Origin of the sequence: Flavihumibacter sp., from assembly GCF_036676075.1 — a bacterium.
Lineage (GTDB): Bacteria > Bacteroidota > Bacteroidia > Chitinophagales > Chitinophagaceae > Flavihumibacter.
Genome location: NZ_JAKFDQ010000006.1, coordinates 173015 through 230685, shown reverse-complemented (window position 1 = coordinate 230685; position 57671 = coordinate 173015). Strand labels below are relative to the sequence as shown.

51 protein-coding genes (2 of these 51 running past the window's edge) are annotated in these 57671 nt (G+C 42.6%); 27 read left to right on the top strand and 24 right to left on the bottom strand.

Going from position 1 to position 57671, the window contains the following annotated elements; genetic code table 11:
- A protein-coding gene (ffh, locus tag V6M43_RS01060) for a signal recognition particle protein (RefSeq protein WP_332732197.1) crosses the window boundary here: on the bottom strand, positions 1-1236 show its 5' portion. 99 nt of this gene lie to the left of the window's left edge; 1236 of the gene's 1335 nt are visible here — the first part of the coding sequence; its start codon is at positions 1234-1236; its stop codon lies beyond the left edge, outside the window.
- A 92-nt stretch (positions 1237-1328) separates the two neighbouring features.
- On the bottom strand, positions 1329-2204 hold the full coding sequence (locus V6M43_RS01055; RefSeq protein WP_216593796.1) for a sigma-70 family RNA polymerase sigma factor: 876 nt from the start codon (positions 2202-2204) through the stop codon (positions 1329-1331).
- 311 nt (positions 2205-2515) lie between these two features.
- Between V6M43_RS01055 and V6M43_RS01050 the strand changes: the two genes are divergently transcribed.
- Positions 2516-2896, top strand: coding sequence for an START-like domain-containing protein (locus V6M43_RS01050; RefSeq protein ID WP_039131785.1), 381 nt, complete (start codon positions 2516-2518; stop codon positions 2894-2896).
- On the opposite strand, the gene V6M43_RS01045 is transcribed toward V6M43_RS01050, so the two are convergent.
- Complete coding sequence (locus V6M43_RS01045) at positions 2893-3489, bottom strand: hypothetical protein (RefSeq protein WP_332732196.1); 597 nt, start codon at positions 3487-3489, stop codon at positions 2893-2895. The genes V6M43_RS01050 and V6M43_RS01045 overlap by 4 nt on opposite strands.
- A gap of 34 nt (positions 3490-3523) precedes the next feature.
- Between V6M43_RS01045 and V6M43_RS01040 the strand changes: the two genes are divergently transcribed.
- From V6M43_RS01040 to V6M43_RS01015, 6 genes are all read left to right on the top strand, one after another.
- The gene (locus V6M43_RS01040; RefSeq protein ID WP_332732195.1) at positions 3524-4972 is read left to right on the top strand and encodes an LptF/LptG family permease; all 1449 of its coding nucleotides are present in this window, start codon (positions 3524-3526) and stop codon (positions 4970-4972) included.
- Between the two features lie 19 nt (positions 4973-4991).
- A complete protein-coding gene (locus V6M43_RS01035; RefSeq protein ID WP_332732194.1) occupies positions 4992-5756 on the top strand; it encodes a superoxide dismutase in 765 nt (254 codons plus the stop codon).
- On the top strand, positions 5756-6772 hold the full coding sequence (locus tag V6M43_RS01030; protein ID WP_332732193.1) for a cation diffusion facilitator family transporter: 1017 nt from the start codon (positions 5756-5758) through the stop codon (positions 6770-6772). The genes V6M43_RS01035 and V6M43_RS01030 overlap by 1 nt, the downstream gene beginning before the upstream one ends.
- 24 nt (positions 6773-6796) lie before the next feature.
- A complete protein-coding gene (locus V6M43_RS01025; protein WP_332732192.1) occupies positions 6797-8170 on the top strand; it encodes a dipeptidase in 1374 nt (457 codons plus the stop codon).
- Positions 8171-8201: 31 nt separating this feature from the next.
- Positions 8202-8582, top strand: coding sequence for an RNA-binding S4 domain-containing protein (locus V6M43_RS01020; RefSeq protein ID WP_332732191.1), 381 nt, complete (start codon positions 8202-8204; stop codon positions 8580-8582).
- Positions 8583-8848: 266 nt separating this feature from the next.
- Complete coding sequence (locus V6M43_RS01015) at positions 8849-9274, top strand: hypothetical protein (protein WP_332732190.1); 426 nt, start codon at positions 8849-8851, stop codon at positions 9272-9274.
- Positions 9275-9300: 26 nt separating this feature from the next.
- Here V6M43_RS01015 and V6M43_RS01010 read toward each other — a convergent pair whose 3' ends face one another.
- Positions 9301-10356, bottom strand: coding sequence for a response regulator (locus V6M43_RS01010; protein ID WP_332732189.1), 1056 nt, complete (start codon positions 10354-10356; stop codon positions 9301-9303).
- A gap of 152 nt (positions 10357-10508) precedes the next feature.
- Between V6M43_RS01010 and V6M43_RS01005 the strand changes: the two genes are divergently transcribed.
- The 8 genes from V6M43_RS01005 (at position 10509) to V6M43_RS00970 (ending at position 19269) form a co-directional block, all read left to right on the top strand.
- Positions 10509-12893 carry a heavy metal translocating P-type ATPase gene (locus tag V6M43_RS01005; protein ID WP_332732188.1) on the top strand — a complete coding sequence of 795 codons (2385 nt, stop codon included), beginning with the start codon at positions 10509-10511 and terminating at the stop codon, positions 12891-12893.
- Positions 12894-12977: 84 nt separating this feature from the next.
- Positions 12978-13142: a cbb3-type cytochrome oxidase assembly protein CcoS gene (gene ccoS, locus V6M43_RS01000; protein ID WP_039131804.1), complete on the top strand. Its 165-nt coding sequence runs from the start codon at positions 12978-12980 to the stop codon at positions 13140-13142.
- A 20-nt stretch (positions 13143-13162) separates the two neighbouring features.
- On the top strand, positions 13163-15286 hold the full coding sequence (gene ccoN, locus V6M43_RS00995; protein ID WP_332732187.1) for a cytochrome-c oxidase, cbb3-type subunit I: 2124 nt from the start codon (positions 13163-13165) through the stop codon (positions 15284-15286).
- 17 nt (positions 15287-15303) lie between these two features.
- Entirely contained in the window at positions 15304-15471 is a 168-nt protein-coding gene (locus tag V6M43_RS00990) for a CcoQ/FixQ family Cbb3-type cytochrome c oxidase assembly chaperone (protein ID WP_332732186.1), read from the top strand.
- Between the two features lie 22 nt (positions 15472-15493).
- On the top strand, positions 15494-16687 hold the full coding sequence (locus tag V6M43_RS00985) for a cbb3-type cytochrome c oxidase N-terminal domain-containing protein (RefSeq protein ID WP_332732185.1): 1194 nt from the start codon (positions 15494-15496) through the stop codon (positions 16685-16687).
- 10 nt (positions 16688-16697) lie between these two features.
- Positions 16698-18110 (top strand): cytochrome c oxidase accessory protein CcoG, encoded by a 1413-nt coding sequence (gene ccoG, locus V6M43_RS00980; RefSeq protein WP_332732184.1) that lies wholly within the window; start codon positions 16698-16700, stop codon positions 18108-18110.
- A gap of 11 nt (positions 18111-18121) precedes the next feature.
- Entirely contained in the window at positions 18122-18562 is a 441-nt protein-coding gene (locus tag V6M43_RS00975; RefSeq protein ID WP_332732183.1) for a FixH family protein, read from the top strand.
- Positions 18562-19269, top strand: a complete 708-nt coding sequence (locus V6M43_RS00970) for a sulfite exporter TauE/SafE family protein (RefSeq protein WP_332732182.1) — start codon at positions 18562-18564, stop codon at positions 19267-19269. The genes V6M43_RS00975 and V6M43_RS00970 overlap by 1 nt, the downstream gene beginning before the upstream one ends.
- Here the strand turns inward: V6M43_RS00970 and V6M43_RS00965 are convergent, their stop codons facing one another.
- The 4 genes from V6M43_RS00965 to V6M43_RS00950 form a co-directional block, all read right to left on the bottom strand.
- Positions 19270-19509, bottom strand: a complete 240-nt coding sequence (locus V6M43_RS00965) for a hypothetical protein (RefSeq protein ID WP_332732181.1) — start codon at positions 19507-19509, stop codon at positions 19270-19272.
- 34 nt (positions 19510-19543) lie between these two features.
- Entirely contained in the window at positions 19544-21103 is a 1560-nt protein-coding gene (locus V6M43_RS00960) for a sensor histidine kinase (protein WP_332732180.1), read from the bottom strand.
- 33 nt (positions 21104-21136) lie between these two features.
- A complete protein-coding gene (locus V6M43_RS00955) occupies positions 21137-21940 on the bottom strand; it encodes a hypothetical protein (RefSeq protein ID WP_332732179.1) in 804 nt (267 codons plus the stop codon).
- A gap of 132 nt (positions 21941-22072) precedes the next feature.
- Positions 22073-23029: an acetyltransferase gene (locus V6M43_RS00950; protein ID WP_332732178.1), complete on the bottom strand. Its 957-nt coding sequence runs from the start codon at positions 23027-23029 to the stop codon at positions 22073-22075.
- A 100-nt stretch (positions 23030-23129) separates the two neighbouring features.
- Between V6M43_RS00950 and V6M43_RS00945 the strand changes: the two genes are divergently transcribed.
- From V6M43_RS00945 to V6M43_RS00935, 3 genes are read left to right on the top strand one after another with little or no spacing between them, the layout of a single operon-like run.
- Positions 23130-24224, top strand: coding sequence for an efflux RND transporter periplasmic adaptor subunit (locus V6M43_RS00945; RefSeq protein WP_332732177.1), 1095 nt, complete (start codon positions 23130-23132; stop codon positions 24222-24224).
- Complete coding sequence (locus V6M43_RS00940) at positions 24221-25480, top strand: ABC transporter permease (protein ID WP_332732176.1); 1260 nt, start codon at positions 24221-24223, stop codon at positions 25478-25480. Before V6M43_RS00945 ends, V6M43_RS00940 begins: the two co-directional genes overlap by 4 nt.
- Before the next feature lies 1 nt (position 25481).
- On the top strand, positions 25482-26162 hold the full coding sequence (locus V6M43_RS00935) for an ABC transporter ATP-binding protein (RefSeq protein ID WP_332732175.1): 681 nt from the start codon (positions 25482-25484) through the stop codon (positions 26160-26162).
- A gap of 15 nt (positions 26163-26177) precedes the next feature.
- Here V6M43_RS00935 and V6M43_RS00930 read toward each other — a convergent pair whose 3' ends face one another.
- Positions 26178-27062, bottom strand: coding sequence for a carbohydrate kinase family protein (locus V6M43_RS00930; RefSeq protein WP_332732174.1), 885 nt, complete (start codon positions 27060-27062; stop codon positions 26178-26180).
- A 23-nt stretch (positions 27063-27085) separates the two neighbouring features.
- Positions 27086-28558: a sugar porter family MFS transporter gene (locus V6M43_RS00925; RefSeq protein WP_332732173.1), complete on the bottom strand. Its 1473-nt coding sequence runs from the start codon at positions 28556-28558 to the stop codon at positions 27086-27088.
- Here V6M43_RS00925 and trmD point away from each other — a divergent pair.
- The gene (trmD, locus tag V6M43_RS00920) at positions 28502-29179 is read left to right on the top strand and encodes a tRNA (guanosine(37)-N1)-methyltransferase TrmD (protein ID WP_332732172.1); all 678 of its coding nucleotides are present in this window, start codon (positions 28502-28504) and stop codon (positions 29177-29179) included. The two genes, V6M43_RS00925 and trmD, sit on opposite strands and share 57 nt — an antisense overlap.
- 6 nt (positions 29180-29185) lie before the next feature.
- On the opposite strand, the gene V6M43_RS00915 is transcribed toward trmD, so the two are convergent.
- Positions 29186-30619 (bottom strand): glycoside hydrolase family 125 protein, encoded by a 1434-nt coding sequence (locus tag V6M43_RS00915; RefSeq protein WP_332732171.1) that lies wholly within the window; start codon positions 30617-30619, stop codon positions 29186-29188.
- Between the two features lie 54 nt (positions 30620-30673).
- Between V6M43_RS00915 and V6M43_RS00910 the strand changes: the two genes are divergently transcribed.
- Entirely contained in the window at positions 30674-32050 is a 1377-nt protein-coding gene (locus V6M43_RS00910) for a Gfo/Idh/MocA family protein (RefSeq protein ID WP_332732170.1), read from the top strand.
- A 4-nt stretch (positions 32051-32054) separates the two neighbouring features.
- On the opposite strand, the gene katE is transcribed toward V6M43_RS00910, so the two are convergent.
- From katE to V6M43_RS00895, 3 genes are all read right to left on the bottom strand, one after another.
- Positions 32055-34184, bottom strand: a complete 2130-nt coding sequence (katE, locus tag V6M43_RS00905) for a catalase HPII (protein ID WP_332732169.1) — start codon at positions 34182-34184, stop codon at positions 32055-32057.
- A 71-nt stretch (positions 34185-34255) separates the two neighbouring features.
- A complete protein-coding gene (locus tag V6M43_RS00900; protein WP_332732168.1) occupies positions 34256-34705 on the bottom strand; it encodes a DsrE family protein in 450 nt (149 codons plus the stop codon).
- A gap of 24 nt (positions 34706-34729) precedes the next feature.
- Positions 34730-34942 carry a hypothetical protein gene (locus tag V6M43_RS00895; protein WP_332732167.1) on the bottom strand — a complete coding sequence of 71 codons (213 nt, stop codon included), beginning with the start codon at positions 34940-34942 and terminating at the stop codon, positions 34730-34732.
- Between the two features lie 130 nt (positions 34943-35072).
- On the opposite strand from V6M43_RS00895, the gene ypfJ reads away from it, so the two are divergent.
- A complete protein-coding gene (gene ypfJ / locus V6M43_RS00890) occupies positions 35073-35918 on the top strand; it encodes a KPN_02809 family neutral zinc metallopeptidase (RefSeq protein WP_332732166.1) in 846 nt (281 codons plus the stop codon).
- A gap of 13 nt (positions 35919-35931) precedes the next feature.
- Here ypfJ and V6M43_RS00885 read toward each other — a convergent pair whose 3' ends face one another.
- The 7 genes from V6M43_RS00885 to V6M43_RS00855 are packed head-to-tail and all read right to left on the bottom strand — an operon-like array spanning position 35932 to position 43754.
- Positions 35932-36807, bottom strand: coding sequence for a DMT family transporter (locus V6M43_RS00885; protein ID WP_332732165.1), 876 nt, complete (start codon positions 36805-36807; stop codon positions 35932-35934).
- Positions 36804-37628, bottom strand: a complete 825-nt coding sequence (locus V6M43_RS00880) for a ZIP family metal transporter (RefSeq protein ID WP_039131840.1) — start codon at positions 37626-37628, stop codon at positions 36804-36806. Before V6M43_RS00880 ends, V6M43_RS00885 begins: the two co-directional genes overlap by 4 nt.
- 55 nt (positions 37629-37683) lie before the next feature.
- Positions 37684-39867 carry a penicillin acylase family protein gene (locus tag V6M43_RS00875; protein ID WP_332732164.1) on the bottom strand — a complete coding sequence of 728 codons (2184 nt, stop codon included), beginning with the start codon at positions 39865-39867 and terminating at the stop codon, positions 37684-37686.
- A gap of 45 nt (positions 39868-39912) precedes the next feature.
- A complete protein-coding gene (locus V6M43_RS00870; protein ID WP_332732163.1) occupies positions 39913-40764 on the bottom strand; it encodes an ROK family protein in 852 nt (283 codons plus the stop codon).
- Positions 40764-41507: a glucosamine-6-phosphate deaminase gene (locus tag V6M43_RS00865; protein WP_332732162.1), complete on the bottom strand. Its 744-nt coding sequence runs from the start codon at positions 41505-41507 to the stop codon at positions 40764-40766. The genes V6M43_RS00870 and V6M43_RS00865 overlap by 1 nt, the downstream gene beginning before the upstream one ends.
- Positions 41508-41512: 5 nt before the next feature.
- Positions 41513-42607 (bottom strand): Gfo/Idh/MocA family protein, encoded by a 1095-nt coding sequence (locus tag V6M43_RS00860; RefSeq protein ID WP_332732161.1) that lies wholly within the window; start codon positions 42605-42607, stop codon positions 41513-41515.
- Positions 42608-42659: 52 nt separating this feature from the next.
- On the bottom strand, positions 42660-43754 hold the full coding sequence (locus tag V6M43_RS00855) for a Gfo/Idh/MocA family protein (RefSeq protein WP_332732160.1): 1095 nt from the start codon (positions 43752-43754) through the stop codon (positions 42660-42662).
- Positions 43755-43919: 165 nt separating this feature from the next.
- On the opposite strand from V6M43_RS00855, the gene leuC reads away from it, so the two are divergent.
- Genes leuC through leuB form a run of 4 tightly spaced genes read left to right on the top strand, consistent with a single transcriptional unit; the run spans position 43920 to position 48609 of the window.
- On the top strand, positions 43920-45323 hold the full coding sequence (leuC, locus tag V6M43_RS00850) for a 3-isopropylmalate dehydratase large subunit (RefSeq protein WP_332732159.1): 1404 nt from the start codon (positions 43920-43922) through the stop codon (positions 45321-45323).
- Between the two features lie 24 nt (positions 45324-45347).
- Complete coding sequence (leuD, locus tag V6M43_RS00845; RefSeq protein ID WP_332732158.1) at positions 45348-45944, top strand: 3-isopropylmalate dehydratase small subunit; 597 nt, start codon at positions 45348-45350, stop codon at positions 45942-45944.
- Between the two features lie 40 nt (positions 45945-45984).
- A complete protein-coding gene (locus V6M43_RS00840) occupies positions 45985-47502 on the top strand; it encodes an alpha-isopropylmalate synthase regulatory domain-containing protein (RefSeq protein ID WP_332732157.1) in 1518 nt (505 codons plus the stop codon).
- A 33-nt stretch (positions 47503-47535) separates the two neighbouring features.
- On the top strand, positions 47536-48609 hold the full coding sequence (gene leuB / locus V6M43_RS00835) for a 3-isopropylmalate dehydrogenase (RefSeq protein WP_332732156.1): 1074 nt from the start codon (positions 47536-47538) through the stop codon (positions 48607-48609).
- Here the strand turns inward: leuB and V6M43_RS00830 are convergent.
- Positions 48606-51470, bottom strand: a complete 2865-nt coding sequence (locus V6M43_RS00830; protein ID WP_332732155.1) for an FAD-binding and (Fe-S)-binding domain-containing protein — start codon at positions 51468-51470, stop codon at positions 48606-48608. The two genes, leuB and V6M43_RS00830, sit on opposite strands and share 4 nt — an antisense overlap.
- A gap of 338 nt (positions 51471-51808) precedes the next feature.
- Between V6M43_RS00830 and V6M43_RS00825 the strand changes: the two genes are divergently transcribed.
- Both V6M43_RS00825 and V6M43_RS00820 read left to right on the top strand, forming a co-directional pair.
- Entirely contained in the window at positions 51809-52570 is a 762-nt protein-coding gene (locus tag V6M43_RS00825) for an NYN domain-containing protein (RefSeq protein ID WP_332732154.1), read from the top strand.
- Positions 52571-52584: 14 nt separating this feature from the next.
- A complete protein-coding gene (locus V6M43_RS00820; RefSeq protein WP_332732153.1) occupies positions 52585-52959 on the top strand; it encodes a transmembrane 220 family protein in 375 nt (124 codons plus the stop codon).
- A 28-nt stretch (positions 52960-52987) separates the two neighbouring features.
- Here the strand turns inward: V6M43_RS00820 and V6M43_RS00815 are convergent, their stop codons facing one another.
- Entirely contained in the window at positions 52988-56107 is a 3120-nt protein-coding gene (locus V6M43_RS00815) for a WD40/YVTN/BNR-like repeat-containing protein (RefSeq protein ID WP_332732152.1), read from the bottom strand.
- 112 nt (positions 56108-56219) lie between these two features.
- A protein-coding gene (locus V6M43_RS00810) for a WD40/YVTN/BNR-like repeat-containing protein (RefSeq protein ID WP_332732151.1) crosses the window boundary here: on the bottom strand, positions 56220-57671 show its final stretch. The gene runs 1632 nt beyond the window's last position; the window shows 1452 of its 3084 coding nt (coding positions 1633-3084); its start codon lies beyond the right edge, outside the window — the gene reads right to left on this strand; it ends in the stop codon at positions 56220-56222.

Here is a 57671-nt window from a genome sequence, read left to right as displayed (position 1 = left end):
GAACGCGTTCACATCAGCAATATCCTTGCCACTCCCTTTGGCGATACGTTTCCGCCTGCTTGGGTCAATGGTATCCGGATTTGCACGCTCAAAAGGAGTCATTGAATTGATCATAGCTTCAATCCCCTTGAATGCATCATCACTGATATCTATATCTTTTATAGCCTTACCTACACCCGGTATCATCCCAAGAAGGTCCTTGATATTTCCCATTTTTTTGATCTGCTCAAGCTGTTGCTTAAAGTCTTCAAAGTCAAACTGGTTTTTACGGATCTTTTTCTCCAGCTTCTTTGCCTGCTCTTCATCAAACTGTGCCTGTGCGCGCTCAACCAGGGTTGTAATGTCGCCCATTCCAAGAATTCGCTGAGCCATCCTTTCCGGATAAAAAACATCCAGTGTATCCAATTTTTCGCCGCTGCTTACAAATTTGATTGGCTTATTAACAGTGTACTTAATAGACAGTGCCGCACCACCGCGGGTGTCACCATCCAGCTTCGTAAGTACAACGCCAGAAAAATCCAGCCTTTCATTGAAGGCTTTTGCGGTATTTACCGCATCCTGGCCAGTCATTGAATCCACAACAAAAAGGATCTCGTTGGGATTTATGGCCTTTTTAATATTGGCCACTTCGGTCATCATTGTTTCATCAATGGCGAGTCGACCCGCTGTATCAATGATTACTACATTCTTATTAAGGCTTCGCGCCCGGGCCACAGCTTTTGTGGCAATATCAACTGCATCTTTATTGTCGGGCTCACTGAATACTTCAACGCCCACCTGTGCTCCCAGAACCTGCAGCTGGTCAATGGCCGCCGGGCGGTAAATATCCGCTGCAACCAGCATCGGGTTCAGTCCCTTTTTGTTTTTTAGATAGCTGGCCAGTTTACCACTGAATGTTGTTTTACCAGACCCTTGTAATCCTGCTATGAGGATCACTGCTGGGTTGCCTTTGCTGTTAAATTCACTTTCCGTTCCGCCCATAAGTTCTACCAGCTCGTCTTTTACGATCTTGACCATCAGCTGGCCGGGACTTACGGCGGTAAGCACTTTTTCGCCCATTGCTTTCTCCCGGATCCTGTCCGTGAATTCTTTGGCGATCTTATAATTGACGTCAGCATCAACCAGGGCACGACGGATATCTTTAACCGTTGCCGCAACGTTAAGCTCTGTTATCCGACCCTCTCCTTTTATCTGTTTAAAGGCCGATTCGAGCCTCTCACTTAATGATTCAAACATACCGGGTGTTTTATTCCAATTTGTAGCAAAAAAATAAGGTGAACTAAATGTTCACCTTAAAATGGATTGCAAATATACTTTAAGCAATTTGATTACACACCGAGGTATGTCCGCAACTGTTTAGACCTTGAATTGGTTTGAAGTTTGGTGATGGCCTTATCCTTGATCTGCCTTACCCTCTCTCTCGTGAGATTAAATTTTTCTCCAATATCTTCGAGGCTCATTGGATGATCTACCCCTATTCCAAAAAAGTAGCAGATAACTTCTTTCTGTCGCTCGGTTAGTACTTGCATACTCCGATCTATTTCCTGTTTAAGGCTTTCATCGTGTTCAATATTTTTGTCGGTGCGCTCAGCATTCGGATTCTCCATGGTATCCATCATGGTATTATCTTCCCCATCAGAAAGGGGTGTATCCATGCTTACATGCCTTGCTGAAATGCCAAGCGAAGCAGAAACCTCTTCGGTTTCCAGTTCCAGGTACTCAGCCAGTTCTTCAGGAGATGGTTCGCGTTCATATTCCTGCTCCAGCATTTGGTATGCCTTCTGAATGCGGTTGGTAAGCCCAACTTTATTCAATGGCAATCGAACAATACGACTTTGCTCCGCAAGTGCCTGCAGAATACTCTGGCGAATCCACCAGACTGCATATGATATGAACTTGAATCCCCTGGTTTCATCAAAACGCTGTGCCGCTTTGATCAACCCGAGATTACCCTCATTAATGAGATCGGGAAGTGATAGTCCCTGATTCTGATATTGTTTTGAAACCGATACAACAAATCGAAGGTTTGCCCGGGTCAGCCGATCCAGCGCGCGCTGGTCGCCCTGACGGATAAGATGGGCCAGCCGGACTTCCTCTTCCGGACCGATAAGTTCTACTTTCCCGATCTCCTGCAGATACTTCTCCAGACTCTGGGATTCCCGGTTGGTGATAGATTTAGTGATCTTGAGTTGACGCATACTCATAGGTGGTGGTTTGAGGTTTATTTTCTAAGGTTTGTGGTTCGGTATTGCTAAAACGAATAAATGAGTAAAATCTTGCATAAGCCTGTGTCACCCATTCCGGTCAACTCGTTACAGCAATTTAACATTAGCCAACGCCTTTTCCAAAAAAAGCTTGTGTAAAACGCTGCATTCCAGTGTTTTTACGGGGTTTTTGTATAGTTTCAAGGCCAGCTCCCTTTAACAAAAAATACTTCAGGTATTATTTTGCAGCGTCATATTATTTTCTATTATTGCATTGATTGTAATCCCTTAAGACAGATATTGATTGGAGAATGAGTAAGAAACTAAAGTATACGCTGGAATATCCCGTGAGGTGTTCGCCTTCTATTCTATATGAATTTTTGAGCACTCCGGCCGGCTTGCAGGAATGGTTTGCTGATAAAGTTGATGAAAGAGACCAGGTGTTCAGTTTTTCATGGAATGGGTCGATAGATAAAGCAGAAGTTCTGGAAAGTGAAGAAAATAGTTTTATCCGTTTTCACTGGCTCCATGCACCTAAAGAAGAGTTTTTTGAATTCAGAATTGAGAAATCAGAAGTTACCAACCAAACCATTTTGGTGATAAATGATTTTGCAGATAAGAAAGAAATCAAAGACCAGAGCCAGTTGTGGGGCTACCAGGTTAAAGACCTCTTCCATCGTCTCGGAAACTAATCTTTCAGTAAATCCATCCAACTACTGAACCCTTTCAGCAGGAATGAAGGAGCTAGTTCATAATTGGCTACTGGTAATACCAGTGCCAATTTGACGTATTCATTTATTTCTGCAAGCCGGGTGAGTTCCGTTGGTTGAAATTCTGTGAGCAACCTGTAATTATCCCTTCCAAAATGGTGCTCCCACGGTGATGGATGAACGCATAAATGAGTTCCCTGTGGTGATCTTTCTATATTTTTTACCACTTTATCTTTGAATTTCCCCGACACTTGGATTGTCACGGAGAAGAAATTTCCCCACCAGAATAAATGACGAATAGCAAGCGTAGCTCCCGGATCGAAAACGCGGGGGAAGTCGAGCATTACCCAGGGTAATTCACGATACTGTTCTCCCCGTGAAATTTTTGGAGATTGTTTGCTGACTTCGGGCGGGAGTCTCAATCTATTTTCATTTATATAGTCTGTCTCATACCTGCTTATTGCTCCGAACATTTCGATGATCGATTTAATAGCACTGTTCTTCGTTAAAATGATGTCAGGATCCTGAACCATTTCCCTTTCCTTTGGGGAAAGCTGTATTTTTACCGCATCCATTGAATAAAGTTATCCAAAAACATTCCGCAACACTGTGATAAAAAAACTCGATAAACTTATCCTCAAAGCCTTTATTGGGCCTTTTATCGCTACTTTTTTCATTACTGTATTTGTGCTTGTACTTCAGTTTTTCTGGCTTTACATTGATGATTTTGTTGGCAAGGGTCTTGATCTGTTTACTATAGGCCAGGCCATTATTTATGTAGGGGCTACTGTTGTACCACTGGCACTTCCCCTGGCCGTGTTATTATCATCCATCATGACCTTCGGCAACCTGGGTGAAACATTTGAACTGGTAGCGATAAAGTCGGCCGGCATTCCTCTGCTACGATTTATGCGGCCAATCATGTTTGTGAGTTTACTACTTTGTGGAGTTGCATTCATGTTCAATAATTATCTTCTTCCGGTATCCAATCTTAAACTAAACAGGCTTAAATATGATATAATCAATAAAAAGCCTGCCTTTGACCTAAGGGAAGGTGCGTTCTATACAAACATTCCAGGTTATGCAATTAAGGTGGGAAAAAAAGAAGCAGATGATTCAACCTTAAGAGATATCATCATTTTTGAAAAGGACTATAATCTGCAGGACAATATTATCATCGCAAGGAAAGGGATCATGAAGGTTTCAGACGATAAGCGATTTCTTGAATTCAAACTTATGGATGGGTGGCGTAATACTGAAAGGGGTTCCAGAATGTCAACCAACACTGAGTATATAAGGCTTGGTTTTAAGGAGTTCAAAAAGGTGTTCGACCTCAGCAGTCTTCAACTCACTAAAACGGAAGACAGCTTATTCCGTGATAATTATCAAATGTTAAGTGTCCGTCAGCTAGACAAAGCAATTGACTCATTGGAAACCATTCATGATTTCTTCCGAAAAAAGATGATGACTGAACTTTCTTCGTCGATCCCCTTCCTACTTCATCTGGATACTGGCTATCGGAAACCAACAACCGAGGTTGCGGTTAAGTCGAGTAAAGATATAATTGCTGACACCATGCTCCCTGGAGTTAATGAAAGAGTGATATCTCAGCTCTCTGTAATAAAAAGCACGCTGGAGATCAATAAAAGTGAATATGAGAATCGCTCAAAAAGTCTTCGGTTACACAAGATGGTATGGCATGAAAAATTCACCATGTCACTCGCCTGTTTTGTATTATTCCTGATAGGGGCCCCACTGGGTTCCATTATTCGGAAGGGTGGTATTGGAACGCCACTGGTTTTCGCAGTGATCTTCTTTGTGATATTTTTCCTGCTCAATAATTTCGGTAAAAAATTTGTGAAAGAAGCCGTGCTTGCGCCGGGATGGGGTATGTGGATGGCAACATATATCCTGTTACCCATTGGTGTTTTTCTGGTATATAAGGCAATGCACGATTCGCAATTGTTCAACAAAGAGTTTTATTTCAGGACCTTCCGTAAGATAAGGCCCTGGTTTGAACGGATAAAAAATAGTCGCGGTGCTCCTGAACCGCAGTAACTTTAAAAAAACCGGTAGTATGAAATCAAATCCACAATCAAGGCGTGCATTCCTTTTAAATGGTACCAAAGCATCGCTGGCATTCAGTATTGGAAGTACTGTAATTGGAAGCAGCCTTTTGTCCTCCTGCAAAACGGCTTCCAAGAACATTTCCAATCCATTCGTTACAGGTTTTGAACAAAAGCCATTACCGTACGATTACAAAACACTTGAGCCATACATCGACGCGCAAACAATGGAGATTCATTATACCAAACATGCGGCAGCCTATGCAAAGAATCTGAATGATGCTGCAATCGCCGAAGGAATTGATCGTTCCAAACCCCTGGAGCAGATTTTTGGAGGTATATCGAGGATGTCAGAGAAACTACGAAATAATGCTGGTGGTCATTATAACCATGAGTTGTTCTGGCAAAGTATGCGTGCTTCCAGGTCAGACAACAAACCTGGCGGAAGCCTGGCATCTGCATTGGAAAGTAAATTTGGTTCCTTTGCCAATTTTAAATCAGTGTTCTCAGAAGCCGGAAAGAATCGTTTTGGCAGCGGCTGGGCATGGCTGGTACTTATGGGCGATAAGCAGCTCATCGTAACATCCACCCCAAACCAGGATAATCCCCTCATGGACGTGGCAGGTACAAGAGGTATTCCTTTGCTTGGACTCGATGTATGGGAGCATGCCTATTACCTGAAATATCAGAACAAGCGTGCTGATTATATTGACAACTGGTGGAATGTGGTGAATTGGGAATATATCCAGAAACGCTTTGATATGGCCATGAAATAATGGAGACGCAGAAAGAGAATTTCAGGGTACAGCAATGGGTGGTATTGGTAGCCGTTATATTATTTGGCCTTAAGATCGCCGCCTATTTTCTGACCCGCTCGGTTTCAATTCTCACAGATGCACTTGAAAGTACTGTGAATGTGATCTCCGGTTTCATCGGGCTATACAGTCTATATGTTGCTTCCAAGCCCCGTGACATGGATCATCCCTACGGTCATGGAAAAGCTGAATTTATTTCAGCAGCAGTTGAAGGAACATTGATTATGATTGCGGGGCTCATCATAATTTATGAGTCAATAAATAATTTCATACACCCACACCAGCTTAAGCAGCTTGATACCGGTATGATACTGGTTGCAATTGCAGGAGTGGTGAATTATATAATGGGTTATATAGCCATAAGGCGTGGCAGAAAAAACAATTCACTGGCGCTCATGGCAAGCGGGAGGCATCTTCAATCAGATACATATTCTACCATCGGCATACTGATTGGTGTTGCATTAATATGGTTCACCGGTATACAGTTGATAGATAATATTGTGGCGATGATCTTTGCCTTTATCATCATCTTTACCGGATACCGGATCTTGCGTGAATCTCTTGCCGGTATTATGGATGAGGCTGACGAGGAGTTGCTGGGAAAGATGGTGGACTCCCTCAATAAAGAACGGCGGATACAGTGGATAGACCTCCATAATTTGAGGGTCATCAAGTATGGAAGTATTCTTCATGTTGACTGCCACCTTACTGTTCCATGGTACCTTAATGTACGGGAAGCTCATGTAGAGGTGGAAGCACTGAGCAAGCGAATAAGAGAAGAATTCGGCGACACGATAGAACTCTTTGTCCATTCTGACGGATGCCTTGAATTTTCCTGCCCAATCTGTGCAAAAACCGATTGCACAGTTAGGAAACATCCCTTTGAAAAAAGAATTGAGTGGACTATAGAGAACATATTATCAGATGAAAAACATAAGCTTCCCGGCACATCGGATGCTTTGAATAAATCCACCTAAATTAGTGGCGATAAAAAGATGATCATGAATGCATGGAAAGAATACCAGGACCAGCATAAAGACAGGTTTCTGAACGAATTACTCGAATTATTAAGAATACCCAGTGTTAGTGCCCGAAGTGAGCACAAAGCTGAAATGGTCAAATGCGCCGAAGCTGTTCGCAATAGCCTTATTGCTGCCGGGGCAACCAAAACGTCTATTTATGAAACCCCGGGGCACCCTATTGTATACGGTGAGTTGATAACTGACCCCTCCAAGCCCACTGTTCTGGTTTATGGTCATTATGATGTTCAGCCGCCAGATCCGCTTGAGCTCTGGAACAGCGGCCCTTTTGAGCCTGTAATAAAAGATGGGAAGATCTATGCAAGAGGAGCCTGTGATGATAAGGGCCAGTTCTATATGCATGTAAAAGCAATGGAAACAATGGTGGCAGGTGGCGAGATGCCAACCAATATTAAGTTTCTGATTGAAGGTGAAGAAGAAGTTGGATCCCCTAACCTGGCTGATTTTGTGAAAGCCAATAAAGGTCTACTTGATGCCGATGTTATCTTAATCAGTGATACAGCCATGATAAGTATGGATACACCTTCCATTGATATTGGCGTTCGTGGTTTATCATATATAGAAGTTGAAGTAACCGGTGCAAACCGCGATCTGCATAGTGGAGTTTATGGAGGAGCGGTAGCTAACCCAATAACCATCCTGGCCCAGATGATAGCTTCTCTGCATGATGAAAATAACCATGTCACAATTCCCGGTTTTTATGATGACGTGGTGGAAGCAACTCCTGAGGAAAGGGAACTGATGGCGAAAGCCCCCTTCAATGAGGAAGATTTCAAAAAAGACCTTGGAGTGAAGGCTCTATGGGGTGAAAAAGGATATACTACCAACGAACGCACAGGAATACGCCCTACCCTTGAGCTTAATGGCATATGGGGTGGCTATACAGGTGAAGGTGCTAAAACCGTACTTCCCTCAAAAGCATATGCAAAGATCTCCTGCCGGTTAGTTCCTGACCAGCAGAGTGACAAGATAACTAAGTTGCTGATAGATCACCTGCTTTCCATCGCTCCTGATAATGTAAGCGTGAAGGCCTCACTACATCACGGCGGCGAACCATACATGACCCCAATAGATTCGGATGGCTATAAAGCAGCCGCTATGGCCATAGAAGCCACTTTCGGTAAAAAGCCCATACCCGTTCGGGGTGGTGGAAGTATTCCCATCTGCGCCCTTTTCGAAAAAGAATTGGGTCTCAAGATCGTATTTATGGGATTTGGACTGGATAGCGATAATCTGCATTCACCCAATGAAAAATATGACCTTGTCAATTACTATAAGGGCATAGAGACCATTCCTTATTTCCATACTTATTTCGCAGAATTGCTGGAACATTAAAAACTGATAAAGCCAATCATTCAGTAATTAAATGGAAAAGATCAGACTCGACAAATATCTTTGGTCCATACGCCTTTTCAAAACCCGGAGTATAGCCTCTGAGGCTATTGATAAGGGGAGGGTAAAAATGGGCGGGGTTGCGGTGAAGGCTTCCAGGGCCGTAGCAATCGGTGATGAATATGAGGTAAGGACCGAGGCCCGAAAATGGGTAATCAGGGTGGCTGACCTCCTCAGCAAACGTGTACAATACAGCGAGGCCATTAAATACTACGAAGACCGTACTCCTGAGGAAGAACTGGAAAGAATCAGCTTCCAGGCAGCCAGCTTCCATACCGGAAAGCGGTTGAGCAAAGTAGGCAGGCCCACCAAGAAAGATCGCCGCGATATGGACAATTTTACCACAGAAGACTGATATACCTAAAATACCTGATTTTCTTCCCATCAGCCCCTGTACAGAGTTACCTCAAAGGCTGATAAAAGTCAACCCATGACACTCTTCAAGTCATGATTTATGGCTTCCCATAAAGATATTTTTGTGACGTTGATAAGATCATGTAAACATCCGGCTACAGGAAATTCATAGCTGGTACCGAAACTGAACTGATCATCAACCCAAGCAGGAAAAGGAAACAATAAACTGAGCGAAATCAGATGTATTTATCTATTAATTGGAAAGTTATGACCATTCAGATAGCTGAAACCCGGCACCTTAAGGAAGTACAGCAGGATTTTAATAACTACTTTCCTTTCCTGAAGATCGAATTCTTCCGGAAACAGCATGGTGTTGAAAAACCTTCACCTGCGCAGAGGATGTTTGCTCATACCCTGAAGATTGGAGATGTGCGTATTACCAAGGAGGAGGGTGAGCTGGAGGTGGAACCTGCAATGACCGTTGCTGAACTTGAACAGAATTTATGGAAGCGGTTTGGTTTGGCGGTGCAGGTATTCCGAAAGTCTGGCAATCTCTGGCTGGAAACAACCATGACAGACAAATGGACGCTTCGCCAACAGAATGATCATGGCCGGGAGATAAGCAGTCCTAACAATGCTAACCCTAAACCTGCTGCTGCTGAGGATTTCGAATTGCAGCGGGGAGAAGACTAATAACGGTCAATTATATATCAGGTGACTCAGTATAATAAGTTACTGAGTTTGGCAAGATCAGTAATGCGGATCTTGCCTTCTTTTATTTCAATAAGTTTCTCAGATTTAAAATCGCTCAGCGTCCGGATAAGTGATTCAGTGGCTGTACCAACATATTGGGCAATATCTTCCCGTGAGATGTCGATGGGCACGGGTTCTGCACCGGCGTTAAATTTATGCTGGATATCAACGAGGGCCTTGGCCACCCGTTTGCGCAGAGAGTCATATGCCAGGTGAAGAAGGCGGTCTTCCTTATCTTTTACATTCCCGGTAATGAGCTTTATGAATTTGCCGGCAATGGTCATATCATTGAATACAGCCTGCAGGAAATCCTCGCGTGGAATCATTGCCAGTTCTGCTTCTTCAAGCACTTCAGCGGTATCTTCATACGTGCTGTTCTCGAGTAAAGCAACATAACCTATATAATCACCAGTACTATACAGATTGGTTATATATTCTTTACCATCCTCATGGAGGCGGTATGCCTTCACCTTACCGGATTTTAAATAGTACAGATATTTAGGTCTTTTACCCTCACTGTACACCTGCTGTCTTTTTGAAAGAAATTCTGTCTCATATTGTTCCGGATCCATATGCATGAATCCCGATTCCTTGAGATCCTGCATAAGTTCATTCATCCCCTTTTCAGTACCTGCATATTTATGTTGAAGTATATCCTGCTTCTTCAGGCGGATCTCTATTGCATTAAGTAATTCTATATCATCGAAAGGCTTTGTAATAAAATCGTCGGCTCCCATTTCCATTCCTTTCCTGAAATCACTTCTCTCCACTTTGGCAGTAAGAAAGATGAATGGCACATGCTCGGTTTCAGGGTTCTTTCGCAGGAGATGTAGTACTCCGTAACCATCAAGCTCGGGCATCATAATATCGCAAACTACCAGATCAGGTTTCTCAACAAGGGCGAGCTCCACTCCTTTTTTGCCATTCTCCGCTGTAAAGGCATGATATCCCCCCAAAGTCAGTATTTCAGCAATATTTTCACGGATCTCATTGTGGTCGTCGATGATCAGAATACGTTTCATCCGGAGTTTTTAAAATTGAAAAAGTTGCAAAATGTTTGATTTGCAGCCTCAAATAAACGAAAATGCGGTGATTGAGAAAAATCAGTTCCTACCCTGAATCTAATCACTACCACTGAAAACGCTTAGATTTAGTTTAGCGCAAAATATTTTGGGTGCCTACAGCTGTAAATAAAATGACCGTCTGTTATCACTGCGGAGAAGATTGTATTGATGGTTTTATTCTTCATGAAGAACAATCATTCTGTTGTGAAGGCTGCAAAACCGTATACCAACTTCTAAACCACAATGGGCTCTGCGATTACTATGACCTTAACGCCAACCCTGGCCAGAGCCTTCGGAAACCGGTCAGAAAAGACAAATTCTCTTTCCTTGAAGACGATAAGATCCAGCAACAACTAATAAGCTTCAGGAATGAAGAACAGACCCATATTAATTTTTACCTTCCACATATTCACTGCAGTTCCTGCCTTTACCTCCTTGAAAACCTTCATAAGCTTAACAGGGCTGTTGTACGAACAACCGTAAATTTTTCACGTAAAGAAGTTGATATCATTTTTAATCATGGCCACACCAGCCTCCGCGAGGTAGCTGAACTGCTCACCAATATTGGATATGAACCTTATATTTCACTTAACCAGCTGAAGGATAAAAAACCGCGTTTGCCAAGAACGATGATCTATCAACTTGGTGTTGCGGGCTTCTGTTTTGTGAATATCATGCTGATGAGTTTCCCGGAATACCTGGGACTTGAATCTGCTGAGAAGCACCTGCAATACGCCTTCCGGTATCTTAACCTTATTCTTGCTTTACCCGTACTCCTCTTCAGTGCCCAGCCTTTTTACGAATCAGCCTGGAAAAGCCTGCAGCACCGGTTTCTGAATATTGACGCGCCAATTGTTCTCGCTATATGGGTAACCTTTTTCCGAAGCATTTTTGAAGTACTTACCGATACCGGCAGTGGTTATTTCGATTCTTTTGCCGGAATTGTTTTCTTCATGCTTATTGGTCGCGTATTACAGGATAAAACTTACCAGCAATTATCTTTTGAACGCGACTATACCGCATATTTTCCAATTGCTATTACCGTGCTCAGAGAGGATAAAGAACTTCCTACCGCGCTGCCCGATATTAAAGCCGGAGATACACTACTTATCCATAATGAAGAACTGGTTCCTGCAGATGGTATTCTAACCCGTGGAAAAGCTTTTATCGATTATAGCTTTGTGACTGGCGAATCACTACCTGTTCTTAAGGAAATGGGTGAGATCATTTATGCCGGGGGCAAACAAACAGGTGGCAATATGGAACTACTTGTTGTAAAAGAGGTATCTCAAAGTTACCTAACACGATTGTGGAACCAGGGAGAAGATAAATCAACTGAAGAAAAGGGAATTTCTTTTGTACATATGCTAAGCAGGTATTTCACTTATATAGTACTTACCATCGCAGGCATCAGCGCAATTTACTGGAGCATTTTTGACAGCAGCCGCATCTGGCCGGCAGTTACAGCAATATTGATCATCGCTTGTCCATGTGCACTACTCCTGTCTAACAGTTTCACCAATGGGAATATCCTTAGAATCCTGGGGAGAAATAAGCTTTACCTGCGGAATGCCCAGGCCATTGAGGAAATGGCGACTATCGATTATATAGTTTTTGATAAAACCGGAACACTTACAACTACCCAGCAACATGATATTGCATATGAAGGAGAACCTCTTTCCAAAGCTGATCGGGAAGCTGTGTCTGCGCTGGCCTCTCAATCGGGGCATCCACTCAGCAAAGCTCTGGTAAAGGAATTAGGCAGAAACCAGCTTACAGTTCAGGGATTTTGCGACCATCCCGGTAAGGGCATTGAGGGCATGATCAATGGCATATTATATTCGCTGGGCTCCTATGCTTATTTAACGGCACAAGAAGGCAGCTCTGAAGGAACCAGGGTTTACGTGGCAAAGGGAAAAAGCATATGTGGCTATTTCAGCTTCCGCAATCATTACCGCGATACGGTAAATGAGTTGCTCCGTGACCTGCGTACTGAACTTAAAATTTCTGTTATTTCAGGAGATAATCCAGGCGAAAGACAGGCATTAGAAAAACTTGCAGGCCGGAACACTACCATTCTATTCAACCAGAAACCACATGATAAACTTGCCTATATCCAGCATCTTCAGAGCCGGGGTAAGAAAGTCATGATGGTAGGCGATGGTCTCAATGATGCCATCGCTATGCGTGAAAGCAACCTGGGAATAGCGTTAGCAGAAGATACCAACAGCTTCACTCCTGCAAGTGATGGCATTATGGAGTCAATGCAACTTGGTAAACTTCATCGCTTCATCAAACTGAGCAGGGCCAACAGGATGATCGTTATGGCGAGCTTTGTTATGAGCATTGTTTATAATATAATAGGGCTTTCCTTCGCGGTTCAGGGTGATCTAAGCCCGCTGGTTGCAGCTATCCTTATGCCTGCCAGCTCTCTAAGTATCATTGCACTCACTTTCAGCACTACCAATCTCACCGCCAGGTGGCTTAAACTATGACGGTGAGTAAAATCACCTGATTTTGTGAGTATGATCATAATTCTCACTATGCGCTGAAGATACTTTTACAAAAATTTACCAGGCATGGGTGTAATCATATTGCTTCTAATTGCAAGTATCGCTGTTGCGGCGATATTCCTGCTAGGATTTATATGGAGCGTCAAAGACGGTCAGTATGAAGATGAGTTTTCGCCTCCGGTCAGAATGCTATTTGATGATAAACCCGGCAATGATAGTCCAGAAAAATAACCTGATAAACAGTCCCTCTTATGCAGATTGAAAAGTTCAGTTACGACAACAAGATCGTTAAATGGTTCGCCTTTGCCACCATGTTATGGGGCATTGTGGGAATGCTGGCAGGCCTCTGGGCCTCCATCTCATTATTTTATCCAGGCATCAACCTCAACTATGCTCCAACCACTTTTGGCAGAATGAGACCTGTTCACACCAATGCGGTAATATTTGCCTTTGTTGGGAACGGCATTTTCATGGGAGTTTATTATTCACTGCAACGGCTCTGTAAAGCCAGGATGTATAGTGACCTGTTAAGTAAAATACATTTCTGGGGCTGGCAGGGTATAATATTAGTAGGGGCACTCACCCTCTGGGCCGGTTTTACTACCGGCAAAGAGTATGCGGAACTTGAGTGGCCGGTTGATATTGCCATTACCCTTGTATGGGTAATTTTTGGAATCAACATGTTTGGCACCATTCTGAAGCGCCGGGAGAGTCATCTTTATGTTGCCATTTGGTTCTACATTGCTACCTGGGTAACGGTGGCGATGTTACACATCGTTAATAGCTTTGAGATCCCGGTTACTCTTTTCAAAAGCTATAGCTGGTATGCAGGTGTTCAGGATGCTTTGGTGCAATGGTGGTATGGTCATAATGCGGTTGCGTTTTTCCTGACTACCCCTTACCTCGGACTGATGTATTATTTCCTGCCAAAGGCAGCCAACAGGCCTGTTTATTCATACAGACTTTCCATCATTCACTTCTGGGCATTGATCTTCATGTATATATGGGCTGGCCCCCACCACCTTCTTTATACTGCATTACCTGACTGGGCACAATCTCTCGGAGTGGTATTCTCTGTTATGTTGATTGCACCTTCCTGGGGTGGTATGCTGAATGGATTGTTCACACTGCGTGGTGCATGGGACAAGGTGAGGGAAGAACCGGTATTGAAATTCCTTGTAGTTGCTGTTACCTGTTATGGTATGGCCACATTTGAAGGACCCATGCTAAGCCTTAAAAATGTAAATGCCATTGCCCACTTTACTGACTGGATAATTGCACACGTGCATGTTGGTGCATTGGGCTGGAATGGCTTCCTGACATTTGGTGTATTATACTGGTTAATCCCCCGCATGTACAATACACCGCTTTATTCTAAGAAACTGGCGGGCACCCATTTCTGGATTGGTACAATAGGTATTGTATTGTATGCAATTCCACTTTACTGGGCTGGGTTTACCCAGAGCATGATGTGGAAAAATTTTACAGAAGAAGGTCAACTGAAATTCCAGTTTCTGGAAACAGTAACAAATATCATCCCCATGTATATCACGAGAAGCATTGGCGGTACGCTTTATCTGGCCGGTGCCATTGTGATGGTGTATAACCTTTATAAAACAATGAAGGCAGGAAGCTTTGTGGCCAATGAAGAAGTAGAAGCCGCGCCTTTGCCAAAAGTTATTGCTACCCATGGCAAGGAGCACTGGCATCGTTGGATTGAGAAAAGACCTATCCAGATGCTTGTATTCAGTTTTATTGCTGTTGCAATTGGAGGCGTGCTTGAATTTGTTCCTGCTTTTCTTATTAAAAGTAATGTGCCCACTATCTCAAGTGTAAAGCCATACACACCTCTTGAGCTTCATGGTAGGGATATTTACATTAGGGAAGGATGCTATACTTGTCATTCCCAGATGATACGGCCATTCCGTGATGAAGTGGCACGTTATGGCGAATACTCAAAAGCGGGAGAGTTTGTTTACGATCATCCGTTCCAGTGGGGTTCAAAGCGTACTGGGCCCGATCTGGCTCGTCAGGGTGGAAAGTATCCAGATAGCTGGCATTACAATCATATGCTCGATCCGCAATCAATGAGCCCCGGCTCTATTATGCCATCCTACACCTGGTTGTTTGATGACAAGATAGACACAGCCAGAACACCTGCTATGATCAGAGCCATGCAGACCCTGGGCGTTCCTTATGAGGAAGGTTATTCCAATAAGGCAAACAAGGATCTCATGAACCAGGCCAATGGCATTCGGATAAACCTCAAGATGGAAAAAATAGAAACTGCAAAAGATGCAGAGATCGTGGCTTTAATAGCATACCTGCAGCGGCTTGGAAAAGATATTAAAGGAGCGCAGGTGGCTGAGAAATAATCATAAATAATTACAATATGAAATTCATCAACTATCTCGAATCTATATCTGGCATCAGCATATTTGGACTGAGTTCACTATTGATATTCAGTGTAATATTCCTGCTGGTACTGATCTGGACTATTAAGGCTGACAAAAAACTGATTGAAGAAATCAGCAATATACCCTTAGACAAGAACAACTAGACAAACTCTTAAAACAACCGGTATGTTTTTTAGCAATAAAGCAATGGTGATGTTGCAACGCACTGGCAAATCAGGAATAATGCTGATGGCATTGCTGACAGCATCCCAAACTCTTTGGGCAAAAGGTGCAACGGGACCAAAGGCGGAGAACAGCCTTGAAAATCCGCTGGCATTAACTCTTCTGATTATAATCGGTGCACTGGCACTGGTAAATGTACTGCTGGCATGGGTTGTAAATGGTGCAGCAGATGTTTTCATTACAAGGTACAGACAGTCGCGGGCAGGTACAACAGGAGCTGCATTATTAATCATTTTCCTGACCCTTTTATCAGGGGAGTCAATGGCACAGGAGGCGGCGGCAGCAGCTGCAACTGTACCAACAAACGTTGGCGGCCTTGACAAACTGACATTCGGCTTCCTTGTGGGAATAATATTTATGGAGCTGATCAGTATTCTATACATGTTATACAACCTTCAGTTGTTGCTCCGGAAAGAAAAGGTTGTTACAGAAGAAGAGAAAGTTGCTAAAGCAAAAGCCAAGGCTGCCAAAGGCAACTGGTGGACCAAACTTAACAGCTTCAAGCCACTTGAAAAAGAATCTGATATCGATCTTGGTCATGATTATGATGGAATCAGGGAACTGGATAATAACCTGCCCCCATGGTGGCTTTATGGATTTTATGCCTGTATCCTTTTTTCCGTGATCTATCTATGGAGATTCCATGTTACGCATAGTGCTCCATCAACAATACAGGAATATGAAATTGAAGTGGCCAGGGCGGAAAAGCAACAAGAGGAGTTTTTGAAAAAATCAGCGAATAAGGTTGATGAAAATACCGTGGTGATGCTTGACGCTGGCGCAATAGCAGCAGGTAAAGCCTCTTATATTACCAACTGTGCAGCATGTCACGGACAGGCGGGAGAAGGCACTGTAGGTCCGAATCTTACAGATGATTACTGGTTACACGGTGGCAGGATCAATGATATCTTTAAGACAATTAAATATGGTGTTCCCGAAAAAGGAATGCGTGCATGGCAGGAAGACTTCAGCCCCATGCAAATAGCTCAGCTATCCAGTTATATAAAATCCATCAAAGGATCGAACCCGGCAAATGCTAAAGCACAACAGGGTGATCTTTATATGGAAGCGCCCGCTACAGATTCAACAGCAGCCCCGGTTAAAGATTCAGCAGCAGTGACCAAAACGACTCAGTAAATAAAAAGGAATGTCAACAACGGAAAAGGAAATACGGGATGAAAGCAGTTTTCGTGACAGGATTGCAACGGTGGATGCCAGCGGCAAACGCAAATGGGTGTTTGCACAAAAACCTAAAGGCCGTTTTACCAATTACAGAACATATGTAAGCTGGTTTTTCTTTATTGTTTTCATCGCCCTTCCATTCATTAAATATAATGGAAGACCACTTTTCCTTTTCAACATTCCCGAGGCCAAATTTATCATTTTCGGCAAGGTATTCTGGCCCCAGGATTTTTTCATATTTGGATTAACGATGGTTGCATTTGTGATATTCATTGTATTGTTCACAGCAGCCTTCGGAAGACTTTTTTGCGGGTGGATTTGTCCCCAAACAATATTCATGGAGATGGTGTTCCGCAAAATAGAATATGCCATCGAAGGAGATGCCACGGAGCAGAAACTACTTTCCAAATCGGCCTGGAACACCAATAAGATCATCAAAAAATCAACAAAACACCTGGTTTTTTTCCTGATGTCCTTTCTCATAGCCAATTTTTTTCTTTCCTATATAATTGGTGTGGACGCATTATGGTCTATCATAACCGGACCCGTATCAGAGCATCTTGGGGGTCTTGCGTCCATTATGATCTTCTCAGCAGTTTTTTATGCCGTATATGCTTTCTTCCGTGAACAGGCATGTACGGTTGTTTGTCCGTACGGAAGGCTCCAGGGCGTGTTACTTGACAGAAATTCCCTGATTGTTGCCTATGACTATAAAAGAGGGGAACCAAGGGGGAAAGTCAAAGAAAAAGAATCCCTCCATCTGGGTGACTGTATTGATTGCTTTCAATGTGTAAAGGTTTGTCCAACGGGTATCGATATCCGTAATGGCACTCAGCTCGAGTGTGTCAATTGTACTGCGTGTATTGATGCCTGTGACAATATAATGGATAAGGTAGGGAGGCCGCGCGGATTGATACGTTATGCTTCAGAAAATGGAATTGAAAACCGGGAGACACTTAAATATACTACCCGAATGAAGCTTTACACAGCTTTATTACTGGTGTTGCTGGTAATCTTAACTACACTACTCGTAACCCGTAAAGATGTGGATGCAACCATCATGAGAACGCCGGGAATGCTTTACCAGGAAAGGGGCAACGATAGTATAAGTAATCTTTACAACATAAAAGTGGTAAATAAAACGATGGCAGATATTCCATTAACAGTGAGGCTGGAGAGAGCTGATGGAAAAGTTGAGATAATTGGAGGTGGCCCCGTAATTGTTAAACAGGAAGGCCAGGGTTCGGGATCATTTTTTATAGTACTTCCACGAAAGGCGATATTTGATAGGAAAACATTGATACCACTGGGACTTTACGAAGGGGAAAAGAAGATCGCAGTATTAAAAACAAATTTCCTGGGGCCTGTGGCACCATAAATTATAAGAACATGAATTTCGGACATAAAATACTATTGACTTTTATCGCATTTGCATTATTGATGGGAACATTGGTATACATGAGTCTTCAAACCGAATTTGAATTGGTATCCAAGGATTATTACAAAGAAGAGTTGGCATACCAGGATGTAATAGATGCCACCGACAATGCAAAATCACTGGAAACAAGCGTTTCTATAACACAAGAGGATGACAGCATTATCTTACACATGCCGGAAGAAATGAAGGGTCAATACCTGATTGGCGAAGTATATTTCTATTGTGCTGCTGATTCAAAGAGGGATCGTAAGATAGCCCTCCAGGCAGATAGAGAAGGATTGCAGCGATTTGCGATAGGTAAAGATGTACTGCCTGCAGCGTATCGTGTTAGAGTGAACTGGAATGCTGATGGAAAACAATTTTATAATGACAGTTACCTTCAGGTACAATAATGAATATTGAAATAATTATAGCCGGATTAAGCCTGGGGCTGATAAGCAGCTTTCACTGTGTTGGGATGTGTGGACCCATTGCTTTTGCCTTACCAGTTCAGCATCTTAGCAACATAAGCAGGTATTTGGCTATAATAAATTATCATCTTGGAAGGGTACTAACCTATTCAATTCTTGGTGCCATTTTCGGTATAATGGGAAGGCAAATTTATCTTGCCGGATTCCAGCAGTGGTTCTCGATTCTGTTGGGTGTAGCTGTTCTTTTTTTATTGATAGGATATGGAAGGTCAAGGACGCGTATTCAACCTTCGATTTTCAAAAAACTACAATATAGAATTCAGGAGTGGATGGCATTGCTATTAAAAGATAGCAGACCGGGAGCCTTCCTTTTACTGGGTATGGCGAATGGCTTATTACCCTGCGGCATGGTATATCTGGCAATAGCAGGTGCATTAAGCAGCAGTGAAATTACGGATGGCATATTGTTCATGGCTGCATTTGGTTCGGGTACTCTCCCGGCAATGTTAGCGTTGAGCATGTTTGGTCACCTCGCAAGCATAACCATGCGTAATAATATTCGCAAGCTAACACCATACGTGATCGCCACCATGGGTATCTTACTCATACTTCGCGGTTTGAACCTTGGAATACCTTTTATAAGCCCTGTGCTGGAAGCTTCCCGGCCCGAATCAGCGGTATGCCACTGATTAAAACAATCCCAGCATTTCTTTCTCCCTGTCTCCATAACCCCATTCTTCCCCATCTTCCAATTCCCTTACCGGTACTGAATCATCTTTTAATACGGTAAATACCAGCCACAATACAACCAGTGGTGAAAGCGTAAAGAGGATAGTTACCAGCCCTGATCCGGCACCCAGTACGTACAAAATAACATACACCAAAAGGTATAAGGTCGCGATTATTGCAACTATAATACTTCTGTTCATATACAGGAAATGCAAATAACCTGCCAGCACTTTATTAATTCAGGCGGTTACAGGGGAGTTTGACAGTGACAGTAGTACCCACATTCAGTTCACTATCAAATGAGATCTCCCCCTGGAGCAGATCAATATACCTTTTAACAATATGGAGACCTAGGCCGGTGCCCTGAATATTAAATGCATTTTTAGCACGGAAGAAACTATCAAAAAGATATTCCTGATCCTCCTTAGCAATGCCGATACCCTCATCCTTAACTTTAATAACAACATTCGAATCAGCCCTGAAAATAGATACCCTGATCCGTTTTTCTACCTCCGAAAACTTTAACGCGTTGCTAAAAAGATTAATTAGCACATGTTTTAAAAGGCGCTTATCTGTTGCGCAAAGAGGAGAGCCTTCCAAATTGGTTTCAAATACCTGCCCTTTTTTCATTACAGTTTTTAGTTCCTCTTCCACTTCAAAAACCAATTCATGAATATTGAATTGGGAAATCTGTGTTTCAACCTTGCCTTCTTCCAGTTTGCCGAATGAAAGGAAATCTTCCAAAAGGTCATTGAGGTGATGCACGGCATCCTTGATCCGGAAAACATGTTTATCACGCTGTGGTTGTTCCGTTTGTTGCTGGTATCTGCTTATCAGGGTAGCCGAGGATAAGATGGTACTTAGTGGAGTCCGAAATTCATGGGAGGCCATTGATACAAACCTGCTTTTAATTTCATTGAGCTCCTTTTCCTTGTTAAGCGCTTCCTCTAATTCAATTTGAGATCGTTCCAGTTCCTGCAGAGCTTCCTTAAGAATCAGGGTTCTTTCCTCTACTTTGGTTTCAAGATCAGTATTTAGTTTTCGAACATCATTGGTAACTTTTTCCAATTGTTCTTTCTGCAGCAGTAGTTTACGTTCGGCTTCTTTACGTTGGGTAATATCGATAATAAAAGCAATAACATACTGATCTTTCTTATCGCTGAAATGGCTTAGGCTTACTTCAACCGGAAACTCGGAAGCATCCTTTCGACGAGCAAACAGATCCCTTCCCTGCCCCATTCTGCGATTGCTTGGTTTATCATAAAACTGGTTGCGATAATTGTGGTGGTTAGGCTGGAAACGCATGGGGATCAGGATCTCAATAGCTTGCCCCAGAAGCTCAGACTTATGATAGTTGAAAAGTCTTTCTGCTTCCGGATTAACCAGAATGATCTCTCCCTTACCATTGGTCAGGATTATACCTTCAGTTGCATGTTCAAAAAGCGCTGTAACCTGTCGTTCTTCCTTTTCAAGACTACGGTAAAGTTTTTTAAGGTAGATGACCAACATCATTGTCATGATGATAACTATAGCCGAAAAAAGTCTTTGCAGCAAAACCTGGCTTATGCTAATAGTTGAATCCTGATAGAAAAAGGATATGACTGTAAAAGCCAGGCCGGTAAATCCGAAAATCCTTGTGTAGAGATCGTCTTTCAGGAAAATAGTCAATAAGATGGCAATTATATATCCACCATCAAAAAAACTATAATCCGGTTGCTGATACTGCATTACAGCAGTTGCCATAATAACGGCAAAACTAAAAAGTATGATCGGCAGTGGGTTCTCTTTGAACATACCGGAAAGATACTAAGTAACCCAATACTTACATCAGTCCGCTGGTACAAGAACCGGTGCCCCTACACTTGCAGGTGGTGTAATATCATTAGGTTCTGAAGATGAGGAAGGCTGTGGAGCATTCTGGAAGAGATTCAACTGACCTCCACTAACGGTTGTTGCATTACGAATACGGATTGACACACGCGGCAGCGAATTTGATGATCCATCTGTGCGACGAGAAACAGTTAACACATCAAAGGCAACAATTCCAAGATTGGCACCCATGAGATTTGCCTGGAGAGGTGAATAATTGGTGCTGATTTCACTATCATATACAACTGCAATCACAGTCTTACCCTCCAGCATTTTTAGGCCTGTGGCGCGTAAAGGCGTAACATCCCTGATTTCATCCAGCAAAACTTCAGGATCATCATTACCAGAACCCAGGCCGGGACCAGCCTGTAAAAAATTACGTGCTCCATTCGAAGTTGGGCCGGCGTTTTTCCAGCTCTCGGGTATAGTACGCAGTGCATGCCAACCTTCATCACCAACATCGCCGGTATAGAGTGTTATAGTTTTACCTACATTATCCTGAAAATATTTCAATGGTTGACGGAGCCCTGGTTTGGCTAATTGATCATTCACTGCTTCAGCGGAAAAATTGTTGGGAGGATTTCCATTATCTATGCTCTCCTCATCGATGACAAGGAATACCGGAGCCCCTTCGTTTGTTGTTACTTCCCCAGAGGGGTTTTCAACATCCTCATTCTCATCCTTTGAACAGGATAACAAAGAAAATACAAGAACAGTATAAAATAACTTAGATACTAATCTGTAAGGGATTGGAAATAACATGGCTGGTTGGTTATGGTGAATTTAATGGAGAACAAAAACCAATCCATTTGGGTTAGTTCCGATTTTTCTAACCTTTTTTTAATGGTTGTGCAACAAAAAAAGCCATCAATTAACTATACATCAAACAATATTCTACCGGTTAATAGAATACCGTAATGAAACAAGGCCGGTTTCATATGTATGCGAATCCAGGAGATCAAGTTTGATCCTTTCGCTTAGTCCCTGGAATAAAGGCTTTCCTTTCCCAAGTAAAATGGGATGCACAGATAACCATAATTCATGAACAAGTCCTAATTGCATAAGTGAACTTGTCAGTGAGGCTCCTCCATATAACCAGATATCTTTACCAGGCTGCCTTAAGATATTTTTCACTTCCGCCTCAATATTTCCCGATATTAAAATGCTTTCATCATCCAGTGATTCTAACGTATTGGAAAAGACATATTGCTTTAGTTTGGGCATCCCCCCCGCATCAGGCATTGATTTCACAAGGTCATAAGTTAGACGACCTATAAAAACAGCATCTACACGATCGAAAAAATCCTTAAGACCATAATCCTGGTCTGTAAAACACCAGTCGTATTCCCCATTGGGACCTTCAATTAATCCATCCAGTGAAACTGCGAGGCCGAGAATTACTTTACGTTGGTTTCCAAAGCTCATATGTAAAAGAGGATAAGGTTTTCCCAATCCATCCTTTTCGGACCTCCCTGTTATTACAAAACCCATATGCTTATAAAATGCAACTGCACGTTCATTCTGTTCATTTACATCCACAGAATTGGCATGTTGTTCATTCACTGCAAAAAGAAGCAATGCCTTTCCCAACCCTTTAGCCATAACCTGGGGATCCACAAATAACATTTCTATTTTATTAGCGGCTATGCCGGTAAATCCAAGAATGGTTTCTTCCGGATCAGTAATAACAAATAAATCAACAAGGTCAAGGTATTCATCCCTGATAAGGGGCCGGAAATAAATAATATCAGCCTCTGAGAGAAAATGATGCGTTGCTCTTACTGATGCTTCCCATATATCGAGGATAGCATGATAATCGGTTGGCCTTGCCTTTCTTATAAGATGGTTCATATGCATAAAATTAGTAACAATCAGCCGGTGTTAAAAGTCAATATTGAAAAACTTAAGGTACTTTTAGTAATCAGATCGAGATACCAATCAAGCCGGAATTATGTCACCCTGGAGACAACTAATAATCAGTTCAGTTACAGTAATTTTCTTATGCACAGCCTGTAAGGATAAACAGGAAAAAACCAGACCCATAATCGAAAGTATCACAGAATCGGTTTATGCTTCCGGCACCATTAAAAGCAGGAACCAGTATGAAGTTTATTCAACCGTTAGCGGCATAATAAAAGAAATAATGGTTGAGGAGGGGGATACCATTCGTAAAGGAACACCACTAATTGTACTTTCCAATGATGCTGCAGAACTGAGTACCGAAAATGCAAGGCTGGCAGCCGAGTATTCTGCTGCTTCCAACAAGACTGACCGCCTGGAAGAATTAAAAGCAGGGATAGAGATTGCGGAGCGTAAATACAAAAATGATTCTACTTTGTATGACCGCCAGAAAAATCTGTGGTCGGAAGGTATAGGAACTAAAAATGAATTGGATCAAAGAGAACTGGCTTCCCAAACATCAAATAAGAATTATGAAATAGCTGTCAGGCGATACAATGAAGTAAAAAAAGAAATAGAGTTTATTGCCAAACAATCAAGGAAGAATCTACAGATCAATACATCATTGCAGAAAGACTTCACTATTCGAAGTGAGGTGGATGGAATGGTATTTTCAATCCTCAGGGAAAAAGGGGAAATAGTATCACCACAGATGCCTGTTGCTGTTATTGGCAATGCAACTGATTTCCTTCTGGAACTTGAGGTGGATGAATATGATATCGCAAGGATAAAGCCTGGTCAAAAAACGCTGATAAGCCTTGATAGTTACAAGGGGATGGTGTTTGAAGGTTATATTACAAAAATCAATCCTATTATGAATGAGCGTTCGGGCACATTCACAGTGGAAGCGGTGTTTACTAAAATGCCCGACAGGCTTTATCCAAACCTTTCCACTGAAACCAATATCATTATACAAACCCGTGAAAGAACAATGACAATACCCCGAAATTACCTGATGGAAAATGACCAGGTAATGCTTGAAGATAAATCAATAAAAAAAGTAGTTACCGGCTTAAAAGATTATCGGAAAGCTGAGATTATCAGCGGACTTGATACAACCGATATCATACTATTACCATCAAAATGAATGCAAAGCTCATCATAGATATTGCACTATCGTTATTGAGGGCCCGGTGGAAACAAACACTGGTGGCGGCTATAGGGGTCACTTTCAGTATAACGATGTTTATAACGCTCCTGGGTTTCATGAATGGCTTAAACGATATGCTGGATGGACTCATTCTTAACAGAACTGCACATGTAAGGCTATTCACAGAAATTAAACCCAAAGCAGACCAACCTGTTTATGAACATCCCGAGTTTAAAGATAATCACAACATTCTTCATTCGATAAGGTCAGGTAATAGCAGGGAGTCTATCTATAATAGCGGTGCCATAATAAAAACATTGCAGCAGGATAACCGGGTAATTGGTATCGCTCCAAAACTAAAAGCACAGGTATTTTTTAATGAGGGCAATATCGATATTACCGGTGTTATAGATGGTATAGATGTGGAAGCAGAAGCAGCACTATTTTTTTTCAATGATTATGTGGTAAAGGGAAATGCTGCTGATATCCGGAATCTGGCCAATACTATAATACTGGGAAAAGGTTTAGCAGAAAAACTTCTTGTGGATATAGGAGATGTTGTTCAGATTACAACCGCACAGGGTGAAAGTTTCAGACTAAAAGTTGCTGGATATTTCCAATCAGGTCTACAGGATCTGGATAAGGTTCAGAGTTATGCTTCCATACAAACTGTTCAGAAGTTGCTGGGAAAGCCTGCCGACTATATAACAGATATTCAGTTAAAGGTGAGGGATATCGATGATGCACCTGCCATGTCAAAAGAGTTCGCGAAAACATTCAATATCGATTCAGAGGATATCCAGTCAGCGAATGCCCAGTTTGAAACAGGATCCTCGGTAAGATCGCTGATATCATATGCTGTAGGAATAACGCTGCTGATTGTTGCTGGTTTTGGGATATATAATATTCTCAACATGATGATCTATGAAAAAATGGATTCTATAGCAATTATGAAAGCCACAGGATTTTCCGGTAAAGATGTGAACAGGATCTTTATGGTTATAGCATTAAGCATAGGATTTTTCGGGGGACTTACAGGTTTGGTTTTTGGATTTCTTATTTCATCCGTTATTGACCAGATACCATTCAATACCGCCGCACTGCCAACAATAAAAACATACCCAATTAACTATGATATAATTTATTATGGTATTGGATTCAGTTTTTCTATGTTCACTACATTTCTGGCGGGCTATTTTCCTGCAAGAAAGGCAAGCAAAGTAGATCCGGTGATAATTATCAGAGGAAAATAATATGAGCAACATCATCCTTGAAGCCCGGCATATAACAAAAGATTTTACAGACCCGGTTCGCATGAATGTGCTGAATGATATTTCCTTTTCCGTGGGTAAAGGTGAATTCGTGTCTGTTGTCGGAAAATCTGGTTGTGGAAAATCAACGCTTCTCTATATTCTCTCTACAATGGATACTGATTACAACGGTGAATTATGGATCGATAACGAAATGGTAACAGGCCGAAGAGAACAGGAACTTGCTGCCATCCGAAATGAAAAAATTGGTTTCGTCTTTCAGTTTCACTATTTATTGAATGAGTTTACCGTTCTTGAAAACATAACCCTTCCGGGGCGGAAATTAAACAAGATAACAACGCAGGTACTGGAACACAGGGCCATGAAACTGCTACGTACACTGGGAATAGAGCATCTCTATAACAAAAAAGCAAACCGGATTTCAGGTGGTGAAAAACAAAGAGTTGCTATCGCCAGGGCGCTGATCAATGAGCCCCAGATCATTATGGGTGATGAGCCTACTGGTAATCTGGATAAAAAAAACAGTGAAATTGTCTTCGAAATTTTTCAGCAACTCTCCCAGGAATTCAACCAGAGTCTTCTGATCGTTACACATGATCCGGAGTTTGCCGCACGCACATCCAGGGTAATTGAAATGGAAGACGGAAAGATCATCCGGCAATAAATTAAGTACCCTTTCTTATTGTAACATATTTTCAATTTCTTCCAGATTATAATCAGGACATCCTCCTTCCCTTGTAGCAATTAATGAACCCAAAGCACAGGCATAACTAAGCGCCTGGTCAGCATGCCATCCATGAATGCTTTTTGTGAGGTATGCGGCAAGGAATGAATCGCCGCTTCCAACCGTATCTGCAACCTTTACTTTATAACCCGGATGTTCATAAAAAACTCCGTTTGTATTCACTATAGCACCATTTGCACCTCTTGTAATAATTAGCGTCGGAATCCAGAATTTTTCCTGCAGCAATAATATGCGTTCCTGTATGTTGGAAATGGGCCCATACCATTCACTGATCAGGTTTAATTCATCTTCATTCATCTTTACAATATCCGCTACGGCCAGTAATTCTTCAACGGTTTTTGCATTAAAATGGGGTGGACGTAAATTTATGTCGAGCACCTTATTAGTCGCCCTTTCAATAAATTTGAAAAGTGTATTATAGGATTGCTTGTTCCTTGCGGCCAGGCTCCCAAACACAAAATGATCGGCATTTTTTATAAGACCTTCCATCGAATCGAACCATTGTATATTATCCCATGCAACAGGTGCACAAATTTCATAGGACATCTCTCCCCTTTCATTAGGGGTAGCATTAACAATACCTGTAGGTAGTGAATCATCTCTCTGGATAAAATCAGTATTAAGGCCTTTTTCCTGGAAAATTTTTAAGAGCTCAGTACCTCTGTCATCTGAGCCCACACGGGAAATCATGGCGGGACTATTACCTAATTTTTTCAGGTGATAGGCTACATTCATTGGAGCGCCTCCAGGCTTACTTCCGGTTGGCAAAAGATCCCACAAAACTTCGCCATAGCATACCACGTTAAAAGCTGCAGACATATTTTTCAGTTTGAAAGATTTTATCAATGCATAATGATAGTATGTTCCAGCTGTTCAAGAGATCTGCCTTTTGTTTCAGGCATTAGTTTCCATACGAATACCAGTTGCAGCACCATCATCAATGCAAAGAACAGGAATGTAGTTCCTCCGCCAAGGTAAGAGGTCAGCATGGGGAATGAAAAAGCTATTATGGCTGCCATCACCCAATGGGTAAGGCTGCCAAGTGTCTGGCCCTTCGCACGCACCTGGTTTGGAAATATCTCAGAAATAAAAACCCATATAACAGCTCCCTGGGAAAAAGCAAAAAATGCAATGTAAACCAATAATAAAACTGTTACCATCAGGCCCCCGAAATCATTCATGAAAAAGGCACGTGAAACCAAACCAAGGGTAATGATCAAACCCACTGAACCAATTAACATTAGGGTTCGCCTCCCGAACCTATCAATAAAATTCATGGCAAGCAGTGTAAAGATGAAATTGACCAACCCTATTCCTACACTTGAAAGAAGAGAGGATTCCTTTTCTAATCCAGTCATCTCAAAAATCCGTGGGGCATAATAAATTATTGCGTTTATACCAGACACCTGGTTAAAGATCGCGAAGGTGACTGCCAGAAAAACGGGGAACCTGTGTTTGGGCGAAAACAGTTCGGCTCCCTGAACGGTCTGATCCCTCATCATGTCCGCTTTTATTTCCTCCACTTCCGCTTCATATCCGGAAGGGTTTATGATCTTAAGTACTTTCGTGGCTTCTTCTATTTTACCTTTCTTAACGATAAGCCAACGAGGGCTTTCGGGCACCAGCCTCAATAATACCAGGAATAATAACGAAGGGATCACCTGAACCCCAAGCATCCATCTCCATGATGAATCACCACCCTGCCCAATCAGATAATTAGACAGGTAAGAAACAAGAATACCAAATACGATATTGAACTGGAATAAAGCCACGAGTTTGCCACGTGATTTGGCAGGAGAAATTTCTGATATATAAATGGGAGCTGTTACTGAGGAGGCGCCAACCCCTATCCCACCAAGGAACCGGAAGATCATAAATACAAACCAATTGGTAGCCAGCGCAGTACCTAGTGCTGAAAATAAATACAGAATTGCTATTAATATTAGTGTGTTCTTACGCCCCAGTTTTTCTGAAGGGATGCTACCGATCAAAGCACCCAGAATGGTCCCTATCAGGGCAATTGATATTGTTAGACCATGTTGCGTATCGCTAAGCTGCCAGTATTCCTGAATTGATTGTTCAGCACCGGATATCACTGCAGTATCAAAACCAAACAGGAATCCGCCAAGCGCAACGATAATACTCCAGAGGAACACTTTATTTCTCATATAGCAATTAGTTGATGAAAGTGATAATGCATTTAAATTAAGTATAATATCCTGAAACAACCATGAAAGATCAGCCCCTATCTTTGCAACATGCGTATAGATATCATTTCCGTTGTTCCTGAACTTCTGGAAAGTCCACTGGGCCATTCCATCATGAAGCGTGCACAGAACAAAGGTTTGCTTGAAATACAGGTCCATCATCTGCGCAAATGGGCTGTTAACGAGTATGGACAGGTTGACGATTACCAGTATGGGGGTGGTGCGGGTATGGTAATGATGTGCGAACCTTTGGCAAAAGCAATTGATGAGCTTTCTCTTGATAGAAAATACGATGCTGTTATCTATATGACACCTGATGGTGAAAGATTCGAACAGCGAACTGCCAACAGACTCTCTCTATTTGAAAACCTCCTAATCATTTGTGGCCATTATAAAGGTATTGACCAGCGGATCCGGGATGAGTATGTAACGATGGAAATTTCCATTGGGGACTATGTTCTAAGCGGCGGTGAACTTGCAGCAGCCGTAGTGACCGATGCAGTTGCACGCCTATTGCCCGGAGTACTCAATGATGAAACTTCTGCATTGACCGATTCATTCCAGGATGATTTACTTGCCCCTCCCGTTTATACGAGGCCGGCCGACTTCCGGGGGCTGAAAGTGCCTGAAATATTGCTTAGTGGCGACCTCCGTAAAGTGGAAGAATGGCGTTTCGAACAGGCGCTCCAACGAACACGTGAAAGAAGGCCGGATATGCTGGGGGAATAATTTATCTTATATTATCTCTTTTAGCAGTGAAGGGTTTTTCTCCTGTACTTGTAAAACCAATTCCCCGAACAAAGTATTGGCCCAGGCAAACCATTTCCGGGTGAACCGGGATGGATCATCTTTATGGAAGGCTTCATGCATAAAACCAGTACCAGCATGAGTAGTCTTCAAAAAACGCAGACTTTGTTTTATTTCCGAAGGGTCTTTAGAAGTCAGTCCGCGCATGATGATTGCAATCGGCCATATAGTATGCATTCCACCGTGTGGGCCACCAATGCCTTCGGCTGCCCTGCCTTTAAAGAAGAATGGATTATCAGTAGATAAGATATAGCGCCGGGTATTAGCATATATATTGTCCTTTTCAGTTACTGCTCCCAGGTATGGAAGCGAAAGTAAACTGGGAACATTTGCATCATCCATCAGGTGATAACTTCCAAATCCATTCACTTCAAACGCATACACCTTACCATATGCAGGATGCTCAGTAACAGAATATTTCTTTAATGCCGTTTCCACCTCATCGGCTAAATGGCTGCATTCATTGGCAAGCTTATTATCATTGTAAATCTTATCCACCATTTCTGCCGCCTGCCTTAGTGATACAACGGCAAAGAAATTTGCAGGAACAAGGAAGGGGAAAAGTGTTGAATCATCACTTGGTCTGAAAATAGAACAGATAAGTCCCACCGGGTTTACCGGATATCCATAACCGCTTAAAGGCACTCCATCAGTAGCCCATGCTGTATTTCGCTGGAAAGTATAGGGACCATTTCCATTCTTGCGTTGCTGCTCTTTAAATGTTTGCAGTGTAAGAACAATAGATTGTTTCCATGCCTCATCAAAAACAGATATATCTCCCGTTAGTTTCCAAAACCGGTGTGCAAGGCGAATCGGATAACATAGACTGTCGATCTCCCATTTCCTTTCATGGATGCCGGGTTTCATGGTTGTGATATCTGATTTCCATTCACTAATCTTATTCAGATCTTTATAAAATGCATTGGCATATGGATCTAATAGAATGCTATTCTTTTGCCTGTTAATGACGCCAGCAATTAATTGCTTAAGCTTATCATCCTTCTTCACCAGTGATAAGTATGGCCAAACCTGCGCAGTGCTGTCCCGCAACCACATGGCATCAATATCACCGGTAATTACATAGGTGTCAGGTATGCCATTTAACATTTCAAACTCAACGGTTGTATCAAGTGTGTTTGGAAAACAATTTTCAAAAAGCCAGGCCAGTTCCGGATCACCAATTTGTTTTTTCAAACCCGCAATTGTATCCTCAACTGCCTTACTGTTGAATTTTCTTTCGGCCAGCGGCGGTCTGTTTGATTCAAATCCTGCTGAATACATACCTAAGCCTGTAGCCTGGCTAAGCATGAAACCCGAGGCAAATACTCCTGTCTTTTTTATGAAATTTCGTCTGGATGGCATGGCTATTGATTGTGTACAATTTTACGGTAATTTTATTTTAAATAGATGCAGGAAATGTCGTTACGCCAGTTTATCTCTTCCCGGATTCTCTTAAGGTCGTTTGATATCATTAAGGATAATGCGGTTTTAAAGTGGAAGGAATTCGCTTCAATTTTTGGACTGGAAGATGACCTCTATTATGATCCCCGCCATCGTAAGATCACAAGACCTGTTACAGCAATATTGATTGGCGCTGGCCACCGTGGATCAAACTACGCCTCTTATTCAAAAAAATTTCCTGATGAACTAAAGATTGTTGGTGTTGCAGATATAAATCCTGAAAGGAGAAAGAAAACAGCCAAAGCATATAATATTCCGGAGCACATGGTATTTAACGACTGGAGTACGGTATTTAAAGTAGAGAAGCTGGCAGACGCTGTCATTATCGCCACTCCTGATAACATGCATACCGAACCCTGTCTGGCTGCTCTGGATGCAGGGTATGATATACTTCTGGAAAAACCGATCGCACCATCCGAAGAAGAATGCAGGGAAATTTTGCATAAGGCGCAGGAAACAAATCGTATTGTGGGGGTTTGTCATGTATTACGTTATTCACCATATTTCAGGGAACTTAAAACAATTCTTGATGCGGGACTTATAGGTGACATTATCAGCATACATCATATGGAGCCGATTGAACATGTTCATATGAGTCATTCCTATGTAAGAGGAAAATGGCGAAACAGTAAAAAAGCAACCCCTATAATTCTTGCCAAATCATGTCATGATACTGATATAATTCGTTGGCTGGTAGGAAGTGAAGCACATGATGTTCACTGTTTTGGAAACCTGAGATGGTTCAAAACGGCCAATGCCCCGGAAGGCAGTACAGAAAGATGCACAGATGGATGCAAGGTTGAAAACAGTTGCGCATATTCTGCACTGCAGATTTATTATCGCGACAGGAAGCGATTGTATGTATTTGATTTACCTGAAGACAGAAGTGAATGGGACAATTCTATCCTTGAACAACTGAAGACTACCGATTATGGAAGATGTGTATTTAAAATGGATAATGATCAGCCTGATCACCTGACAGTTAATATTCTATTTGAGAATGGAGTAACTGCCGCATTTTCTATGGAAGCACATGTTTCTTATGAGGGAAGGAGAACCCGGATAATGGGATCAAAAGGTGATATTATTGGTGATATGGAAACTTTTGTAATGACTGACTTTAAAACAAAAAAACAGGTCACCTGGTCCTTAAAGACAGATACGCATGGTGGTGGAGATCATTTGTTGGTAAAGGATTGGGTCCAGGCAATTTCCCAGCAGGATAAGACCTTATTAAGCTCTTCCATTGAAGCTTCCGTGGAAAGTCATCTTATGGCTTTTGCTGCTGAAAGAAGTCGCCTGAACCGTACCATTGAAGATATTCGTATTTAAAATATTAAGCGGGCACTTTTCTTCCTTTTTCCCTTTCCCATAAACGATGCTTTGCTATTGCATTGATGAATGCTTTTGCATTACCGTTAGTAATAACTGCCTCATCTTGTTCCACTGCTGTTACATCCAGGAAAGCGGTTGCATCCTCAGCTGTGGCTATCGCTTTGCAATGGCGATAAGCTTCATTTACAAAATGAACAGCATCAGCTTCGGCAGCCAATTTTTCAACTGATCCTTTGCCACCGGGAATGTATACTGCGTCAAATACAACGGAGGTGGAAGTCAGGAAACTCATATCAACCGCTAAATCTCCTTTTGAGGATTTCACCTTTCCCAACCTTGGCGCAATCAATTTAACATTGGCACCACCCGCTTCAACACTCTTGCGCATGCTATCTATTGAAGCAGCATCAACTCCATCTGCAATAAGAAATGCTATCTGTCTTGATTTGATTGTATTCTTAATGGTATTTGCCATGCTCAAAGCCTCTGAACGTTCGAGGCTGCTTTTGACTTTTGTTGGCTGGAATTTCTTTGGATCTCCATCAGCTGGAATGCTATGGTTCATGGGCATTTCAGGTGTTTTAGGAACAGCTATTCCCAATCCCTCCGCCACTTTTGCAGCAAGTGTACGGTCAACCTGGGTAAGCAACCCAACCATCCTTTCCCTTATAGCAGGGCGTTCAACTTTACCTAATTCAAACCGAAGAGCATCAATGATGTGATCTTTCTCCGGCTCGCTCTGGCTATTATAGAAAAGGGTAGCCTGACTGAAATGATCGAAGAAACTTTTGCTTCTTGCCCGCACTTTTCGTGCATCAATTCTTTCGTTATATGAAACAAAACCTCCTTCTGCTGCCTTTGCCTGGAAAGGACAACCACCACCAATACTGTTGGGATGATAACTCACTTCGCCCTTATTTATCATTTGCCGCATATGACCATCACGCTGATTATTGTGAAGTGGGGCAATAGGCCTGTTAATAGGTATTTCGTGAAAATTAGGACTACCAAGTCGGGAAAGTTGTGTATCCGTATAAGAGAATAATCTTCCCTGAAGTAAAGGATCATTCGTGAAGTCGATTCCGGGTACTAGGTGCCCCGGATGGAATGCTACTTGTTCAGTTTCTGCAAAGAAGTTATCAGGATTTCTGTTAAGTGTCATCTTCCCTATTCTTTTCACCGGTACTAATTCTTCGGGAATAATTTTCGTTGGATCGAGAAGGTCAAATTCAAACTTATGCTCATCTTTTTCTGGAACGATCTGAACACCTAGTTCCCATTCTGGAAAAGCACCCTTCTCAATTGCTTCCCAGAGGTCACGCCGATGAAAATCAGGATCTTTACCAGATATTTTCTGAGCTTCATCCCACGCAACACTATGGACGCCTAATAATGGTTTCCAATGAAATTTTACGAAGAATGCCTGGTTAGCGGAATTTATGAACCGGAAGGTGTGAACCCCAAATCCTTCCATCATCCTATAGCTTCTTGGAATAGCCCTGTCGCTCATTGCCCACATGATCATATGCATGCTTTCGGGCATTAGCGAAATAAAATCCCAGAAAGTATCATGTGCAGCCGCAGCCTGGGGCATTTCATTATGGGGCTCAGGTTTTACAGCATGCACGAGGTCAGGAAACTTCATGGCATCCTGGATAAAAAAAACAGGCATGTTATTTCCTACGAGATCATAGTTTCCTTCTTGTGTATAAAACTTTACAGCAAAGCCACGTGCATCACGGGCAAGGTCAGTGGATCCACGTGAGCCAGCTACTGTACTGAAACGAACAAACACAGGTGTAATGGAACCCTTCTGCTGGAGAAATCCGGCGCTTGTATACTGACTCATTGATTCATACAGCTCAAAAATTCCATGAGCCGCTGAGCCGCGGGCATGAACAATCCTTTCCGGTATGCGTTCATGATCGAAATGGGTAATTTTTTCCCTAAGTATAAAATCCTCCAGGAGCGTTGCACCACGCTCTCCTGCTTTTAAAGAATTCTGGTTATCATTAATCTTCAATCCCTGGTTGGTACTCAGGAATTCATCAATTCCTGATTCCTTGTGCTCTTCAAGTTGTTGAAGTTTGACATTGACGGGCGTCTTGCCAACTGATTTTTTCTTTGCCATGGCTGTTTGATTGAATCGTTTAAAATGGTGGGATACAGATCAATCAAAAAAAGCATGCCATTCATACGGTATCAGAATCCGGATTTTATATAGGTCCAGCCCTCTTCCTGCCTGAGTATTATTTCACCGATACCCATTTTTACAAAGCCTGCCTCCGGTATTATTTCTGTTTTACTGATTTTCCTTTCACGGAGAGTATTTTCACATCCTACAAAGTCGATTCCCATTGACTTGAACTTGCGGATATTCTCAAGCTGGGTAGTTTTGCCCGCCATCAGCAATTGAATACCATTACCGTGCGCAACAACTTCCACCTGAACACTATCTCCCCAGCCCTCTTTAAGATTTTTGAGATTGTTCATCAAACCTTTCCAGGCCAATGTATCATTGCTCGAAAGCTGGATAACAACCCGATGTTTTACAGCCTGTACATTTTTTGCCTTTGGTTCTGTTACCTGGGCCTGCAATCCGCTGGCAGTCAAAAACACTAAAAGAACAAAAGTGGATATATATTTATGCATATAGTTGATTTAGCATAATTGGAATTATTCAGCAGGTGTTTTCTTCTCTTCTTTCCGGAACATTGAGAAAAGCAAAGCCCCCATCATGGCAAAATAAAGTGTACTGTTCAATGGTTTTGATGTGATGGCACAAGTTCCGGTAACACAACCGATATTTACATAGTAAAGGTAACCTGCAATTCCACCAACTATTGCGCCAACAACCGGAAGCCAATATTTTTTTCCAATATTCATCATAAATATTATTTATATATTAGTCTACAAAGTTCTGTGCTTACAAGGTAGCTTTATGTGATAATAGTTACGTAGAAAACAGCCGTTAAATGCTGCGGCATACTTTTTTAATGATCATTTTTAAATTTAAACTATGCGCTGGACTGGTAGACGCGAAAGCGGAAATGTAGAAGACCGCAGGGGTATGGGTGGACCGATTGCTATTGGTGGAGGTATCCTTGGAGTAATCGTTTTGTTGGTTAATATGTTCCTGGGAGGTGATGTGGATGTTTCACAACTCCCAATACCCGGACAGCAACAGACACAACCCATGACTGAGGAGCAAAAGGCGGCTGATGACACAAAAGCGCAATTTGTTCGGGTTGTGCTGGCAGAAACAGAAGATGTTTGGAACCAGATTTTTTCTCAGGCAGGTTCTCAGTACCAGGAGCCGACATTAGTATTATTTAGCGGAGGCACGCAATCAGGTTGCGGCTCGGCAACTTCAGCAAGCGGACCCTTCTATTGCCCTGGTGATAACAAACTTTATATAGACCTTTCTTTTTATGATGAGTTACAGCAGCGATTCGGTGCACCAGGTGATTTTGCTATGGCTTATGTGGTTTCGCATGAAGTTGGTCATCATGTACAAACTTTGCTGGGTACAACGGAGAAGCTTGCCCAACTAAGAGGGCGCGTTAGTCAGGAGGAATACAACAAATTTTCTGTGATGTTTGAACTCCAGGCCGATTTCCTGGCAGGTGTTTGGGCACACCACACAAAAAATAAACAGCTACTTGAAGAAGGTGATTTTGAAGAAGCTATGAATGCTGCAAATGCTATTGGTGATGATCGGCTTCAGAAAGAAGGACAGGGTTATACAGTGCCTGAATCTTTTACCCACGGCACTTCACAACAAAGAATGTATTGGTTCAAAAAAGGTTATGAAACAGGTGATGTTTCACAAGGAAATACATTTAATGATTCTCGCCTCCGGTAAATGATCAACGCTGCTAGCTGAAAAAAATAATCAGCGTTGATCCGGCTATCATAATGATCGCTCCAAATAATTTTCGGCCAATTGCTGTTTCCTGAAAAATACTATAGCCAAGGAAAATACTGACTATGGTGGAAAGTTGAAACAATGCCAGGCCATAAGCCACAGGCATATTAGCCAGTACATAGTTTGTAGTCAATTGCATGATACCCATGCAAAGTATAAGCAGGCCAAAATTACCCCCATCGCTTAGGGTCAGTGTGCGCCATGCACCAGGTAATGACACCCTATTTATTCCCAGCATTACCAATGAGAATACTGTTCCAAAAACACACCATGAAATAAATGCAATAACCGGGTTGGATTCTATAATGACGTTTTTAATAAATACTGCTTCGATTGCAGTTAGTATCATTGCCCACAATCTGTATTGAATATCCTTTCGTTTTAGAAGCGCCCAGCTGAATCGTTCTTCGAGAGTATCCAGAACAAAATAACTTCCGCCTATGATCAGCAACATGCCTGCAAGCCCCCATATGCCGGGAATTTCCTTTAATATGATAATTCCAACAATCAATCCCACTACAGATTTATAGGCATTAACCGGGCCCAGCACAGAAAGGTCACCACTTTCCAATGCCTTCACCAGGAACCCATTTCCGATAGCGCCGGCTATTCCTCCCAGCAAAGAGTAAATCCAGAATCTATCTGATAAACTCCAGAAATCTATTCCCCTTATAAAAAACAGGCTTATAAAAGCAAGTAGCAGGTAGGTTATAAAATTTACTATAAGCGGATGCTTCCCATTTTGTGTGAGCTTTTTCTGAAAAACGTTGCCAAGTGGATTAGAAATGATCCGGGCAATAACGGCTATGGTTGTAATTAGCATCATCCCAGCGCCACATCGAGAATCATCATGACCACGAAGCCGCCGATGAACCCAAGCACTGCAACATCGGTATATTTATCTCGTTGTGTTTCAGGAATTACTTCTTCCACAACAACATAGATCATTGCGCCTGCTGCAAATGCAAGCGCATAGGGCAATACAGGTTCCATATGAATAACTGCATAAGCTCCAAGCACACCTGCAACAGGTTCAACAATTGCAGATAGTTGTCCATACCAGAAACTCTTAAACCGACCCACACCATGCCTTCGCAATGGCATAGAAACTGCTAGTCCTTCAGGAAAATTCTGAAGTCCGATACCAATCGCCAGGGCAATAGCAGCAGCAGTTGTGTGCTCTCCTACTCCCAAAGAGGCAGCCCCAAATAAAACACCTACTGCCAGGCCTTCCGGAATATTATGAAGTGTTATTGCAAGCAACAATAAGGTGGTCTTATGCCATTTCGTTTTCATCCCCTCCGACTCGTCATCGCCAAAATTTATATGCAGGTGGGGCATGAATTTATCAAGACTAAAAATAAAAAGTGCTCCTGCAAGAAATCCAACTGCTGCGGGCATCCAGGGAAAATCAGGATATAATTTCTCTGAGTGTTCAATACTGGGTGCAAGCAGTGACCAGAAGCTGGCGGCTACCATAACCCCACCGGTAAAGCCAAGCATGGCATCAAAAACACTTCGACGGACGGTGGAAAAGAAAAATACGAGAGAGGCTCCCGCTGCTGTCACTAACCAGGTGAAAGTAGTGGCAATAAGTGCTGCTTTCACCGGACCGATCTCAGATAAAAACTTTTCTAGCTGCTCCATTAAGGATAAAAATACTTAATCTTTGGTTCCCTTATACATGCCTGTTGATTTTGAATCATTCTCCGGGATGATATTGTCGCTCCACCGCCTTCAAAACATCCTCTTTATAAAACAATACATCGCGAAACGTACCAGTGCTATATAATGTCGCCTGGTCTTTAAAATGTTTTGAGGCCGGATCACCACTCTGTCCCCCTGCCAACAAGGCCTTCGCTTTAACCTTTGTCCCAAATTCCACAGCACAAACAAAACTATTGCCATGAACCCCATATCTTTTATTGGTGCCCGGAAAAGTTCTGCTGGTATAAGAAGGTAACATACCCCAGGTACCAGAAGCAAAGCCTACCGGTAAACTGGGCTTGTCATCTTTGTAATCGGGCTGGAGTGAGCCAGTTAACCTTTGAAAGCGGTTGATTTCGCCCCAGGGGAGTTGCCATTTACCAAACCGGGACTCTAAATCCAGAACTGTCCGCAATAGGGGCTGCAGTAATTCCTGGGGTTTTGCAGAGGCCACAAAATGATATGTCTTCTCAACCTGGTCAAGTTCTTCATCATCTACAATTTTTGTCTGAAGAATAATTGGCAATAATTTTTGTCCCCACTCTACTGCAAGGGTAGTTGCGATGGAAGCCTCATTACTTTTATAATCCCAGCTTTTGAGAACAGCAATGGGTCCGGCCAGCCATGCAAACAGCGTATCATTTGTTTGAATACTCTGCTCAAAGGCCTTAACTACAGCAGGAACTAAAACTTCAAAGGCAGAGAGCCTTGTATCATAACCTGCTGAAATAACTTTATCAAGCGTGAATTTTTTCTCCTCTGATAATACCCTAACGGCATTGATACCCCGAAAATTTTCGCCATCAGGTGCCATGTAAACCGGGTAACTTCCTGGGGTTGGACTATCATCTCCGGCCACCCGGAAAGGAGTTGAATTACAATTCTGGAGCCAACCGTTGCGTGGATTAATAACGTGGAGCGTTTGGTTGATCTCATGTAAGCCCTGCCACTCAGATGCTTTCGTAGAACCATCAACTGGTTTCGTCCAGTTAAATGATGTATCGCGCTTTGGGATACGGTTACCATGCCAGTAACCTATATTGCCATCGGCATCAGCATAAACAGTATTGTTGGAAATATTTCCTTTTAATGCAAGAGTACTTTCAAATTCCTTTAAACCCTTTGCCTTGGTCCTTTTCCAACATTGAATCAAACCGTTCATGAGGCGATTATCTGCTTTCATGCTGAGATACTCACCATTGCGTACTGCCATAAGCGGACCATGATGCGTAAACTTTGCCTGAATAGTTGTAGTGATCATACCATCTGAAGATCTATAGCTGAGCCTGATCGGCTTTTGACGAACAGGCAATTTTTTTCCATCATATTGGTAATACCATTTGTTATTCTGGATTTCAATTTTTTCAATATAACTATCTGCAGCATCAACATAACTGGAACTGTGCATCCAGCCGCATTTTTCATTGAAACCCTGGTAAATAAAAAACTGCCCCCAGGTAACTGCACCGTATGCATTCAAACCTTCTTCACTAACCATATGTACTTCAGGACGGAAATAAAAACTAACATGGGGATTGATATAAAGAATAGCATTTTGCGAAGCAGAAATAGCCGGACCAATAGCAAAACCATTTGAGCCAGTGGGTAGAGGTTCAATGAATGGTGTAGTACTTGTAAGTGATGATTGCCCACTATAAAACTCCTTCAATTCACTCATCCGTATATCTGCAGTGCTGATAGCCCCAATACTACCATCTGTCCACAGCATTGGATACCAGTGCTGAAAACGCTGAAGCAAAGCCGGTTTTACGGAAGGATTTTTATAGAGATAATAATTGATGCCATCGGCAAAAGCATTACACAGATTCTTAAGCCACGCAGGAGCCCTTTGATAATCTTTGATAGCCTCAGCAGAATCAATCACTAATCGAATGAGCAGATCATTGTAAAGATCATCTTTGCCATTTACTTCTGAAAGGCGACCCAATTTCTCAATATAGTTTGCCTCAACTCTGCTAAAATCATCTTCGCATTGCGCATAAAGCAAACCGAAAACAGCATCCGCATCTGTTTTACCATAAATGTGAGGAATGCCCCAGTTGTCGCGAATGATATTGATCCGCTTTGCCTGTTTCTCCCAACTGCTTATCTCTTTGGAAGAAAAGGACTGTGCTATCAGGTTAATGGGCAGGAGAAAAAATAAAACAATTAATCGCATAAATTTTTTATTAGCTAATCGCAAAAGATCAGTATAGATTGTAGATTACAAATTATCATCAATATAAAGTGCAGCAGCGCCCAGTAGAGCACTGTTACTAAGGGCAGATATATCCACTTTTAATTCCAATATAGTTTTTTTATACGCGAATGTTCTGATCTGCTCCCACATACTTTTTTTAAAGTAAGGCCATGCCTTACTAACCGACCCACCCAGAACAATTTTATCTATATCAAGTGTATATAAAATAGTCTTGATAGCATTTCCAAGATGCTTTCCAAATACACTATACATTTCCAGAGCAGAATCATCCCCTTCAACGGCAAGTTTATAAACAGTTAAACCATCAACTTTATAAACATGCTGAAAAAACTGTCCACTCGCGTAGTACTCAATATTATGTTCAAGGTAATCGATCATACCGAATTCACCTGCCCCACAATGTTTGCCGGAATACAACTTTCCATTTATGATAATACCCGCACCCAGCCCGGTTCCTATTGACAGACCCACCATGGAACCCTGCCGTTTTTCAGTACCGAACTGAAACTCACCTAATGCAAAACAATTTGCATCATTATTAATTCTAACGGCAATCCGGTACCTGTCTTCCATTAATTTTTGTAAGGGTATTTCTTTCAGGCAGGGAATATTTACAACATCAAACACCAATCCTTTAGAAGCATCTACAAGTCCGGGCACCCCAATTCCTATAGATTGAATTTTATCATTATAAAATCGGTCAGTAACAGTGAATAGCTGCTCCAAAACTTCCTGTTCCGATCCACTTGCTTTTGTGGGCTCACTATACAGATCAATTAGTTGATGCCCCGCAACTAATCCCACGCGGATATTTGTACCGCCTAGATCAATACCAATATGCTGGGTTGGTGGCATCAATTTGTACTATGTTGGTGGGTAAGTAAGGATGCTGCTTCCTTATCAAGATAAATACGAACAGATGGATGTTGAAGAATCAAGCTGGCAGGCAGTTGTGGTGATACCGGCCCCTCCAGTATGGTTTTAACTACACCAGCCTTTTTAAGCCCATTTACAAGGAGGAAAATATTCCTTGATTCCAGTATTGTGCCTATCCCGAGCGTGAGACCACCCTCCAGTTCTTTGGCTTCACTGAAATATTTCTGTCCAGTTTGAACAGTTAAAGGATCGAGTGCAACCACCCGACATCGTGAATCAGGAGGCGAACCAGGCTCATTCATGCCAACATGACCATTCAATCCCAATCCCAGAATAGTTAGATCAATGCCGCCATGATCAATGATAAAATTTTCTGTAACCATACATTCATTAATCGGGTCAGCCGCACGGCCATCAAAGAAACAGATCTTAGCGGGATCGATCTTAAGAGGATCAAACAGCTGGCGATCGAGATGGTATCTGCAACTACCCTCGTCGTGTCCATTCATTCCCAACCACTCATCCAGTCCAACGAAATTCCATTGATCAATATTCAACAACTTATTATTAACCTGCGAAATGAGTGAGGCATACATTCCGGCCGGACTATCACCGGATGCAACGCAAATCAGTGGTTGAGGGCGTGATGACATGCATTCAGCAAGGTGGGTTGCTGCGAGCTCTGCCTGCTGTTGGTAGTTATCTGATATATAAACCTGCATCTTGCTTATTTAATATTTTGAGGATGATGCCAGAGATCAATTGGCCTTTCTACTTTCGGACTAAAGGGAAGCATTATTTTCCTTCCCTCAGCAGCTGAAGCATAGGCAGCGTTTATGATCTCTAATACTGCCCTTCCATCCTCCCCAGTTACAAGAGGTTCTTTATTTTGTTGAATACATTCAATAAAATGTTTCAATTCATGCGGGTATCCCTGGTTGAAAACTTCTTCAAAAATGGTAAAGCTCCACCCGATGGTGGTATCTGCTTTTTCCATAGCATAGCCATATCCATTTTTGGAATAGGACACAGCGGCATTGCCCATGAAAAGATCTGCATACACCACGCCTCCGGTACCATAAACCTCACAGCGATCATCCATTCCGCCATGCTTGGCCCAACTGTTCTCTGCAACGCCAATAACACCATTTTCAAACTCAATGATAACAACGGAGTTGTCTTCGCAATCAGTTTTATCTTTATGGTAAACAGTTGCCATGGTAGCATATACACTAACTGCACGTGCATTGTTTAGCATCCAGCGAAACCATGCAATGGCATGGCAGCCCATATCCATAAGAACCCCGCCCCCTGAAAGCTTCTTATCATAAAACCAGGCTGAATGCGGACCAGAATGTTTCTCTCCCTGTTTAAGCATATAAATATCTCCCACTCCGCCTTCCTTCACCATTTGCCTTACCCTTTCATATTTAGGAGCAAAGCAAAGTTCTTCCGCATACATGAGTTTTACACCTGCAGCTTTGCACGCTGCAATCATCGCATCAGCCTCTTCAAGCGTTAACGCAAGGGGTTTTTCTATGATGATGTGCTTACCAGCCGCGGCCGCCTTCATTGTTACACTGGCATGCAAAAAATTAGGAAGGCAAATATCAACTACTTCACATCCCGATTCAGCAAGGATAGCATCAATATCATCATACCAGGCTGGAATATTATGCTTTTCTGCAAAGGCTTTTGCTTTAGCCGCGTCGCGGGCATACACTGCAACTACTTCTGCTTCCGGTATGAACCGATGATAACTCTCGAAATGAATATCTGATATAAAACCTGCTCCAAGGATGGCAACCTTCGTTTTAAGCATCTTTTTATTTTAAATATCCGTAAAAATGTTATGCAAAATCCTGTATAGTAATTTATTGCAACATGACCTTTCTTCCTTCCCGGGCACTTTTTTTAGCGGCTTCAAGGATCTCCATAACAATCATATTGTTCTCCAGGGAAGAAGGATCATAAGGCGGGATGCGAATGCTTCCCCTGACCACTCCTGCGAAATATGCAAAGGGATCATCAAAGGGGGCAGCTAATGGGGGAAGAGCAGATCTTCTTTCAAGGGTATCTGTTTTGAAGCGAAATCGCAGATCAGCCTTGTTGTCTGAAAACACATAACCTGTTTCTCCATAAACTTCCATGTCTTTCCTGCTGAATGGCCAGTTCCAGGATGCCTGTATCACGGCCTGCATGCCTGGATATTGGACCAGAATGGTGGCATCATCATCAACTTTAGGATAAATTTGCGGCTTATACTGGCGGGCAATGGCCAGTACTGATTCAGGACGCTGCCCGGCCATTAGCCAGGTAACAAGGTTAGCTCCATAACATCCGAAATCCATCAGCGCTCCACCACCATTGGCAACCGGATCGGTAAGCCAGTCAAGAAACTCCTTGTTAACACCGATCTCCTTTGGCCCCTCATGGCCATCGTGCACCACCATTTTACGAATTCTCCCGATTGCACTGTCTTTTGTAACCAGGTCAAATGTTTTGTGATTGGTTGCATACCAGGTGGTTTCGTAATTGGTGAGCAGGTGGATCTTATGCTTCACGGCCAGTTCCTTCATCTGCATTGCATGATCCAGACTCACGGCAAGAGGCTTCTCTACCATCACATGCACGCCTGCCGGGGCACAATTCTGAACAACCGCCAGGTGTTCCTCGATGGATCCAAAAGCAGCAACTGCCTCCGGCTTTGTTTTTTGCAACATTTCAGGCAGCGAGTTATAAAGCAGTCGCATATCCATTTTATACTGCGTGAGATAACGTTTCGCGAGATCAGGGTTTGACTCGGCAATGCCAACGATCTCAACCTCACCCCGCGCGGCGCTTCCAAGCAACCAATGAACATGGGTATGTGTAAGGCCGGCAATACCAATTCTAAGAGGCTTCCCTTTTTGGGCAAAAACTGGATGAACAAACAGTAGCAGTATAGAAATTCTAATGACTCTAAACATGGGTGATTGAATTAGAACAAATAATGATAGAAAGATAATTCCAAAAAACAAATGGTAGTTAGTTTTTTCAAGGTTATGACCGATATTATAAATAATAGTCAAAATAAAACGCATCCATTTGGTTAGTTTTTAAGAATTTTGCATTTCTATTATAAAATATACAAAATGAGCAATAGCCCCAGTACACTGTTCGATAAAGTGTGGGATTCGCATGTGGTGCGTAAGATCCAGGATGGCCCCGATGTGTTTTTCATCGATCGTCATTTTATTCATGAGGTAACAAGTCCGGTTGCATTCCTCGGACTTGAAACACGTGGACTAAAAGTTATGTTCCCCGAGAAAACTTTTGCCACAGCCGATCATAATACTCCTACCATCAACCAGCACCTTCCTGTTGAGGATCCATTGTCTGCCATACAATTAAAAGCACTTGAAACAAATTCTGCAAAATATGGTATATCGCATTGGGGGCTGGGGAATCCAAAGAACGGCATCGTGCACGTTGTTGGTCCGGAGAACGGCATCACCCTACCGGGCATGACCATCGTTTGTGGTGATTCACACACTTCAACGCATGGGGCCTTTGGTGCCATTGCATTTGGGATAGGAACCTCCGAGGTGGAGATGGTTCTTTCCTCACAATGTATCATGCAGCCAAAGCCAAAGAAAATGCGGATCAATGTGAATGGTACCCTGAACAAAGGCGTTACCCCAAAAGATGTGATCCTCTATATTATTTCAAAACTTTCAGCCGCCGGCGCAACTGGTTATTTCGTGGAATATGCGGGGGAAGTTTTTGAAAACATGAGTATGGAAGGCAGGATGACCGTGTGCAATATGAGCATTGAGATGGGTGCACGGGGTGGAATGATTGCTCCGGATGAAACAACCTTTAATTATATAAAAGGAAGGGAGAAAGCCCCTAAAGGAGAAGCCTGGGAGAGGGATCTGGCCTATTGGAAGACCCTTAAAACAGATGAAGGCGCAAGTTTCGACATCGAATACTCTTATGATGCTTCGGATATTGAACCGATGATCACCTTTGGTACCAATCCAGGGATGGGAATAGGTATCTCCCAGCATATACCTGTATCAGCCGAAACCGGAAGTGGAAAATCAAGCTATGAGAAATCGCTTAACTACATGGGATTCCATGAAGATGATGCCATGTTGGGTAAGAAAGTGGATTATGTTTTTATTGGTAGTTGTACCAATGGACGCATTGAAGACTTCAGAGCTTTTGCTTCCATAATTAAAGGCAGGAAAAAGGCTGATAATGTTACAGCCTGGATAGTTCCGGGATCGCATATTGTGGAGCAGCAAATTAAAGATGAAGGAATACTTGATATCCTGACCGAAGCCGGGTTCCAGCTCCGCCAGCCCGGATGCAGCGCATGCCTTGCCATGAATGATGATAAGATACCTGCCGGTAAATATGCTGTAAGTACCAGTAACCGGAATTTCGAAGGCAGGCAGGGACCTGGTGCACGTACCATGCTTGCCAGTCCACTTGTTGCAGCAGCGGCAGCAGTAACTGGCGTAGTAACTGATCCAAGGGAATTACTTTAATGCATCAAACATCTAATTAAACTTATGGCTTACGATAAATTCACGATACTTACCAGTTCTGCGGTACCCATGCCCATAGAGAATGTTGACACCGACCAGATCATACCGGCCCGCTTCCTTAAAGCAACTGAAAGAAAAGGTTTTGGAGATAACCTGTTCCGCGACTGGCGATACAATCCTGACAATACCCCAAAGCAGGATTTTATCCTGAACAATCCGATCTATTCGGGAAAGATATTGGTAGCGGGAAAAAATTTTGGTAGTGGTAGCAGCCGGGAACATGCAGCCTGGGCCATTTACGATTATGGCTTCCGTTGTGTTGTGTCAAGTTTTTTTGCTGACATCTTCAAGGGCAATGCCTTGAATATTGGTATCCTGCCTGTACAGGTAAGTCCGGAATTTCTCGACAGGATATTCAGCGCAATAGAAGCTGATCCCCATACAGAACTTGAAATAAACCTTCCACAACAAAGCATAACCATTTTAGCAACCGGAGAATCAGAATCTTTTGATATCAATGGTTACAAAAAAGACAACATGACCAATGGTTATGATGACATTGATTACCTGCAGGCAATGAAGGAGGAGATCCAGTCTTTTGCTTCAAAAAGTTTATACTAAAATAGTAATCCGCAAGAGCATAATGCCCCAGTCAAGAAGAATGATCGAAATAATGGATACCACCCTTCGCGATGGTGAACAAACCAGCGGGGTATCTTTTTCTGCTTCAGAAAAACTGACCATTGCACAGTTACTATTAACTGAAGTAAAGGTGGATCGTATTGAAATTGCGTCGGCCCGTGTATCGGAAGGGGAGTTTGATGCAGTTAAGAAAATAACCAAGTGGGCAAAAGCCAAAGGACTACTTAATAAGGTGGAGGTGCTCACATTTGTGGACGGTGATGTATCAGTACAATGGATGATCAGGGCCGGTGCAAAAGTGATGAACCTGCTCACAAAGGGATCACTCAACCACCTGACACATCAACTCAGGAAAAAGCCGGAGGAGCACTTTGCGGATGTTGCAGGAGTTCTTGCACTTGCCAAAAAGAAAGGTCTGGAAGCTAATGTTTACCTGGAAGACTGGAGCAATGGAATGCGGCATTCGCGTGACTATGTTTTTCAATACCTCGATTTCCTGGTTACCCAGCCGGTAAAGAGAATTATGCTTCCCGATACACTTGGCGTACTCACACCAGCAGAAGTATTTGATTATGTATCAGAGATAGTAAACCGTTACCCGGGAATCCATTTTGATTTTCATGCCCATAATGATTATGACCTGGGTACTGCCAATGTACTTGAAGGCGTGAAAGCAGGTGCCCATGGCCTTCACCTTACCATCAATGGAATGGGTGAAAGAGCGGGTAATGCACCACTGGCCAGTGCAATTGCTGTTATAAATGATTTCATGCCAAAAGTTAAAACAGGGGTTGTTGAAAAATCCCTGTATACGGTAAGCAAGTTGGTAGAAGCTTTTTCCGGCTTTCGTATTCCGGTAAACAAACCAGTGGTGGGAGAAAATGTATTTACCCAAACAGCCGGAATTCATGCAGATGGCGACAAAAAGAATAAGCTCTACTTCAGTGACCTGATGCCGGAGCGCTTTGGAAGACAGCGTAAATATGCACTTGGCAAAACCAGCGGCAAAGCAAATATTGAAAATAACCTGGCTCAATTGGGAATAGAATTATCCGATCATGACCTTAAGAAAGTAACCCAGCGTATCATAGAACTGGGAGATCGAAAAGAGGTTGTAACACAGGCAGATCTTCCCTATATCATATCTGATGTGCTCGATAGCAATACCATCGAAGAGAAAGTGCGGATAGAAAATTATGTACTGACGCATGCAAAAAACCTCAACCCATCCGTAACGCTTCAGATTTGCATGAATGGTGAATTCTTTGAAGAACAGGCACAGGGTGATGGTCAGTACGATGCTTTTATGAACGCACTGAAAAAAGTATACAAACAGAAAAAAATCGAACTGCCCCTGCTAACGGATTACGCAGTTCGCATTCCACCAGGGGGAAAGAGTGATGCTTTGTGTGAGACCATCATCACCTGGCGGGAGCATAACAATAAAGAATTTAAGACAAGAGGGCTCGACAGTGACCAAACCGTTTCAGCCATAAAGGCTACCCAGAAAATGCTGAATATCATCCAGCATCCCTAAATTTCAGAATAACTATTTCATTAATTATTAAGCATGGCAACAAAACATATTTTGATCGTACCCGGCGATGGTATCGGACAGGAAGTAACAGCAGTAGGTAAAAAGGTTCTTGATAGAATAGCAGAAAAATTTGGTCACACATTTACTTACGATGAGGCACTGATTGGACATGTGGCCATTGAAGCCACGGGCAATCCTTTGCCGGATGAATCACTTGAAAAAATGCGCAACTCAGATGCTGTATTATTTGGCGCAGTAGGCCATCCCAAATATGATAATGACCCATCTGCTAAAGTGAGACCGGAACAGGGTTTATTAAAGATGCGTAAGGAACTGGGACTCTATGCCAATCTGCGTCCTATCAAATTATTTGATGAATTACTGGATGCTTCCAGTATTAAACCCGAAATACTGAAAGGTGCTGATATTCTTTTCTTCCGCGAGCTAACGGGAGATATTTATTTCGGCGAGAAAGGTCGCAAAAACAATGGCGACACTGCCTTTGATGTTGCGGAATATAGCCGCTATGAAGTGGAGCGCATTGCACGAAAGGCTTTTGAAGCTGCCCGCACCAGAAGGAAAAAACTCTGTTCGGTGGATAAGGCGAATGTTCTGGAGACCTCAAGACTGTGGCGCGAAGTTATTCAGCAAGTTGCTCCTGAATATCCTGATGTAGAAGTAGAACACCAGTTTGTTGATGCAACCGCCATGTTGTTAATAAAAGATCCCCGTCGTTTTGATGTTGTTGTAACTGCAAATCTTTTTGGTGATATACTCACTGATGAAGCTTCACAGATAGCCGGATCAATGGGTATGCTGGCAAGTGCTTCCATTGGTGATGGAACAGGAGTTTATGAACCCATTCATGGCTCAGCCCATGATATCACGGGGAAAGGTCTCGCAAATCCTTTAGCATCAATTCTATCCGCAGCCTTGTTGCTTGATATATCTTTTGGTATGAAAACAGAATCCGAGACTGTTATCAACGCAGTTGATAAGGTGCTCAAAGAAGGATTCCGCACACGGGATATTGCTGATACAAAAACGGAATCCTCAATGATTCTCGGAACCGATGCAATGGGTGAAGCAGTATTAAAATTCATCTAATCCAGCCTTGTACAATCATCCAGCAAATATAAAATGGATGTATAGTTTTTTTTGACGGCCTCAGATAAAGCAATCTCACAGGTTTTACCACTGGAGTAATACCCATCATATACCTCTTCGCTAACCTCCGCTGCTTCTTCGGCAGTAGCGGAGGCCGTTAGCTCAGGAAATAGAAAACCCCTGTCACCCGCCATTCCACAACATCCTGCATTGAGGGGAATAATTACTTCATCAGCACACTGTTTCGCAATATCTTTCAATACGGCATTCAATCCCATTTTTTCTAAAGAACAAACAGGGTGTAAGACAATGGATTTTTTCTTCCGGCGAATTGTAGCCCCTGGAAGCACCATGTCACGTATATATTCCACACTATCAAGTATCCTGAGAGCGCTGAATTTTTCTTTGTTAGGGGTTGAAAGAATTGAGTATGACTGATAAAATGTTTGGGTACATGAACTAATATCCAATACAACAGGCAATTGTCCGGAATCAGTCCATGAATAAAGCTTTTCAATAGTTTCATTTGCCGTTTTTACATAGGCATCATTATATCCTTTAGAGGAAAATATTTGTCCGCAGCAGGTTCCCTGAATATCATCAGGAATAACCACCACAATACCTGCATTAGTAGAGGCAGCAATAAATACATCGATAATATTTTTTCCCGGATCAGATGCATCACCCATCACCCTGTTGATACAGGCAGGGAAATAGAGAACTTTCAATTTGCCTGAAACTTCCTGAAGAGTGGGTTTATAAATTCCTGGTCGGCGCTTTGATGGTGCACCTTGTAGCTGATTATTCCATAGTGGAATTGCTGGTATCAGTTTGCGCAACACAAGTGTAAAGCGGCGCATAGTTTGATCACCAAATATGGAATTGATAAATGAACCTGTCCGAAGGCCATAATAAACCGCCTTTTCAATCAACCTGAAATTTCGGGCAACAAAAGCCGCCATATTCTTTTGAAGTGGAAGATGATTCTCGCTGCGCAGTCGCTTTACCAGTGAACCGGTATTGATATCAACAGGGCATGCAGTAGCACAAAGGCCATCCACTGCACAAGTGTCAAGACCATCATATTGATATTGTTCCAATAACAGGTTGTGCCTGCTGTAATTGCCACTTGCTGTCAGTCTGCGGAGCTCCCTGCGCACCACAATACGCTGCCGGGGAGTTAAAGTGATATTTCTACTAGGACACCGGTGTTCGCAAAAGCCACATTCAATGCATTTGTCTACTTCTTCTTCAACCCGTGGAAGATCTTTCAGGTCTTTAATATGTGCCGTTAGGTCAGTATTAATTATTACACCCGGGTTAAGCAGATCAGAAGGGTCAATAACCTGTTTAAGCTCCTTCATGATGGCATACAATTCGCCCCCCCACTCTGCTTCAACAAAGGGGGCCATATTTCTGCCAGTACCATGTTCCGCTTTGAGTGCTCCATCGTACCTGTTCACTACAAGCGTTACAACATCCCGGATAAAGAGATCATAACGTCTGATCTCATCCCTTGTATCGAAAGCCTGTGTAACAACGAAATGGATATTCCCATCCTTCGCATGCCCAAATATTATTGCATCCTGATATCCATGCATTTTGAAAAGCTGCTGAAGGTCTGCAATAGCATTACCGAGCTTCTCAACCGGAAATGCAATATCCTCCAGAATGACCGTTGTGCCACTGGCCCGAACTGCTCCTACTGCCGGAAACATTCCTTTCCTGATCTTCCAGAGGAAAGCCTGCTCATTTTTGTCAGTTGTAAACAGCGCGGGAAATAATAAGCTGAGATCGGGTGAAAGTCGGTTGAATGCATCCATCTGCTCCTGAAGCTGCTCCTTTTTATAAGCCTGGAATTCCACCAATAGTGCAGCAGCCGGTGCAGGTAATGTCCTAACTATTTCCGGAACACCTTCTAAACTATCTACAGACCTTAAGGCCGACCGATCCATTAGCTCAACTGCTTCCGCGCCCAGCATTTTCAGTGGAAGGATAGCATCACAAGCGCGATAAATATCAGTAAAATATAACAGCGCTGTTGCTTTCTCCGGGTAATCAGGCACTGTGTCCAATACAGCTTCAGAAATGAATCCGAGTGTGCCCTCCCCGCCTATTAACAGGTGTGCAAGAATATCAAGAGGATCCGAAAAATCTACAAAGGCGTTTAGAGAATAACCAACCGTATTTTTTGTTTTGTATTTCCTCCGGATCTTGTCAAACAATGCTGGATCTGCATGAATACGTTCTCTTAATTCAAGCAGCTTATCATAAATATCAGCACATGCATATTTGAAACGACTATAGTCATCTTTATTCTCAGTGGAGAACATCATCCCATTTGGGAGAATGAATCTTATAAAGCGGGTTGTATGGTAGGAGTTCTTGCTAACACCACAGCACATACCACTGGCATTATTGGAAAGAATACCTCCAATCATGGCAGAACTTATGCTTGCGGGGTCGGGACCAATTTTTTTTCCCAGTGCCTTCAGTTTTGCATTTACCATGGCGCCAATAGCACCCGGTTGCACCCGAACACCATCCCCATTTAAATCCTCCATCTTTATTCCATTCCAGTGCTGACTGATATCAACAAGAATGCCATCTGTAATGGATTGTCCCGACAGGCTGGTACCGGCTGCCCTGAATGTTAAGGGGATATTATGTTGCTTTGAAAATGCAAAAAGGGCTTTAATTTCTTCTTCAGATACAGGTTGCACAACTGCCTTTGGGAGCAGATAATAAAATCCCGCATCGGGCGCATAAGAAACCAGGTCTATAAGTCTCGATTTAACCCTTGACTCCGGAATTATAACTTCAAGAGCTTTCCCTGTTTCGGTTTTATCATGCTTTTTCATCAATATGAAACTAAATTTTTTGACCAGGCACCATAACTGTTCTAATATAATATATCCTGAAATTACTAATTAGATTAGCTTTCGATAGCTTTTAACCCTTGCTCCATCATTGCTCCATCATTGCTCTATCGGAGCTCTATAATTGCACCATCCGCAACTGCTAATTATTTTATCAAAAAAGGTATACACCCGCAGTAATATACAACTGCTGATAGCTGTTTCCAAATACGTGTCGTCCTCGCTTAATCATGGGTGTGAACACTTAATACGTTGTGGTCAACAGCATGGATTTCGATGCCGGAAATAAATTGTGTAATTTTTCATGATAAATACCATTTATGGATATCAAAGATCTTCGCCTTGCAGTACTGATTGATGCAGATAATGTGCCTTCAGCACATGTAAAGGAAATGTTCGAAGAAATTGCCAAATATGGTACGCCAACTTTCAAAAGGATTTATGCGGACTGGACTAAACCGCATGTATCGGGATGGAAAAATGTATTACTAGAAAATGCGATCACGCCCGTTCAGCAATACAGCTATTCCACGGGAAAAAATTCAAGCGACAGTGCCCTTATAATTGATGCCATGGACATTTTATACACAGGCAAAGTAGATGGATTTTGCATCGTTTCTAGTGATAGTGATTTTACAAGGCTGGCTACCAGGTTGCGGGAAGCAGGAATGGCAGTTATCGGCATTGGCGAAAAGAAAACCCTTACTCCTTTTATTTCTGCATGTGATAAGTTCATATACATGGAGATATTAAAGGGAAGTTCAAAAGATCAGTCTCCTGAAAAAAGTAAAAAACAGGTAGCGAAAGAAAAGGTAAACATCGATGAACCCATAAATAAAATAGATCATAAACTGATCAGGATTCTCACAGACAGCATTTCTGATATTGCTGATGAAACGGGTTGGGCCTTCCTGGGCGAATTGGGCAGTATGCTGATCAAGAAAATGCCGGATTTCGATTCCCGGAACTATGGATTTGATAAATTACTGCCTTTGATCAAGAGCCTTGATACCCGCTTTGAAATTGATGAAAGAGAAACGGGAAGAAAAAATATCCGTCATATTTACGTTAAGGTAAAATAATCGGCCCTACTCTTATGAAGATCCTTAATATTATTTTCACCATACTTTTCCTCCTGTTTGCAGCCCTCCAATGGAATGATCCGGACCCTCTGATATGGATCCCGATTTACCTCTATGCTGCAGTATTAACCTTTCTCGCTGCACGCCGGAAATACTATCCCCGACTCTATTTGCTGGGAATAGGTATTTACCTTTTATATGCATTATATCTTTTCTTTGAACAGAATGGAGTGTTGTCATGGGCAACGGAACATGATGCTGAAAACCTTGTAAAAACCATGCAGGCTTCAAAACCCTGGATCGAGTCGACCCGTGAATTTGGTGGTCTGCTCTTTGTAATTATTGCATTGCTTATCAATTACCGGGCACAAAAAAAGGGCCCTTTTTGAAGAGGGCCCTCTCAGATAATTTCTTAACTCATTCCTTTAATCCGATCACGGGAAGTGATTTTTCCCTAACCATTTTATTGAATGCTTCCAGATCAACAGTCTTTATTTTTTTCAATTTGTTCAATGCTTCATCACTAAGTTTGGCCAATTCAGCATAAACATCACGACTCTGTTTGCTGGGGGCCATATTACCACTATTGGCAGCATCAAATACACCCGACAGCTTATCGTTAAGCCTGATCGGAAAGTTCAGTACATCCTGGAAACTTTTAGCCTTCGTCTGGTATAAAGTTTCTTCAATAGATGTGAGTTGTTTTCCAATTGTATCAGCCATTGACTTCACTTCTTTCGGAACATCTTTTCCCTGGCGCCCGATGAAATCTGTGAGCTGACTCCGCAGTGAACGAATATCTTTTATCGCCTTCTGCACTTCGTTGAATTTGTCCTGAACCTCTTTCAGGAATTTGAACTGGGCTTCGTAATCGGAAGCAGTGATCTTATAATTCGGATCCGCCTTTACAACAAAAGGAACTTCAACAGAATCAGATCCCACTTTAACCCTCGCAAAATAATTTCCTGGTGGGGCTACGATATTACCTGGTAATCCATTCCAAAGAATCATCCCATCAATTTTCTCACTTGCGGGGTATTGAAGGTTCCATACAAATCGATTCATCCCCTTGCTGATATCAAGCTTGTCTTCTTTGGCACCAGTTGCAAAAGTCTTTATGATTTTTTTATCTCTGTCAAGTATCGTTATGGCTGCTTTTGTGCTGTCTGTAACATTACTTACATAATAATTGATAACAGCACCGGCTGGTGGATTATCACCTGCATTCCTTGGAATTCCACCCCTAAATCCGCCGGAAGATTGCAAACGCCAAACCGGGTTCACTGGTAGAACATGCATTGATTTTTTAATGAGACCAGCATCATATTGCTGCACAGTAGTGAGGTCATCAAGCACCCAGAATGCCCTGCCTTGCGTTGCTACAACAAGATCGTTTTCCTTGATAGTGAGGTCTGTTATAGGAACAACGGGAAGGTTTAACTGGAAGGGACGCCAGTTCATTCCATCATCATAACTGATATACATTCCATATTCCGTGCCGGCATAAAGCAAACCATCCCTTTTCGGATCTGCACGCATAACCCTTGTAAAATGCATCCTGTTAATTCCATTAGTGATCAGTTTCCAACTCTTACCATAATCCTCAGTCTTATAAATGTAGGGTGCAAAATCATCAAGTTTATATCTGGTACCCGTGATGTAAGCAGTACCCTTTTTGCTAGGATGTGTTTCAATGGCATTCCACATGACCCACTTCGGCGCACCTGTTGGCGTTACATTATCCCAGTTCTTACCACCATCTTTACTTACATGTATAAGACCATCATCCGAACCTGTCCATAACAGGTCTTTTTCAAGGGCGCTCTCGGCTGCAGTAAAAATTGTACAGTAGTATTCAACAGAAGTATTGTCTTTAGTAATGGGTCCGCCGCTGGGGCCCTGCTTGCTCTTGTCATTGGTTGTTAGGTCGGGCGAAATCTGTTCCCAGCTCGCGCCTTCATTCTCAGTAACAAATAATGCGTTACCGGCACAATAGAGACGTTTTGGATTATGTGGTGAAAAGAATATAGGGAAGTTCCATTGAAAGCGATATTTCAAAACATCGGCGCCTGCTCCCATTGGATTGTCGGGCCAAACGGTGATAGCCCTGTTCTCCCCTGTACGATGATCTAACCTCGATAGGTAACCGCCGTAGTTTCCACCATAAACAATATCAGGGTTAAGGGGATCTGCCACAACATATCCACTTTCTGCCCCCGCTGTTTCTTCCCAGTCTTTATCAGTGATGGCAGCACCATAAGTGCGACTTCGGATTCGAAAGGTTGAATTATCCTGTTGCGCACCTAATATGCGGTAAGGGAAACTATTGTCGGTGCTTACACGATAAATTTGTGAGGTAGGTTGGTTCATGTAAGTGCTCCAGTTTGTGCCACCATCATAACTTACCTGTGCACCACCATCATCGGCAACTATCATGCGATTTCCATCTTCAGGATCAATCCACAGATCATGGTGGTCACTATGGGGGGTTCTCACGCTCTGGAAAGTTTTACCTCCATCTCTGCTGCGCATGAAGCCAACATTTGGCGCATACACGAGGTTTTCATTCTTTGGATCCACATAAACTTTTGTGTAATACCATGCCCGCTGACGAATATTATTATCACTGCTTTGTAAGGTCCAGCTAACACCCGCATCATTGCTTACATATAATCCGCCATCGGCATTTTCAAAGATGGCATATACTTTATCGGGATTAGAAGGGGCAACTGCCACACCAACAATACCCCATACACCTTTAGGCAATCCTTTTGATGCAGTAATGTTCTGCCAGGTTTCTCCCCCATCAACCGATTTCCATAGTCCGCTGCCTTCGCCTCCACTTTCCAGACTATAAGGTGTTCTGATAAGTCGCCATGTTCCGGCGTAAAACACCTGTGGATTTCCGGGTTCCATCACCAGGTCTGATGCCCCAGTTTGATTGTTAACATATAATGTCCGCTTCCAGGTTTTGCCACCATCCGTTGTTTTGTAAACGCCTCTTTCCTCATTTGGGCCAAACAGATGACCCATTACCGCGGCCCAAACTATATCGGGGTTACGGGGATGTATCACCAGCCTGATGATATGGCGGCCATCTTTCAGGCCAATATTGCGCCAGCTCCTGCCTCCATCATCGCTACGCCAAACGCCTCCCAGACCTTCTGCCACATTACCACGCATGGTGTTTTCACCTTCACCTACATAAATCACATTCTCATCAGAAGGAGCAACCGCCACCGCACCAATTGTTCCCCCGAAATACTTGTCAGAGATATTCTTCCAGTTGCTGCCACCATCTGTGGTCTTCCATACTCCCCCACCTGTTGCACCCATAAAAAATGTTTGCTTATTGGTGTAAGAACCCGCCACCGCAGCGGAGCGTCCACCACGCCAGGGACCAATAAGCCGGTACTTTGTTTGGGAGAAAATCGTTTCATCTAAAGCTTGTGCATTGTCAGGACTTTTCTGCTGCTTTTTCTGGCCAAAGGAAGCCATTGCCAGCAATAGAAAGCTACCAATCAGTAATGATCTCATATGTGTTGTAATTGTTAGTTCCCTTTTGAGTAGAACCCAATTTACGATAAAAACAAACTGCCGGCCCAAAGGACCGGCAGTTATCTACCGCATATCTTCAACCGCAGAAGGCTCAGCTCCCCGTTTTATCTTTCAATGGATCGGATGTTTTCACCCCCTCCTTAGAAAGCGCCAGCCGAACTTTATCCGCATACTGACGGCTGATCTTAGCATGTTCTGACCGGGCTGTGGAAAGCTGTCCTTTCAAAACATTTATACGCTCCAGCTGAAGGTTACTGGGCCTTGACTCCTGGCCTGCAACAGCGCCATATACTTCACTGATCCTTTCTCTTAATTGTTCTTCATCCGCAAAAATAGACTTCTGCTTTGTAGCCAATAAAGTAGCTCTTAATGTTTCCAGAGAACTGGTATAATCGCGAAGTAATTTCTTAACCTTATCACTCTTCACTTTCTCGCCATTGTTCTTCAACAACTGCTGTTCTTCATTAATGTTTGTAATGAGTGCGTTGATATCAGCCTGCATGTTATAGAGATCCATAGCCGCAGTATGGCGTGCTTCAAGATCTTCCTTGCTGAAATTCTTATTGCCCTCATCATGTACTACCACCATCTTATCGGTATATTCCTTCTCCCCTACTTTCAATTTCAGCGTATACTCACCAGGCATCACCATAGGTGCTACAAATGCTCCATAATCCATTTTGGCTCCACCGGCGGCAGGCTTAATGGGAGTCATCCGCATATTCCAGTAAACCTTATTTATTCCCTTGCGCTTTGAACCTGGTACCGTTTGTACCAGTTTGCCGGCTGCATCATAAATATCAAGTTTTACATCGCCAGTCATAACCCGCTCTTTGAGATAATACTGTACTGCTGGTAAACTGGCAGGATTTCCTGCTGTCCATCCACCCGTTGGAGGAAAACCTCCATCGCCAAATTTTCCGGAACTCAGCGGCACAGGTTTGTTCGAAAATAGATGTACTTCCTTATCCAATATATTTGCAGTTAACCCGCGCATAGGAGATATATCATCAACAATTATCACTCCGCGGCCATGGGTTCCGATCACCAGGTCATTGGTTACCGGGTGGATGGCAATATCGCGAACAAGCGAATAGTCTGGTATCCGGTTCTTCATCCTGAACCAGCTTCCTCCACCATCTACACTTGCGAATAATCCCATTTCAGTGCCAATAAACAATAGTTCAGGATTCACCAGATCTTCTTTTATCTTATGTGCAAACCCGGTGAATTCATCACTAGTAAACATTTTCCAGGTTTTCCCCATATCGTCTGAACGCGCAGCCCATGTTTTATGATCACCATACATATGGTTGTCGAATGTTGCATAGATAACATTCCTGTTAAACCGTCCAGGTTCCACACTGCTTACCCAGGTTTGAGAGGGAATGCCTGCAGCAGCAATATTGGCCGACACATTGGTCCAGTTTTTTCCGCCATCTGTTGTATACTGCAGGTTGCCATCATCCGTTCCAACCCATATTAGATTTTCATCGAGGGGAGATTCTGCAATGGCGAAAATTGTAGTGTGATTTTCTGCTGA

Bases quoted from the DNA above. Each gene is read 5' to 3' on its own strand.
- V6M43_RS01030 (WP_332732193.1), top strand. From the start codon at position 5,756: ATGGAGACGCAGAAAGAGAATTTCAGGGTACAGCAATGGGTGGTATTG.
- V6M43_RS00895 (WP_332732167.1), bottom strand. From the start codon at position 34,942: ATGATGAATATTGGAAAAAAATATTGGCTTCCGGTTGTTGGCGCAATA.
- V6M43_RS00815 (WP_332732152.1), bottom strand. From the start codon at position 56,107: ATGAGATCATTACTGATTGGTAGCTTTCTATTGCTGGCAATGGCTTCC.
- V6M43_RS00910 (WP_332732170.1), top strand. From the start codon at position 30,674: ATGTCGTTACGCCAGTTTATCTCTTCCCGGATTCTCTTAAGGTCGTTT.
- V6M43_RS01035 (WP_332732194.1), top strand. From the start codon at position 4,992: ATGAAATCAAATCCACAATCAAGGCGTGCATTCCTTTTAAATGGTACC.
- V6M43_RS00930 (WP_332732174.1), bottom strand. From the start codon at position 27,062: ATGTCTGCAGCTTTTAACGTGGTATGCTATGGCGAAGTTTTGTGGGAT.
- V6M43_RS00855 (WP_332732160.1), bottom strand. From the start codon at position 43,754: ATGTTTAGAGTCATTAGAATTTCTATACTGCTACTGTTTGTTCATCCA.
- V6M43_RS00885 (WP_332732165.1), bottom strand. From the start codon at position 36,807: ATGATGCTAATTACAACCATAGCCGTTATTGCCCGGATCATTTCTAAT.
- V6M43_RS01025 (WP_332732192.1), top strand. From the start codon at position 6,797: ATGAATGCATGGAAAGAATACCAGGACCAGCATAAAGACAGGTTTCTG.
- V6M43_RS00820 (WP_332732153.1), top strand. From the start codon at position 52,585: ATGAAGATCCTTAATATTATTTTCACCATACTTTTCCTCCTGTTTGCA.
- ccoN (WP_332732187.1), top strand. From the start codon at position 13,163: ATGCAGATTGAAAAGTTCAGTTACGACAACAAGATCGTTAAATGGTTC.
- V6M43_RS00870 (WP_332732163.1), bottom strand. From the start codon at position 40,764: ATGCCACCAACCCAGCATATTGGTATTGATCTAGGCGGTACAAATATC.
- V6M43_RS00965 (WP_332732181.1), bottom strand. From the start codon at position 19,509: ATGAACAGAAGTATTATAGTTGCAATAATCGCGACCTTATACCTTTTG.
- V6M43_RS00860 (WP_332732161.1), bottom strand. From the start codon at position 42,607: ATGCTTAAAACGAAGGTTGCCATCCTTGGAGCAGGTTTTATATCAGAT.
- V6M43_RS00955 (WP_332732179.1), bottom strand. From the start codon at position 21,940: ATGTTATTTCCAATCCCTTACAGATTAGTATCTAAGTTATTTTATACT.
- V6M43_RS00880 (WP_039131840.1), bottom strand. From the start codon at position 37,628: ATGGAGCAGCTAGAAAAGTTTTTATCTGAGATCGGTCCGGTGAAAGCA.
- leuD (WP_332732158.1), top strand. From the start codon at position 45,348: ATGGCTTACGATAAATTCACGATACTTACCAGTTCTGCGGTACCCATG.
- V6M43_RS00830 (WP_332732155.1), bottom strand. From the start codon at position 51,470: ATGAAAAAGCATGATAAAACCGAAACAGGGAAAGCTCTTGAAGTTATA.
- V6M43_RS00935 (WP_332732175.1), top strand. From the start codon at position 25,482: ATGAGCAACATCATCCTTGAAGCCCGGCATATAACAAAAGATTTTACA.
- leuB (WP_332732156.1), top strand. From the start codon at position 47,536: ATGGCAACAAAACATATTTTGATCGTACCCGGCGATGGTATCGGACAG.
- V6M43_RS00990 (WP_332732186.1), top strand. From the start codon at position 15,304: ATGAAATTCATCAACTATCTCGAATCTATATCTGGCATCAGCATATTT.
- V6M43_RS00915 (WP_332732171.1), bottom strand. From the start codon at position 30,619: ATGCCATCCAGACGAAATTTCATAAAAAAGACAGGAGTATTTGCCTCG.
- ypfJ (WP_332732166.1), top strand. From the start codon at position 35,073: ATGCGCTGGACTGGTAGACGCGAAAGCGGAAATGTAGAAGACCGCAGG.
- leuC (WP_332732159.1), top strand. From the start codon at position 43,920: ATGAGCAATAGCCCCAGTACACTGTTCGATAAAGTGTGGGATTCGCAT.
- V6M43_RS01045 (WP_332732196.1), bottom strand. From the start codon at position 3,489: ATGGATGCGGTAAAAATACAGCTTTCCCCAAAGGAAAGGGAAATGGTT.
- V6M43_RS00960 (WP_332732180.1), bottom strand. From the start codon at position 21,103: ATGTTCAAAGAGAACCCACTGCCGATCATACTTTTTAGTTTTGCCGTT.
- V6M43_RS01020 (WP_332732191.1), top strand. From the start codon at position 8,202: ATGGAAAAGATCAGACTCGACAAATATCTTTGGTCCATACGCCTTTTC.
- V6M43_RS01010 (WP_332732189.1), bottom strand. From the start codon at position 10,356: ATGAAACGTATTCTGATCATCGACGACCACAATGAGATCCGTGAAAAT.
- V6M43_RS00945 (WP_332732177.1), top strand. From the start codon at position 23,130: ATGTCACCCTGGAGACAACTAATAATCAGTTCAGTTACAGTAATTTTC.
- V6M43_RS00875 (WP_332732164.1), bottom strand. From the start codon at position 39,867: ATGCGATTAATTGTTTTATTTTTTCTCCTGCCCATTAACCTGATAGCA.
- V6M43_RS00840 (WP_332732157.1), top strand. From the start codon at position 45,985: ATGATCGAAATAATGGATACCACCCTTCGCGATGGTGAACAAACCAGC.
- V6M43_RS00940 (WP_332732176.1), top strand. From the start codon at position 24,221: ATGAATGCAAAGCTCATCATAGATATTGCACTATCGTTATTGAGGGCC.
- V6M43_RS01015 (WP_332732190.1), top strand. From the start codon at position 8,849: ATGACCATTCAGATAGCTGAAACCCGGCACCTTAAGGAAGTACAGCAG.
- V6M43_RS01055 (WP_216593796.1), bottom strand. From the start codon at position 2,204: ATGAGTATGCGTCAACTCAAGATCACTAAATCTATCACCAACCGGGAA.
- V6M43_RS01050 (WP_039131785.1), top strand. From the start codon at position 2,516: ATGAGTAAGAAACTAAAGTATACGCTGGAATATCCCGTGAGGTGTTCG.
- trmD (WP_332732172.1), top strand. From the start codon at position 28,502: ATGCGTATAGATATCATTTCCGTTGTTCCTGAACTTCTGGAAAGTCCA.
- V6M43_RS00865 (WP_332732162.1), bottom strand. From the start codon at position 41,507: ATGCAGGTTTATATATCAGATAACTACCAACAGCAGGCAGAGCTCGCA.
- V6M43_RS00900 (WP_332732168.1), bottom strand. From the start codon at position 34,705: ATGCATAAATATATATCCACTTTTGTTCTTTTAGTGTTTTTGACTGCC.
- V6M43_RS00975 (WP_332732183.1), top strand. From the start codon at position 18,122: ATGAATTTCGGACATAAAATACTATTGACTTTTATCGCATTTGCATTA.
- ccoG (WP_332732184.1), top strand. From the start codon at position 16,698: ATGTCAACAACGGAAAAGGAAATACGGGATGAAAGCAGTTTTCGTGAC.
- V6M43_RS00925 (WP_332732173.1), bottom strand. From the start codon at position 28,558: ATGGCCCAGTGGACTTTCCAGAAGTTCAGGAACAACGGAAATGATATC.
- V6M43_RS00970 (WP_332732182.1), top strand. From the start codon at position 18,562: ATGAATATTGAAATAATTATAGCCGGATTAAGCCTGGGGCTGATAAGC.
- katE (WP_332732169.1), bottom strand. From the start codon at position 34,184: ATGGCAAAGAAAAAATCAGTTGGCAAGACGCCCGTCAATGTCAAACTT.
- ccoS (WP_039131804.1), top strand. From the start codon at position 12,978: ATGGGTGTAATCATATTGCTTCTAATTGCAAGTATCGCTGTTGCGGCG.
- V6M43_RS00825 (WP_332732154.1), top strand. From the start codon at position 51,809: ATGGATATCAAAGATCTTCGCCTTGCAGTACTGATTGATGCAGATAAT.
- V6M43_RS00950 (WP_332732178.1), bottom strand. From the start codon at position 23,029: ATGAACCATCTTATAAGAAAGGCAAGGCCAACCGATTATCATGCTATC.
- V6M43_RS00985 (WP_332732185.1), top strand. From the start codon at position 15,494: ATGTTTTTTAGCAATAAAGCAATGGTGATGTTGCAACGCACTGGCAAA.